Origin of the sequence: Staphylococcus canis, from assembly GCF_016238445.1 — a bacterium.
Classification (GTDB): Bacteria; Bacillota; Bacilli; order Staphylococcales; family Staphylococcaceae; genus Staphylococcus; species Staphylococcus canis.
The window spans coordinates 1-57671 of the sequence record NZ_JABANU010000011.1 but is presented as its reverse complement, the minus strand read 5'-3'; the positions used below and the strand labels follow the sequence as shown (position 1 = coordinate 57671).

The window sequence follows — 57671 nt, the reverse complement described above, 5'->3', positions numbered from 1 at the left end:
CTTGCAGCAAACTATCCATTCGCAACAATTGATCCGAACGTAGGTATCGTAGAAGTGCCGGATACACGTCTTTTAAAATTAGAAGAAATTGTACAACCGAAGAAAACAGTACCTACAACATTTGAATTTACAGATATTGCAGGTATTGTTAAAGGGGCTTCAAAAGGTGAAGGCCTTGGTAATAAATTCTTATCACATATCCGTGAAGTTGACGCAATATGTCAAGTGGTAAGAGCGTTTGACGATGAGAATGTCACACACGTAGCAGGTCGTGTTAATCCGATTGAAGATATTGAAGTTATTAATATGGAGCTTGTACTTGCGGACTTAGAATCTGTAGAAAAACGTTTACCACGTCTTGAAAAAATGGCAAAACAAAAAGATAAAACTGCAGTTAATGAAGTTCGTATTTTAACAAAAATTAAAGAAGCACTTGAAAATGGTCAACCTGTACGCAGTTTAGAGTTTAACGAGGAAGATCAAAAATACGTTAATCAAGCACAATTATTAACATCAAAATCTATGCTTTACATCGCAAACGTCGGTGAAGATGAAATTAATGATGAAGATAACGACAAAGTTAAAGCGATTCGTGAATATGCCGCACAAGAAGATTCAGATGTTATTGTGATCAGTGCCAAAATCGAAGAAGAAATCGCAACACTTGATGATGAAGATAAAGAAATGTTCCTTGAAGAACTAGGCATTGAAGAACCAGGACTTAACCGTTTAATTCGTACAACATATGAACTTTTAGGACTTGCAACATACTTTACAGCAGGTGTTCAAGAAGTTCGTGCATGGACATTTAAAAAAGGTATGACAGCTCCACAATGTGCAGGTATCATTCATACAGACTTCGAACGTGGTTTTATCCGTGCTGAAGTGACAAGTTATGAAGATTTTGTTGAAAACGGTGGAGAACAAGGCGCAAAAGAAGTAGGTAAAATGCGCTTAGAAGGAAAAGACTATATCATGCAAGACGGAGACGTCGTGCATTTTAGATTTAACGTTTAATTTCATATCAATAATATATAAAGGTTAAAGGTTGAACTTAAAATTCGGACACTTATCGCAAACTAAGCAATACGTGTCCGAATTCGATAATGTTCAATCTTTAACCTTGTTTTTGTTTGGCTTCAATTGTAATAGAACGTCCAGCACGTGGTGTGAAAATAAGCATAGCTAGTGAAACAATTAGTAAAATTGATAATGAAGCTAACCAAGTGCCTGTGACGTCATGTAATACACCGAATAACAATGGTCCTGTTGCGGCAAATAAGTAACCTACAGATTGAGACATACCTGATAGTTTGGCAGCTGTAATAGGTTGCTCTGTTTTTAAACTAAAGAACGTATTCACAAGACCGAAAGAAATTCCATTTGTAATACCTAAAATTAAGATTCCAATAAGAGCAGCTCTTGGGAAAAAGGTAATAATCACAATGCCAACAACGAAAAAGAGACATGTTATGATGGTGAGTAGCACTTGTGAACGCATTTTTGTTGCCCAAATTGGTGTGACAAATGTTAATGGAATAATAGCCAATTGTAAAATAGATAAATAGACACCAGCAGTATCTAATGATACGCCATAATCTGCGAGATACGCAGGTAACCAGTTGATTAATGCATAGAAGATTAAAGATTGGCTTCCCATTAATAGTGTAATTCTCCATGCGATGGGTGATTTCCAAACATTGACACCATCTGAGTGTGAGGTATGTTGAATTTTCTCGTTATTTTTAAGTTGGAATACCCAAACAAATAATGTGACTAATGTTACCACACCAATGCTACCTAACGCAATTTGGTAGTTAAAACTTTTCACTAAAGGTGCTGAAATATAAGAAGATAAGCTTCCGAAAACGTTCATCACCACTGTATAATATCCTGTCATAATACCGAGTCTCATCGGAAAGTTCGACTTAATTACTGCAGGTGTTAAAACGTTACCGAAAGCAATACCAACACCAATTAAAATCGTTCCCACATATAATAAAGAAACATTAGGGATTGAACGAATAGCGACCCCGAGTAATATCAAAATAAGAGCATAAAAAATCGTTTTCTCAAGGCCTAAACGCTCACCTGTACGTGAGGCTAATAGGGAAATGACAGAAAACGCTAGCAACGGTATAATTGTGATAACACTGACAGACACGTTTGATAATGACAACGCATCTTTAATACTTGGTAGGGCTACACCGACAGAAGTTAGCGGTGCTCTTAAGTTGGCGCCGACTAAGACTATGCCGAAAAATAATAGCCAATTCATACGATTTTGAGATCTTAAATCATTCTGTCTCATAAACTTTTATCTCCAATCTATACTAAAATGTTGAGTCATAATTTTATATGGTACATTATGTTCGTTATAATGTAAAATAGGAGGGCTTATTGTGTTTAATATTCATTCGACAATTGCAACGAATCTTTCAAGTTATCGACTTGAAACGAATCTCAGCTTAGATGATGTATCTAAAATGACAGGTGTAAGTAAAAATATGCTTGCTCAAATTGAAAAAGGTAATTCTAACCCAACAATTAATACACTATCTAAAATTGCGAACGGTTTACATATTCCTTTATCACAACTTGTTACATATAGTATGGATGCAGTAACGCAAGTACATCCTGATGATATCACCGCAATTTATAATAAAGATCAAACAGTTGTAGTGTATCCATATTTTCCATATAACCCAGAAACACATTTTGAAATGTTTAATATGACCATTGCGCCTCATAGTCAAATGGTATCTGAAGGGCATTTTAAAGGGTCTGAAGAATACATTATTGTGACGCGAGGTCAAATTAATATGGAAATGAATAATCAGATTTATACTGTAAAAGCCAATCATGCGATTCATTTTGTTTCAGATATACCGCATACTTATCATAATCCTACAGACCAAGAAGCTTCACTTATTGCGACAATTCAATACAAATCTTCATAGTTAAATGTTATAAACGAATCGGAATGCTTTAAAGAGTGTTCCGTTTTTTTGTGCATATAGAACATTAATAATCATCTCTTTTGGGCTTCAATATAAATTTTTAAAATTGTTGAAAAAATTATCATAAAAGTGCTATAAATTTTGAGTTTAGTCAAATATAATAATAAAGATAAGTAAGATGGAAAGGAGAACAAATGATGTCATACAAGTGGTTATCAACTATTTTCTTTGTAATGTCAGTATTGATTTTGTTCAAAGCACTTTATCAACTTTATGTCTATGATAATAGTGCATTTGGAAGTATTAATACGTATGTTGGTGGAGATGCTTACAATTATATTATTAATGCGAATCGTGCAACAGCGTACTTTACGATTTCAGGATTTCTCATGATTGGGGGATTACTAACTGAAATCATGTATCTAATTGAATACGGAAAGGGAGAATATCGTTCGATAATGACGATATTTCGAAAAAAGCGTGAAGTACAGTATGAGAATTATCAATATAATGTAAAAAATTATAATCCTACTGCATATTCACAAACAGTAATGTACGATAATAAGGTGGACAAGGAGATAAAATCATGAGAGTAGTAAAAGGGATATTTATTGGTTAAGGTGTATTAATGCTGTTGTTGATTATGGTGATTACAGTCCTTATTTTGATACCTGATAATGATTCCAAGTCAAAAGATGGACAATCTTATTCTACGAACGAGGAGGTAACTCCTGAAAGTTTAGAAAAACAATTAGACGCACAAGAAGTTGTAATTCAAGATGCTTACTTTACAGTGCAACATCCAGAATATAAATCACTATATCCAGATTTGATTCAAACAGTTGTTCAAAACAATTCATCAGATGACATTAAGAAGATTGTAATTGGTGTAGTAGCTTGGGACAATAATGGACTACCTATTTCAATTCCAGTCCAATATAGTTTTGGTAAAGAGGGAACTTTTGAAATGGTAAAAGATGAGAAAGCTAATATTATTTCAGGTGGTACATACGGTTCAGATATGGGCATTGAATTAGACAAAGATCATAATGTTCACGCATTTAAAACGATTATTGTAGAATATGAAGATTATGACGGAAATACATGGCATACTCCTGAATTATATCATTTCAAATCCGTTTATGAAGATAAAAGACTTAAAGATATTCCAAACGCAGAATCTTATGTTAATTTTGTAGAGTGATTAATTACGACAAAATAATTACGGTAAAATTGATGGAATAATGATTGTAAAAAGTAAAGGACTATGATACAATCTTTGAATGTGAGTAATGAAAATTATTCCTTGGGAGGATTTGATATTGTGTCAAGCACATGTCATAAACCTCTCCGTTTAGACCACAAGGAGGTGCAAATATACAATGAGAACATATGAAGTAATGTACATCGTGCGTCCAAACATTGAAGAAGACGCTCGTAAAGCAGTAGTTGAACGTTTTAACGGAATTTTAGCTTCTGAAGGTTCTGAAGTATTGGAAACTAAGGACTGGGGTAAACGTCGCTTAGCTTACGAAATTGAAGACTTTACAGATGGTTACTACAACATCGTACGTATTCAATCAGATAACAATAAAGCTACTGACGAATTCCAACGTTTAGCTAAAATCAATGACGACATCATTCGTTACATTGTTGTCCGTGAAGACGAAGACAAGTAATAGAATAAAATGGGGGCGTGAATATTGATTAATAGAGTTGTATTAGTAGGTCGATTGACAAAAGATCCAGAATACAGAACGACTCCCTCAGGCGTTAGTGTAGCGACTTTTACCTTAGCGGTTAATCGTACGTTTACGAATGCGCAAGGGGAACGTGAAGCGGACTTCATTAACTGTGTTGTTTTCCGTAAACAAGCAGAAAATGTAAGTAACTTCTTATTTAAAGGTAGTCTCGCTGGCGTTGATGGTCGCTTACAATCACGCAGTTATGAAAATCAAGAAGGCCGACGTATATTCGTCACTGAAGTTGTATGTGATAGTGTTCAATTCCTTGAACCAAAATCACAAAACCAACGCCATGCCAATAACAGTGGAAATGATTTCCAAAGTTATGGACAAGGTTTTGGTGGACAACAACAAGGCCAAAACGCGTCATATCAAAATAACAATCAATCCGCTAATAACGATAACCCATTTGCGAATGCGAATGGCCCAATTGATATTAGTGACGATGATTTACCATTCTAGAAGTAAAATAATAAATTTTTAAAGTAAAGGAGGCACAAATCATGGCAGGTGGACCAAGAAGAGGCGGTCGTCGTCGTAAAAAAGTGTGTTACTTCACAGCGAACGGTATTACACACATCGACTATAAAGACACTGAATTATTAAAACGTTTCATCTCAGAACGCGGTAAGATTTTACCACGTCGTGTAACAGGTACTTCAGCTAAATATCAACGTATGTTGACTACAGCAATCAAACGTGCTCGTCACATGGCTTTATTACCATTCGTTAAAGATGAAGCTTAATAACGTGATTAACCCCGTACATTAGGAGTGTACGGGGTTTTTTGGCGTTCGTAATAAGTCGAGTTAGTGATATTTAATCTTTAAAATGATATAAGCATGTGCTTTTACTCATCTGCTTCGTTTTTTAATTTGGTGATATATTCATTTAAAGTTTTTTGATCTTCTTCTGAAAAAGATGGGAATTGTGGATTAATAGATTTAAGAACTTCAATCATTACGGAAGAGACGATTGCTCTTGAGTACCATGGATTATCAGCCGGTAGTACATACCATGGCGCATAGTCAGTAGCTGTGTGCGTAAGCATATCTTCAAATACATCTTGATACGTATCCCAATGTTCACGTTCCTCGACATCATTAAATGAAAATTCCCAGTGTTTTTCAGGGTTTTCCATTCTTTCTAATAAGCGCTCTTTTTGAGTGGATTTCGACATATTAAAGAAAAACTTAATGACGTGGAATCCATTCTCAACTAAATATTGTTCATGTTCACGGATATGACGATGACGCATTTTCCAAATATTTTCATCATCTATCGCGTTGTGTTCAGTATCATCAAGTAAATCATGCACACGTGTAACTATCACTTCTTCATAGTATGATCGGTTAAGTAAACTAAACTCACCACGTGCTGGTAAGTCTTGATATAAACGCCACATAAAGTCATGTTTTGCCTCTTCTTCACTTGGTTTACCAAAAGAAGCAGTGTTTAATCCTTGTGCGTTAAGATTTGAAAATATATAACTGATAGCTTCATCTTTACCTGCAGCGTCCATTGCTTGAAGCACAACGACAACACCTTTTTTCTCTTCCGCAAATAGTTTTAAGTGTAGTGTTTTAAGTTCTTCTACTAATTCAGGAATAACCTCATTTTGAATTGTCGTTTCATCTATGTCAATATCTTTATAGTAAGGGTAATCGTTAAAGTGAAAAGCTTCTTGGCCTGTATATTTGAATTCATTTAAATTTATTTTCATTATTGCCTCCTTTTAACTCATAAACTATGAGTTTCTAAAACATACCCATACTCAATTGAAATAAATCCTCATTTTGAGGAATTTTTAAAATTTTTGTTTAGCATTTGTAGTATAAAAAGGTTAAGTCATTACGAACAAGTAGAAATTTTGGGTGGATAATGTATTATTTACTGTATTATGTTCGTAATACTTAACCTTAATTTGTGATTTTAGACATCCGTCAGTCTTAATCTTCTGTTACAGCTTCCATATTTATCGAAAATACTTACTTCTACTTAATGTAAACTTATATTTAAAATAATTTACATTTGTAGTATAATATCTCTGTTATATTACTAATATAGGAGGGACTAGGATGGATATCGCAGCTCGAATTTTAGAAGGTGAAGCACTTACATCGAAAGAAGCATATCATCTGTTTACAGATAATACTGTTGATACTATGGATCTTGTAAACGAAGCTTATCAGTTACGGAAACATTATTACGGCCACAAAGTAAAATTAAATATGATTTTAAATGCGAAAAGTGGAATTTGTCCTGAAGATTGTGGTTATTGCGGTCAATCACGTGAAATGAAAGAAAAGCAACGTTATGCGCTCATTCCAGAAAATCAAATTACAGAAGGGGCAAAAGTTGCTGCTGAGAATAATATTGGTACTTATTGTATTGTCATGAGTGGTAGAGGGCCTAGTGATAAAGAGGTGGATCATATTACAGCGTCTGTTGAACGTATTAAAGCTGAACATCCGCAGCTTAAAATATGTGCATGTCTTGGATTAGCAAATGATGAACAAGCAGAGCGTCTAAAAAAAGCAGGCGTAGATCGATACAATCATAACCTAAATACGAGTGAAAATTATCATGAAGAAGTGGTAACAACACATACATATCAAGACCGTGTAGATACGATTGAAACGATGAAAGCACACAATATCTCACCATGTTCTGGTGTGATTTGCGGAATGGGTGAAACAGATCAAGATATTGTGGATATGGCGTTTGCGTTAAAATCGATTGATGCTGATAGTATTCCAGTGAACTTTTTACACCCTATAAAAGGAACTAAATTTGGTGATATGGATCAACTCACACCAATGCGTTGCTTAAGAATTTTAGCGTTGTTCCGTTTAGTCAATCCAAGTAAGGAAATACGCATTGCTGGTGGACGTGAGGTAAATCTTCGCTCATTACAAGCGACTGCACTAATGGTCGCAAATTCTATTTTTGTGGGAGACTATTTGATTACAGGTGGTCAGCCGAACAAAATGGATTATGATATGATTCAAGATATGGGGTATGAGATTGATTATGTTGATGAACCTACAACGGTTTAACATCATAATATAAAATGCACTTTACATTCCGAATGGGATGTGAGGTGCGTTTTTATTTAAAAATTCATAGCTTAAGGCCTTAGCATGATAATATGACCATGATAAATGTGCTACAATAACTAAAATGAGTTCGACATCAAAGGAAGTGAAACAATGTATAAAAAGTTATTAGTGAGTAGTGCGATGATATCTGCATTGATTTATGGACAAATTGCAAATAGCTATGCAGCTAGTGAATTCAAACCAAAAGAAGAGATATTTTTACAAGGGGCAGATTTGAATCCTCAACAACTTGAAGAGACCAAACAAAAATTGGGTGTAGGTCAGAATGTGACAACGTATACTGTAAATAGTACAGATGTCGTGCGTTATACAGGCACTGAGTATGATTATATTCATTCAAGTGCAGTCATAAAACCTAAACGATTTACAAGCGGTGTAGATGTGGAAATTGAAACACCTGAAACGATTACACGAATTACACAGGCACAATACACTAATGCTGCGATTACTGCAGGTATACAAGATGCTGTCATTAAAATCGCCTCTATTGACCCTGTGTCTGGAGAGGGCGCATTAACTGGTATTTACAAAGCGTATGAAGCGCAAGGCCATACCTTAAATGAAGGTGACATTCAAAATGCCCATCAAGAAATGAATGAATTAGCACAAATCAGTGAAAATCATCAAGGACAAGCGGCTTTTTCAGATGAGGCGTTAAATGAAGCTATTGCAGATATGAAGAGTCAAATTGCTGAAGCTAAGTCATCTGAACAACAAATTAACCAAGTGACCATTAATCAAATTGTGATACAAACATTGAACGCTAAAGGATTGAATCGAATTTTAAGTGATAATGAAATTGCGATCATTCAAAATATGATGATGGAAGTTGCGCAGTCTAACGTAATGAATCAGAATCCTGAGGCGTATCAAAAACAAGCGAAAGACTTGATGAAGCAAATTCAAAGTCAAGCTGGCGACAAATTAGATGATTTGAAACAACTCGATACAGAAGAAAATCGCAACGCATTACAAAAATTATGGGATGCGATTGTCGCGTTGTTTACAAAACTATGGCACTGGCTTACTTCATTTTTATAAATTTGTGTAGAATATGTAAAAAAGTTGGGATATCATTCATCGGTTTAGATACCGATTTGAAATATCCCAACTTTTCATCATTTATTTTAATTACGGATAAGGTAGTCAAATGCTGATAATGCAGCAGTTGCACCTGAACCCATTGAAATAATAATTTGTTTATAACGTTGGTCAGAACAGTCACCAGCAGCAAAAACGCCTGGTACATTTGTGCGACCTAAACGATCGATTTCGATTTCGCCCATTTTATTACGTTGAACTGTATCGCCTAACCATTCTGTATTAGGAGATAGTCCGATTTGAACGAAAATACCATCTAAATCTAGGTGTCTTACTTCATCACAAGTTGTGTCTGTGTATGCGAGACCGTTAACGCGGTCGTCACCTTTAATTTCAGATGTCGCAGCGTTCTTGATGATTGTCGCATTTGGTAATGATTTAAGACGCTCTTGTAATACTTGATCGGCTTTCATTTCTGAACCGTATTCAAGTAATGTAACGTGTTTACAAATACCTGCAAGATCAATCGCAGCCTCAGCACCTGAGTTACCGCCACCTACAACAGCAACATTTTTGTCTTCGAATAGAGGGCCGTCACAGTGCGGGCAGTATGCGACACCTTTATTTGAAAGTTCTTCTTCGCCAGGAACACCAAGTTGTCTCCAACGTGCACCTGTTGCGATGATTAATGATTTTGTTTTAAGTGTTGCACCGTTATCTAGAACGATTTCTTTCACTTCGTCTGTTGTACGAAGTTCTTCAGCACGTACACCTTTCATGATATCGATAGGATAATCGTTAAGGTGTTGTTCTAAATTACTTGATAATGCAGGGCCATTTGTTTTTGTCACACCAATATAGTTTTCGATATCGGCAGTGTCATTCACTTGACCACCAATGCGATCAGCAACAAGGCCTGTACGTAATCCTTTACGTGCAGCGTAAACTGCTGAACTTACACTTGCAGGGCCGCCGCCAATAACAAGGACATCAAATGTCTCTTTACCTTCGAACTCAGAAGCATCTGGACCTTGTCCGAGTTCGTTTAAAATATCAGTAATTGTCATACGACCACTACCAAATTGCTCTCCATTTAAGAAAAGCGCAGGTACAGCCATAATGTCTTCTGATTCTTCTTTAAATACAGCACCATCAACCATTGTATGAGTGATATTAGGGTTGATTACACTCATTAAGTTAATTGCTTGTACTACGTCTGGACATTTTTGACATGTCAAACTAACAAAAGTCTCAAAATTTAAAGGTCTATCGATTGATTTGATTTGGTCAATTACAGATTGTTCTTCTTTTGGTGCACGACCACTTACTTGAAGTAATGCAAGCACAAAAGAATTGAATTCATGACCAAGAGGGACACCAGCAAAAGTGATGCCAGTGTCCTCTCCAGGTCTATTCACACTAAAACTAGGTGTGCGTTTTAATTGAGCTTTTTCTACTGTAATACGAGGTGACATGTCCGCTACTTCATTCACAAGTTCTTCCATTTTTTGTGATTGTTCATCGGAACCTGTACTCAATTTGAATACAACGTCACCTTCCATCAAATCAAGAAATTGAGACAATTGTTTCTTTAATTCTTGATCTAACATTTAGAAAAGCCTCCCTTAAATTTTACCTACTAAATCTAAACCAGGTGTTAAAGTGTCTCCGCCTTCTTCCCATTTAGCAGGGCAAACTTCGCCTGGGTTTTGACGTACGTATTGAGCCGCTTTGATTTTGTGAACAAGTGTGCTAGCGTCACGGCCAATACCGTCTGCGTTGATTTCAGCTGCTTGAACAACACCATCTGGGTCAACGATGAAAGTACCACGTTGAGCTAAACCAGCTTCTTCGTTTAATACATCGAAGTTACGAGTGATTGTTTGTGATGGGTCACCAATCATTGTGTACTCAATTGAGCTGATAGCATCTGAATGGTCGTGCCAAGCTTTGTGTACAAAGTGTGTATCTGTTGAAACAGAGTAAACGTTAACGCCTAACTCTTGTAATTTTTCGTAGTGGTTTTGAACATCTTCTAACTCTGTAGGACATACAAATGAGAAATCTGCAGGGTAGAATACTACAACGCTCCAGTTACCTTTTAAATCTTCTTGAGTTACCTCAATAAACTCATCTGTTTTAGCGTTATAAGCTTGTGCTGTGAAATCTTCTATTTGTTTACCAATTAAAGACATAATGGATATCCTCCTAGTAATATATTCATTATTATTAGATTAGAATAATAAAAAAGGCTAATTTGTTATTATTCCTTATTAATAATAATTCTAATCTCGATATTTATTATGACATGGATTGTCGGAAACGTCAAATGATATTTGAATAAATTGGAAAAGGAATTAAAAATCCCGGTATAATGGGGATTTGTTAAAAATCAATCAATATCAACGTTACCGATTACCACAAAATCATAATATCATTTATCATTTTATTTTCTCAATTAAAACCGTTTATTCAACAATAAAAACGTCATATTAAACGATAGACACTGCTTGATGAGAATGTAAAGAGCATTTGATATCAATGAAGTGTCTAGATGTATTATACACTTATTAGATAAAAAGTAATCATCCCAGCTAAATGTACTAGGATGATTATAAAAATATTATTATTCGAATGTGACTGACACTGTACCGACGTTTGAATATTCTACAGAGAACGTACCGCGTTCTGCTTTAATTGGTGGAATAAATGTTCCAGAAGAGATAATGTCTCCTTTTTTTAATGATTTTTGGTGTGATACAAGTTTTTGAGCGAGCCATTGTACAGCCTTTACAGGGTGACCAAGTACTTCAGTGGCTTTTCCAGTTTTTTGAACTTCGCCATTAAATGTTAGGGTCATTTCAACGTCTTTAAGCGTGTCATAGTCTAATTGTGGGATTGTTTCACCTAAAACGACACCACCAGTTGCGGTATTATCCGCTAAAATATCGCCAAGGGTGAAGTTCGGGAACCAATCGATGTATCTAGCATCAGGCACTTCAATGGCCGGTGCAAGTTGGGTATGATTTAAAATATCAGCTTCAGTAGGATTTTCAGGTAAATCTTCCGTCACGATGAAAGCCAGTTCAGGTTCGATGAGTGGCGCAAAGAATTGATCTAACTTTAGCGTGTCTCCTGATTGATAAAATGAAGTCTCAAAAAGCGTACCATATGCAGGCTCATGAGTATTTGCGTAGGCTTGTGTTTCCTCACTTGTCATACTGACTTTATATCCTTTAACGGAAGCTTTGTAGAAGTCTTGTAATTGCTTAACCAAAAGATTTTGAATTGCATACCCTTTATGTTCATCGATATCTTCTGATGGATTTAGGAATGGAATAGGCTCCTTCGTTTCATAAGCTTTAAAGATTTTAGTGGCTAATTGTGATTCTTGTGTCATAACGATAACTCCTTTTTCAGAAAATTTATACTATTATAATACTAAGTAATGTGAAAGTCTGCAAGTCTAATTGAAAAGTGATTATAATGCCGTTTTATTGGGAATTTTGATAATATGAAAGTAAATAAAAATCAAAGGAGTGTTATAAATGTCTGAACATGTTTATAATTTAACGCAACAACACCATTCTGTGCGTAAATTTAAAAATGAAAAAATTGATCGTGATGTCATTCGTAAATTAATTGAAGCAGGTCAAATGGCTTCGACTTCAAGTTATTTACAAACGACATCTTTTATTGGTGTTGAAGATGTGGAGAAAAAAGAAGCTTTACGAGAAGTATCAGGTCAACCTTATGTCGTTGAAAATGGTTATTTACTTGTATTTGTGATTGATTATTATCGTCATCAATTGATTAATGAAGCACGTGACGCAAATATGGAAGATAGCTTCCAATCTGCTGAAGGCTTATTAGTAGGCTCTGTAGATGCGGCGCTTGCGGCTCAAAATATCGCACTTACAGCAGAAGACATGGGTTATGGCATTGTTTATTTAGGTTCACTACGTAACAACAGTGAGCGTGTACGTGAAATCTTAGGATTACCTGAACATACATTCCCATTATTTGGTATGGCCTTAGGTGTGCCAGCTGATGATGAAAATGGTTCGCCAAAACCAAGATTGCCACTTGATCACGTATTTCACATTGATGGGTACCAAAAAGATAAAGAGACACAACTCGAGCAACTTAAAGATTATGACCAAACTGTATCGAAATATTATAGCGACCGTACTAATGGTGCGCGTACTGAGACATGGTCAGAACAAATTGCCGGCTTTATGAGTAGTAAACAACGTCTTGAAATGTTAGATTGGTTACAAATGTCAGGATTTAATAAAAAATAATCATAAAAAAGCTAGTAAGATGTAAGCTGTGTGCTTCATCCTACTAGCTTTTTATTTCGCTCATATTAATGTTGAGATGTTAACTCGTTATAGTCATTAGATTTAAATGTATCTTGATTTAATTGTTTTGTTAATTTTGCTGTTCCAGTTCCAGCTAAAATTGAGTCATTAACATTAAGGGCTGTACGTCCCATATCAATCAGTGGTTCAACTGAGATAAGTACACCCGCTAATCCAACTGGTAAGTTCAATGCAGAAAGGACAAGGATAGATGCGAATGTTGCACCACCACCAACTCCGGCTACACCAAATGAACTTAAAACCACTACAATGACTAATGTTGCGATGAATTGTAAGTTAATATCAACACCAGCAATTGGTGCGACCATAATAGCAAGCATCGCTGGATAAATCCCCGCACAACCATTTTGTCCAATAGATAAACCAAATGAACCTGAGAAGTTCGCAATGGATTGTGGTACACCTAAGCGATTTGTTTGAGTTTGAATGTTTAACGGTAAGGCACCCGCACTTGAACGAGAAGTGAAGGCAAATATGATAACTTCAGCTGTTTTCTTCATATATTGAATTGGATTAATACGTAAAGCAACTAAAATAATTAAATGAATGAGATACATTGTAATTAAAGCTGCATATGAAGCGATAACAAATTTACCGAGTGTCCAAATCGCACCAAAGTCACTTGTCGCCATTGTGTTAATCATAATGGCCAAGATACCATAAGGTGTTAGACGTAAAACAAACGTTACAATTGACATCACAAGTGCATACACTGCATCGATACCGCGTTTTAACAGATGACCTTTTTCAGGTTGTTTACGTGAAACGCGTAAGTACGCAAAACCGATGAATGCTGCGAAAATCACAACAGCAATTGTAGATGTTGCACGAGCACCTGTGAAATCTAAGAATGGATTTGCAGGTAAGAGCTCTAAAATTTGTGCCGGTAACGTTGTTGCTGTTAACTCTTTAGCAGTATTTGTAATCTCGCTGCTTCTTGCATTTTCAGCTTGACCTAAATCAATATTTGAAGCGTCAAGACCGAAAATTAAGGCATAAATAATACCGACAATAGCAGCAATGGTAACAGTACCAATTAAAAAGACAAAGATTAAGCTACCGACTTTGGCAAACTTTTCTCCAATGTCTATTTTTGTAAATGCTGCTACTATCGATATAAATACTAGTGGAATAACAATCATTTGCAGTAACGAGATATACCCATTTCCGATGATACCGATCCACTCTGTAGTTTGAGTTGTGACTTTACTGTCCGACCCATAAATAAGATGTAAGATTAAACCTAAAATAATACCAAGACCTAGCGCTAAAAATACACGCTTAGGAAATTTTACATGTTTTTTAGCCATCATTGCTAAGCCGGCTATGGCTAATACAAAGATAGCTAAGTTGATAATAATAAATAGAATAGACATAAAAACACGCTTCCTTTTAATTCCGATTTATATTATAAGAATAATGGGAAGCGTATATAAAATCAAGAAAAATTTTTTTGTTGTATACGATTATGGTGTGAAAGGCGCAAGTGTTGCGTGCGCTTTTGTATCGCCGTCTATGAGTTTAGCCATTAATTCTCCGACGATAGGAGAAAGTAAAATTCCATTTCTATAATGACCGGTTGTTACATATAAGTTCGGGCGCACTGTGCCCATTATCGGTACTTCATCAGGTGTAATAGGTCTAATTCCTGTCCAAGATTTGATTGTGTGACTATGTGCCAGTTCAGGAATCATGCGTTGACTTTCTCTATCTAACCATTTGATATTGTCATCATTATTTTCAGTACTCCAATTATCGAATTCAGATGTGGCACCAATTAAAAATCGATTTGGTTTTTTGGGAACGATATAGCACCCATTCACATTAAAAATTGTCTCTTTAAGACCGTTATAATCTGACGCTATTAATTTGACATCTCCTTTAACCGGATGAGTAGGAAGTTGAATATCCAAATGGTTAAGTAACGCGCCACTCCAGGCACCAGCTGCAATGATTAACTCATCCGCCTTGATGTCGCCTTTAGAGGTTTGAACAGTATAACCTTCATTTTCTTTGAGAATGCCATAAGTCTCAGTATGTGTCATCAATGATACTGATGGACGTTTGAGTACCGATTGTATCAGTGCTTGAGTATAAATATTAGCGTTAATTTGACCATCATCTTGTATTTTAAATGCAGCACTTTGGTCTAAATCAAGATGAGGAAAACGCTTTGTCATTTCCGATGAAGAAAGTGCTTTAATTGAGTGATCATGAGATTGTAAAAATGCGAGTTGCTTTTCTAAAGTAGGGATGTCTTTGAGATTCGATGCCACTTTAATCAAACCATACTTTTGATATTCAATGTCCATACCAGTTTCTCGTTGTAACGCTTGTGCTGTTTCTGGCATCATTTCACGACTCTTCATAGCGAGTCGGTAAAGGGACGTATCTTCGAAAAATTCATTTTGTGCACCTAACATTCCACCAGCTGCATACGATGCGTTCATACGAGGAGTCGAGCGATCAATAATTTGGACGTTTCGATGTGTGGTCTCCAGCTGACGTGCAATAGATAACCCCATTACACCTGCACCGATGATGACAGTTTGTAACATAAAAAAGCCTCCTACCAATGTTAGAGGGCAGGAGGTTATATGAAGATTGAAATTGATTCATGACCATACCTAGATGATACTAAATAGTATGTTTAAAGCTTCCCTTCGTTGGTTCTAACCACTTCAGGTTCAAAGAGTTAAGAATCTTCTTTCTCAGCTCACCTCGAGCACCCCTAGCACTGTATTAAGTTTATAATTCATAATCAATTATAAAACTCGAAAGTGAGGGATGTAAAGTTTAGCCACCGAATAAACGTTGTAGGAAGCCTTTTTTCTCATTGCGCTCAATCGTATGCGCAAGTGCTTTATGTTGTTGTGCTTGTGATTCAATCGTTTGTTGTGTTTGATTCATTTGTTCAGTGTGTTGCTTTTGAGCTTCAGTAATCGTTGCAAGTGATTGATTGCTTGTTTCAAGTTGTTGTTTAAGTTGATTATGTAATGCTTTAAGCTCTTCTTGTTGTTGATGAACTTGTGAAACCATTTGACCAAGCATTTGACGTTCTTCACGCATTTGTCGAATTTCATTTTGTAGTTCGTTTAAAAGGTGAGGGACTTGTTGGTCGCTTGGTAGATTCTGATTATCTTCTTTCACAATCACTTGTAAGAAATCTTTTTCTTTTTCTAGTTCTTCAAAAGCAAGTTCATAACTATTAGTACGTCCAACGCGTTCAGCGATTTCTTGGAATAATGAGATATCGTCTTCTTGGAAATCTGTAGCTTCACGGCCACGGTATTCAGTTTTTTGAAGGTGATAGCCTCTTTCTTCTAAATGTTGGACAATCTTACGGACTTGCTTCTCACTTAAGCCTGTTCGTTCGGCAAACTCTTTAGTTAGCATAAGTCAGGATCCTTTCTAAGTCTATTTTTTAGACAAACGGCAGAGTGCGTTCAGTGAGCCGTGAGTCTTACCTTTACATTATTGTAACGGCTTTAAAGACTGATTTCAAGGGGTTAGTCATCTATCTCTTTACGTAAATCCATTTTAACTAATAACGGGTAGATGATTTTTCGAGGTAACCGATTAGCAAAAACATATTTTAAGATATAGCAAGATTTAATACTCGCGCCATAAATATCTTTCGTTAAAGGTACATTAGATTTAATATAGAGTTCTAACGGGACAGGCTTGCCATTCCGATTTAGAGATGGTTGCACGTAGTTAATGACAGTTTGCTTTTCAAAATCATGTTGAAGTAAAAAGCGACGTCTAAAGGCAATATCCGCAGCAGTCTCATTATCTACATTGGGTGACTCGAATGTTGATTCAAACATGAAGAAATTCACATCACGACCATGTAATTGATGAGCTAAGGCGTTAATGCCTAATTCAACTTCTTCAAGTGTCTCTTTTAAATACGCTTCACACTCAGGCCCTTTATCAGCAATTAAATAAATAATAAATCCAGCATTCGTCGTTGCTTCATAATGAGCCGTGGCAAAGCTCACAACTTTATCATTTTCCACGCCTACTAAAAAGACATAATCATTTTGTGTTTTTTCAGTTTTTAAAGATTGAACAAAAACAGATTCGTCTTCTGTCACAAGTGGATCGAGTTTACCGCGATAGAATTCCATTGCGGGTTTGTACCACTGATCTTGCGTTGATTTTATCTGTACAAATTCCATTGATATCCCCCTCTCATTATTTCATTTAGTATAGCATATCGAATTACAGACGTTGTGGTGCAAACTATCTTTTAGTTAGAGAGAAGAGGAAAATTTACATACAAAAAGAGGTTAAGTTCAAGCAACTTTCTTAGAATATATCATGATATTCTCAAGCTTCTCTCTTAACCTCTAGTGTATTAATGTAAATATTATTCAATGTCGCCTTTATGTTCTGATGGTTTATGATTGCGATCAATTTCAGTGTCTTGGTATGCGGCGTTGTTTGCAACTTCACCGTTTTTAATGTTATCTTTTTGACCGATGATCACAATCTTGTTGTTAGAAATGTCTTGCTTTAAGTCTTCTTTGTCGTTGTCATTGAAATTGTAGCGTGTTAGTACAGCTTCTTCCGCATCTTCACCAATAAAGAATCGCATAAATTTATCACTAATTGTTGCATTCGTTGATTTATGTTGAATTTGTGAGTCATTAAAGCGATCAGTTTTTAATTTTTCACGGCTAATTACAGTAATTTCATTTTCGTTGTATCCATTTCTTAAAAATGATTCAACAATTTTAATTGCTTCTTCTTCATTACGAGCTACTTCAAATTTTGTCATTTTCTAGCGCCTCCTTGATAGCATCCATGATTATATTTACCCGCTTTTAAGAAGTTAAAACGGTTTCAAAAACGTTTATAAAGATATTAACGATATACCGTTAATTTACATAAATTTCTGAATTTAATCAATATAACACAATGGTGTTGCGCTTCTTTTATAAATTTGCTATTATCGGTTAATAATTTAGATACTCATATAATCTGAAGAATATGGCTTTAGAAGTTTCTACCATGTCGCCTTAAACGACGTGACTATGAGTAATTGTTATAGTTATGAGCGCTAAAATTAGCTCAATTCATATTTACATTCAAATAATGTATATATTCGGTATAAGCATTTTAGCGTTATTCAACAATTGCATGACGATTACTCTTAGTGAGGTTGAGACATAAAGGTTTGTGTTCTGGGAGACCATAACAGATACTCTAAAAGCTAGGATTGATGTGGAGTTTAATGATATTCATTTAAATTCATGAATATGATTAATATCTATGTTTACGCTTAGTATTTCAGTCTTAGCCTTTTTTTGTACCTAATTTTATCAAGGAGGAATCGTCGTGCATAGTTTAAGTGAGAAAGTACTTCAAGACGGCGTAGTGATTGACGAATCTATCCTTAAAGTCGATAGTTTTTTAAATCATCAAATTGATCCAATGTTAATGGATGAAGTCAGTCAGACGTTTTACGAGCAGTTTAAAAATTCAGGTGTGACTAAAATCTTAACGATTGAAGCATCTGGTATTGCACCTTCTATAATGGTTGCACATCGCTTTAAAGTGCCTTGTCTTTTTGCGAAAAAAGCAAAACCAAGCACTATAACACAAGGGAGTTACCAAACAGATGTGCATTCATTCACTAAAAATCAAACTAATACTATTGTTGTATCTGATTCGTATTTATCAGAGGATGACAACGTATTGATTATTGATGATTTTTTAGCAAATGGTGAGGCTGCGCTCGGTTTAAACCGTCTTGTTCAGGCAGCAGGTGCAACGACTGTTGGTGTTGGCATTCTTGTTGAAAAAAGCTTTCAACCTGGGCGTCAACGATTGGAAGAAGCAGGTCTTAATGTGATGTCATTATGCCGTGTCGCTTCCCTTAAAAACAATCAAATCACACTTGTAGGAGATATGTAAGTATGAAATCGTTTCTGTTAAGTTTACAACATCTTTTAGCGATGTATGCAGGTGCGATTTTAGTACCTATCATTGTAGGGACCAGCTTAGGATTTTCTGCCTCACAAATAGCATATCTTGTCACTGCAGATATTTTCATGTGTGGTGTTGCAACGTTTCTACAAGTTTATCGTGGTGTCGGTATTGGTTTACCTGTTGTGTTAGGGTGTACCTTTACAGCAGTTGCGCCAATGATATTAATTGGTCAGACTAAAGGAATTGATGTTTTATACGGTTCTCTTTTTGCATCAGGAATTTTAGTCGTTATTGTAGCACCATTTTTTGCATCACTAATCCGATTTTTCCCACCTGTTGTAACAGGAAGCGTTGTAACAATTATTGGTATTACATTAATGCCTGTTGCAATGAATTATATTGCTGGTGGTGAAGGGTCTAAAAATTACGGAGATCCGAAAAATATTGCCTTAGGATTTACAACACTGATTGTGATTTTAGTCATCCAGCGCTTTACAAAAGGTTTTATTAAGTCGATTGCCATCTTAATTGGACTGATTGTAGGTACAGTAATATCAAGTGCTTTCGGGCTCGTGAGCCTATCTGAAGTCCAATCGGCACACTGGTTCGAATTACCAAGACCGTTTAGATTCACAGGTTTCGCCTTTGATATTGGTGCGATTATTGTATTTTTTATCGTTGCGCTCGTGAGTTTGATTGAATCAACGGGTGTCTATCAAGCATTAAGTGAAATCACAGGTCGCGAACTCATCCGAAAAGATTTTCGTAAAGGGTATATGGCTGAAGGTATCGCTATTATGCTCGGTGCAATTTTCAATGCGTTTCCGTATACGGCATATTCTCAAAATGTCGGATTAGTTTCACTTTCAGGTGTTAAAAAGAATAATGTCATCTACGGTATGGTGATACTGCTCATCATCTGTGGATGTATTCCTAAACTCGGTGCATTGGCAAATGTAATTCCACTCCCTGTTTTAGGCGGTGCAATGTTAGCGATGTTTGGAATGGTTATGGCTTATGGGATGCGCATTTTAAATGAAATCAACTTTAAAAATCAAAATAACTTACTCATTATCGCTATCTCTGTAGGCCTCGGCGCAGGGGTAACAGCAGTACCCGAAGCCTTTGAAGCTTTGGGCGAACAATTTGCATGGTTTACGCAAAATGGCATCGTATTAGGTACAATTTCAGCAATTATCTTGAATTTATTTTTTAATGGTATAAACTATCAACAAAATGAAGAAAATGTGAAATAATAAAACTATCAATTTGAATGGAGGCTGTAAAAAAATGTGGGAAAACAAGTTTGTGAAAGAAGCATTAACTTTTGACGATGTATTATTAATTCCAGCTGAGTCTAACGTATTACCAAAAGAAGTGGATTTAAGTGTTGAGTTATCAGATAAGATTAAATTAAACATTCCAGTCATCTCAGCAGGGATGGATACTGTTACAGAATCTAAAATGGCGATTGCGATGGCTAGACAAGGTGGTTTAGGTGTAATTCATAAAAATATGAGTATTGAGCACCAAGCTGATGAAGTTCAAAAAGTAAAACGTTCAGAAAATGGTGTCATCACAGATCCATTTTTCTTAACACCAGAAGAAAGTGTATATGAAGCAGAAGCGTTAATGGGTAAATATCGCATTTCAGGTGTACCGATTGTTGAAAATAAAGATACACGTAAACTTGTAGGTATTCTTACAAATCGTGACTTACGCTTCATTGAAGATTTCTCAATTAAAATTTCTGATGTTATGACAAAAGAAGATTTAATTACAGCTCCAGTTGGTACAACGCTTGAAGAAGCAGAAAAAATATTACAAGACCATAAAATTGAAAAATTACCACTTGTTGAAAACGATGTGCTTCAAGGTTTAATTACAATTAAAGATATCGAAAAAGTACACGAATATCCGTATTCTGCAAAAGACAGCCATGGCCGTTTATTAGTAGCAGCAGCAATTGGTATTTCTAAAGACACAGACATTCGTGCAGAAAAACTTGTTGAAGCGGGTGTAGATGCTTTAGTTATCGATACAGCACACGGTCACTCTCGCGGTGTTATCGAACAAGTGAAAAATATTAAAGGTAAATATCCAGACATCACTGTGATTGCAGGTAACGTTGCGACTGCAGAAGCAACAAAAGCACTATATGAAGCAGGTGCAGATGTTGTTAAAGTTGGTATCGGACCTGGTTCAATTTGTACAACACGTGTCGTTGCAGGTGTAGGTGTACCACAAATTACAGCAGTTTACGATTGTGCTACAGAAGCACGTAAACATGGTAAAACAATTATCGCTGACGGTGGTATCAAGTTTTCAGGAGATATCGTTAAAGCCCTTGCAGCAGGTGGTCATGCCGTTATGTTAGGTAGCTTACTTGCAGGTACAGAAGAAAGTCCAGGACTTGTTGAAATGTTCCAAGGCCGTCAATATAAAGTTTATCGCGGTATGGGTTCATTAGGCGCAATGGAAAGTGGTTCAAACGATCGTTATTTCCAAGAAGACAAAGTACCTAAAAAATATGTACCAGAAGGTGTAGAAGGTCGTATCGATTACAAAGGACCATTACAAGATACAATTTATCAACTTATCGGCGGCGTGAAGAGTGGTATGGGTTACACAGGCTCAAAAGACTTAAAAGCGTTACGTGAAGAAGCACAATTTACAAAAATGAGTGCGGCTGGTTTAGTTGAAAGTCACCCACACGATGTTCAAATCACTAAAGAATCACCAAACTACTCATATTAATGGAATAAAGGAGTAATTACGCGTATGGAAATGGCAAAAGAACAAGAGCTTATTCTTGTCTTAGATTTTGGGAGTCAATACAACCAATTAATTACACGTCGTATCCGTGAAATCGGCGTTTACAGTGAATTGCATGATCACGAAATCTCAATTGACGAAATCAAAAAAATGAATCCAAAAGGCATTATCCTGTCAGGTGGACCAAACTCTGTATATGAAGAGAATGCATTTACCATAGATCCAGAAATTTATAACTTAGGTGTACCGATTTTAGGAATTTGCTATGGTATGCAGCTCACTACAAAATTATTAGGTGGTAAAGTAGAACGTGCGAACCAACGTGAATATGGAAAAGCAACGATTAATGCGAAGTCTGATGAATTATTCTTTGGCTTACCTGAAGAACAAACAGTTTGGATGAGCCACTCTGATAAAGTGATTGATATTCCAGAAGGATTCGAAGTGATTGCAGATAGTCCAAGCACACAATATGCTGCAATTGAAGATAAAAAGCGTCGCATTTATGGCGTACAATTTCATCCAGAAGTGCGTCATACGGAATTTGGTAATGACTTATTACGTAACTTTGTACGTCGTGTATGTCAATGTACAGGCGAATGGACAATGGAAAACTTTATCGATATTGAAGTCGAAAAAATCCGTGAGCGCGTTGGTGATCGCAAAGTGTTATGTGCAATGAGTGGTGGCGTAGACTCATCTGTCGTTGCAGTGTTATTACACAAAGCGATTGGTGACCAACTCACTTGTATCTTTGTAGATCATGGTCTTTTACGTAAAGGTGAAGGCGATATGGTTATGGAACAATTCGGTGAAGGTTTCAACATGAATATCATTCGCGTTAATGCAAAAGACCGTTTCATGTCTAAACTTAAAGGCGTATCAGATCCAGAACAAAAACGTAAAATCATTGGTAATGAGTTTGTGTATGTGTTTGACGATGAAGCATCAAAATTGAAAGGTGTCGATTTCTTAGCACAAGGTACACTTTATACAGATGTTATTGAGTCAGGTACTAAAACAGCACAAACGATTAAATCACACCACAATGTAGGTGGATTACCTGAAGACATGGAATTCGAATTAATTGAACCAATCAACACACTATTTAAAGATGAAGTACGTGCGCTTGGTATTGAATTAGGGATTCCAGAACATTTAGTATGGCGTCAACCATTCCCAGGCCCAGGGCTTGGTATTCGTGTCTTAGGTGAAATCACTGAAGACAAACTTGAAATTGTACGTGAATCTGATGCAATTTTACGCGAAGTGATTCGTGAAGAAGGTTTAGAACGTGAAATTTGGCAATACTTTACAGTACTCCCAGATATTCGTTCAGTCGGCGTGATGGGTGATTATCGTACGTATGACTACACAATCGGAATCCGTGCTGTCACATCTATCGATGGTATGACAAGTGACTTTGCACGTATTGACTGGGAAGTCTTACAAAAAATCTCAACACGTATCGTGAATGAAGTCGATCACGTTAACCGTGTAGTATATGATATTACTTCAAAACCACCAAGTACTATAGAATGGGAATAACAATATGAAAATAAATAACCCTTTAACTAATGGTTAGAGGGTTATTTTTATGGGTTCTCCGTCAAATAGAACTGTTCAATTTAATTAAGGGACTAAACCATTTGACGTTGTTAATCTCTTTAAAATATTTATTTTCATCTTTAATATTAAGTGTTTTTGATATAAAACAGTTCATGGCGCATGATCTCATTTATTAGGGTTTGGTCACTTTCAATAATAGAGGTCATTGCGCCTTTTTGCATCTAAAAAGTAAAAAATTGAACTAGCAACATTTGTAATTTAAATGTCACCAGTTCGATCTATTCTAAAATCATTTATTATAGAACATAGCTAGGAGTGTTATACCAATGGCAATGATTAGAGAGACATTGATATGGATTACTTTATTATTACTTAGTATTATTAACACAATTTCATTTATATTAATTAAAGATACATTATTAAATATCCCATTGTGGCTATCGTGGTTACTTTTTTTAGGTATGACAATTATTATGATACTAATGCTTTTATTTAGAAAGTATTTACAAACAAAATATAAAACATATGAATTTATTAGTAATGATGATTTAAACTTAAAATCAAATGAGTACTTTTTTCAATTCCCCCTCTATGTAGTAGATGACCAAGTAATTCCTGTATACGGGGTGGAGAATATAACATTTACTCCTACATTTTATAATAAAAAGCATAAATTTATGAGCTTATTTGGGTTTTTTCCCATGTATAGCACTTATTTGAATTCTGAAAATAATGAAGTTAAAATTATTCCAAAAAGTGTTTTTCCACTTAGATATAAATACAATGTATATTTAAATAAAAAAAATATAGGTATCTTTGAAATGAGAAAACTTTTTAAGGATAAAGGGATTAAACAACAATTACCTTATGATTTCAAATCTGACAGTGTAAATTATTCATTTAATAACGCTTATATGAGTACGTATACTACTATTTCAAATACAAAAGGTGAAGTAGTGGTTCGATCAAATAGAAGTATTTTGGATTTCTCTAAAAATAAAAGTACAAAGAAACGCGGAGAAAAGCATACTATCACATTTACTAATGATCATCATTGTTTAGAACTACTGTTAGCGCTATATATACAAACTATTATAAACAAGCAAACTCAAAGAGCATCATAGAGAAGTTATTTTACGAAAAATTTCTAATGTATGTTAATAATGATTATTATAGGATTACGATGTTTAAATTAAGAATAGATGTACCAAAATAGTACAATTAATCTGTAATAAGCTGCTATTTATATCTTACTTATTGAATGAAAATAGTTTTTTGATATATGTAATAGGTTTCTGGTGGGGAGTTGATATTGAATTTAAGATTTAGTTCACAGAAAATACATCTATGACAATATAAAGTATGATAAACTAAATATATTCTTATAGAGAAATGTAATTATAATAATGGTAAAAACAATATACATAATTTATGGAACATTCAAAAGCTTATATATTTATTAAGAGTAGATACAGAGTTTGTTATTTTACAAGAACTAATGGTTTACCCTAATACTAAAAATCATGGTATTACAATAGCTTTAAATACTGTAAGACATAGTAGTAAATACATTTATTCATAGGGGGATGTAAATATTGAAAATAAATAATTATTCATTAAAAATTAAGAGGAAAAGTTTAATTGATAATTGTACTTTAAACTTCTACCCTGGTTACGTTAATCATATTGTTGGTAAAAATGGTGTGGGAAAATCACAATTAGCAAAAGACTTTGTATTAAATAATAGTGGTAATATCCCTAAAACTATTACAAATAAAACTACTTTAATTTCTAGCTTCTCTAATATTCCGACAGATATAACAAAGAAAGATTTGTTGAAGTTATTACAAACTAAATTTCCAGCATCAGCTCAAACATTTACTGAAATCATTGAAGTACTTAATATTAAAGAGATACCATCTAACGTATTGATTAAAAATCTAAGTGATGGTCAAAAGCAAAAACTTAAATTCTTAAGCTTTTTATTAGAAGATAATGAAATAATTATTTTAGACGAAGTGACCAATGCATTAGATAAGAAAACAGTTAATGAGATTTACAATTTTTTAAATAAATTTATACATAATGACAAATCTAAACTTATAGTTAATATTACTCATAATTTATCAGACTTAAGCAATGTACCGGGGAAATATTTTATGTTCAGAAATCGCCAAATAGAAGAATATTTATCTAAAGATCAATTAATAGAAGATTATATTAATCTATAAAAAGGGGTGTAAATATTGAAATTAGAATTTAAAAAGAGTATCTCAAATAAAATAATATTGACATTAGGAATTTTATTTATTTTTCTTTTTTTATTAGGTTATTTTCTACCAGTTGGAATAGACAAAGTTAATAACTTAAGTTATAGTCAGTATTTTTTTAGTGCTTATACTGTTGCAACAGAGTTTGGTTTTTTATTTTTCTCTTTTATTATTGCATATTTTATAAATAAAGAGTATTCAAATAGTAACACGCTTTTTTATAAACTTATAGGTGATAATATTTTTTCATTTTTTTACAAAAAAGTTGCGATACTATTTTTCGAATGTTTTATTTTTATATTCTTAGGTATCACTATTATTTCTTTGGTTTACTCTAATTTTTCACATTATTTTCTTTTGTTAATTTTATTTTCATTAGTTATTTTTCAATATATATTAATTGTTGGTACTATTAGTCTTATTTCTCCTAACGTATTGATAAGTATTGGTATAAGTATTATTTACTGGATTGGCTCTATAATATTAGTAGCTATTAATAAAAATATTTTTGGTGTTATTGCACCGTTTGAAGCTAGTAATACTATGTATATGTCTATAGATCAAATACTTAGTAATAAAATGATGATGATTACTTCACATGATGTATGGACAATAATTTTGTTCTTTATTCTCATTATAACGGTTAACTCTATAACATTGGTTTTAGCAAAAAAGAGATGGTTAAAATTAGGTATGTAAATTTAATTTTCTAGGGCGTTACATATAAATCTAGTGTTAAATATATTAGCGTTTATGTAATTATATATTTTAATTAGTTAGTTTGTTTTGGCAAAGAGCAAAAAAGGTTCTATCTAATGGTGTTATAGTGAAGTTTCACACTACACCCATTGATAGAACCTTTTTGTCACCAAGACAGTTAATTAAAAAACAGTGTGTTCTGTTATAAATTAGATTTTTAGACATTTTACAATCAACCTTGGAGTATAAGATGATATATTGGTTCATTTATAATCGGTTTTAAGCATTGATTGCTATGCTGTATTGAATTTGATGCGATATGAGATTTGAGGATCAATAACGCTTTTGTAAGGGTATTGATTGACTAATTCACAATTACGATAAGCGTTTTGATATTGATGAGAATGATACCACATTTTGAAGTGTAATTCCGTATCCCATAAAGTGATGATAAGATAATAATCATCAGGCTTTTGAGGTCTTAGGATTCTTAATGCAACAAACCCTTCTAAATCTTCAAGTTGCTCATCTACATCAATGAATTTAGATTCAAATTCATCTGCTTTATTATTAATGACTTTAATATAATTTAAAACGCAAAACGTTTGTTTTTTTAATTGACCGACACTTTCTAAGACAGAATATGTCTTCCATTCGTTATTTTTATAAATTGTAATATCTTGATTTTCACTAATGATATACAATTTATCTTGATGGCATAAGTTCATAAGCTATACCTCCTTACACATTAATGTAATACCCACTATAAACAGGGTCTAAAGCGGCATTTTTAATTTATTTTTAATTCTATATCATCATTATCAAAACGGTTGAAACTGAGTATGTAAATAGTATCTTTTTAATATTTTGGAGATATAGCATAAAAAAATAGTTGTATAACTTAAAAACCCGAGACATTCAAGTAAAAGTGAATGCCCCGGGTTTTTATATGTTGCTAAAGTGTTTCATGTCTTTAGAAGTATTCAATTATTTGTTAAATAAACCAGTGAAGAATTCTACAGCTTTTTTAATTAAGTCAACGATGAATGTCATGTGAACTCACCTCCTGTAGTTGATTTAATGTTATTATATCGGCAATTTTGAACTTTTAGGGCGATTTTTCGTACTTTAATAAAATAAACGCTTATGTGTCTTTAAAGTGACAAATTTCAGACAGTTAGGATGACTTAAATGTCTAAATTATGAAAAAACATATATTTTGTTGAAAGTGAAAGCGTTTTTAATAAAGCTATTGACTTTTACAGTAAGACGCGTTAATGTGAGATGAATCACAAAATAAAGTGATAGTGAATTTAACACTAATTATGATTAATTTTAATTTAAAATAAATATTGGGAGGTTCTCATCAATGGGTAACACAGATTTGAAGCGAAATTTAGGTTTTTTCGCGGCACTTTCTATTGTCATGGGATCGGTGATTGGCTCGGGTGTCTTCTTTAAAATTTCCAATATTACCGAAGTGACAGGATCGACAAGTTTAACAATGTTCGTTTGGTTCTTTGGAGGATTAATCACAATTTGTGCAGGATTGACAGGAGCGGAATTGGCTGCTGCTATTCCTGAAACAGGTGGTTTAACGAAATATATTGAGTATACGTATGGTAACTTTTGGGGCTTTTTATCAGGTTGGGCTCAAAGTTTTATTTATTTTCCAGCTAATATCGCAGCGCTCGCTATTGTTTTTGCGACACAAATCGTCAATCTCTTTCAAATCGCGCCCCAATACATTGTACCAATAGCTATCATTAGTGCGGTTTCAATATTAATTATTAACTGTATGGGATCACGTGCTGCAGATACTTTGCAAAAGGCAACGTTAATCATTAAGCTGATTCCTATTATTATTATCGTGATTGCAGGCGCATTTCAAGACAATGATGTAGCATTTTCATTATTTCCAATTGAAAATGGTACACAATCAGGATTTTTCACTGCACTAGGTAGTGGTTTACTTGCGACAATGTTTGCGTATGATGGTTGGATTCATGTTGGAAATATTGCTGGTGAGCTTAAACGTCCTAAAAAAGATTTACCATTGGCAATTGCACTAGGTATTGGTTGTATTATGGTAGTGTATTTATTAATTAATGCTACATTTTTAATGACATTACCAATATCACATGTAGCTGGAAATTTAAATGCTGCAAGTGATGCATCTATAGCGTTATTTGGTCAAAATGGTGGAAAAATCATCACGCTTGGTATATTAGTTTCTGTATATGGTACAATGAATGGCTATATGATGACAGGCATGCGTATTCCATATGCAATGGCTGAATTAAAACAACTGCCATTCCAGAAATTATTCTTAAGTTTAACGAAAGCAGGTGCACCATGGTTAAGTGGTGTGGTGCAAGTAGTTATTGCGGTATTTATGATGCTATTAGGTGCGTTTGATACGATTACAAATATGTTGATTTTCGTGATTTGGACGTTCTATAGTATGGCTTTTGTAGCAGTTATTATCTTAAGAAAACGTGAACCTGAGATGCAACGACCTTACAAAGTGCCACTTTATCCGGTGGTACCACTTATCGCATTAGTATCTGGGATTTTTGTGTTAATCAATACGCTATTCACACAACCAGTCTTAGCATTAACAGGTATTATCATAACACTTACAGGTATACCGATTTATCTTTATCAAATGAAGAAACAAAGCTCATAGTAATTAAGGATAGAGCACTAACACATATGGAAAAGGTGTTAGATGCTCTATCTTTTTATGTTAAAAACTAAAAAATAAGTTTAGGTTGATTTAAACGCAAGTGCTTTCTTAACTTTTTTGTTTATGTTACTGTTGATAATGGTGTGTTCGTAAATTTTGGATAAAGGAGTGTGTAGAGGTGCAATTTATAAAAGTTTTTTGTGTAACGTTCTTATTAAGTTTGATAGGCTTTTTTGTTGGCGGACTCGTAGCGCATGATGTTGCATGGCTTCATATTTTAAGTTTATCTTTCTTACTAAGTCTTTTAGTAACATGGTCAGTAAATCCTATCACGCCTTTTACATTGCGTGGCCATACAAATGAAGAACATCATACGTTTTAAAAATAAATATAAATCGTTTAAGAGGAAGTTGGACGTGGTAAACACGAACCGCTACCTCTATTTTTATGTTTAGAAAAGGAGAATAAGTATGATTGATGTTATTTCTGCGATTGGTTCGATTGGGACATTTATCATGGCACTTTTTTATTTCATTTCGGTATCAGTGCAACTGTATCAAATGAAGATGAGTTTTTTACCGGCACTTGGGTTTAATCAAATCTTGATGACGCGTGACGGTAATCGATTAACGTTAAAAAATACGACCAATCAAGACACACCTGAGTTGGGGGATGACTTTTTAAAACTTTACAATTTAGGTGCTGGTGCAGCGAAACAAATTGTTATTCAAATTTACTTGAATGGTGGAGAGTTACTACAAGAGAAGTATATTAGTATTTTGCCAAGTAAAGAAAGTTATTTACTGCCGATTAATGAGGATGTCTTTCACGAATTAGATCGTACCATTGAAAATAATGGATATGAAGCGGATTTACAAATTAACATTAAATATAAACATAATGTCAGTCGTAAAACGCAAGAAATTAACTTAAATAGTAAGATTGATATTTTCAATCGTTATCATGAAACAGCGGTTTACGAATTACAATTTGTACAAGCTAATTAAAAGTAAGATATAGCCTGAGATTGGAATGATGATCATGTCCTTGAATAGAGAGGGTGGTCTTCCAATCTCAAGCTATTTTTTTAATTTTGCAGTTGCAGTGCGTTTTGATGATGATGTGATAGCAGTGTGTATGCCATTTCAATGTAAGGCATTTTGAGTTGATGGCGTGTTGCAGCTCGATAAATATAGCCTTGTATAGCGTCCACTTCTAACGGTTGGTTGTTAATGATGTCATAATACATACTTGTCCCCATTTGATCCGGATATCCTTGATAAATCTTCATAATATCTTTCACTATGGATTGAGAGAATGGAATACCTTCATGTTGTGCTATAGCCACACCTTCTTGTAATAAGTGTTCACATAATTGTACCATGGCTTTATTTTTGAGCACTTGTGCAGTGTCACGACTTAGTGCGGTGATAGTATTAATCCCTAAATTAACAAGTAATTTATACCATATTTTATGTTCGATTTCATTTTCTAAGTGTAAGATTAACTGTGTATGTGCAAGGGTTTCAGCCAGTTGTTCTGTAATGTGATCACGTTGAATGTGTAGCACTTGATCTCTAAAGTGAGTCACGTGATTGCCTTGTTTTTGACCGCTAATATAAACTACTGCTTGATAAACGCGATAAGGTGCGAATTGTTGTAAATTTTGATATCCATTTTGTGCGAGAATGATACACGTCTTGTCATGAGTCATATGTGGTAGATAAGGCAAAACGCTATCAAGTTGATAAGTTTTGACGGCAATGAAAATGACATCATAGCGTTCAGTAGTTTTAGGTAATGCTTGTACAGCTATTGATTGTGTTTCTGAAGTTTTTGCTTCTTCATAGATTAATGTGGTTGCACGTCGTCCTAGCAAAGTCACATGTGGATAGTCCTGTAACGCGACAGCAAGAGACGTTCCGACAGCGCCTGGTCCGATGATTGCAATTTTAGTCATATCATTTCTTCCTCGTTCCGTTTTTGTTTATACTATTTGTTGTATGATAGTATAACAAAAAGGGTGAAACTGTGTGAAAACTTTAAGTAATATTCAACAAATGAAACAAGATGGCGAAAAGATATCAATGGTAACAGCTTATGATTACCCAAGCGCTAAACAAGTGGAACAAGCTAATATTGATATGATTCTTGTTGGAGATTCATTAGGCATGACGGTGCTTGGCTATGAGAGTACAGTAGATGTGACATTAGAAGATATGATTCATCATAGCCGTGCTGTGCGTCGAGGTGCACCAGATACGTTTGTTGTGGTAGATATGCCTTTTGGTACAGTCGGTGTCGATCCAACGACAGATATACAAAATGCGATTCAATTATATCAAACAAGTCGTGGAAATGCGTTGAAAGTTGAGGGTGCGCATCTTACACAATTTATTGCACAAGCAACAGCAATGGGGATTCCAATTGTGTCGCATCTTGGTCTTACACCGCAAAGTGTAGGTGTGATGGGCTATAAATTACAAGGAGCTACAAAAGAAGCGGCTACACAATTGATTGAAGATGCTAAAGCGGCAGAACGTGCAGGTGCCGTAGCGCTCGTAGTAGAAGCAATACCAAGTGATTTAGCTCGAGCTATTAGTTCACAATTAACGATTCCAGTTATTGGTATTGGTGCAGGAAAAGATACCGATGGCCAAGTGTTAGTGTATCATGACATGCTTAATTACGGTGTTGATCGTCATGCTAAATTTGTGAAACAATATGAGGATTTCTCAGTTGGTGTCGCTGCGCTAGAACAATATCATAGCGAAGTAAAACGTGGCGCCTTCCCATCTGAAGCATACACATATAAGAAACAAATTATGAGTGAGGTAGACGCATGACACAAGTCGTAACAACTATACAAGAAATGCAACAACGGACAACACAACATCGTTTAGAAGGTAAAACAATTGGTTTTGTTCCTACAATGGGGGCATTACATGAAGGGCATCTTACAATGATGCAACAATCGATTCATGAAAATGACATTACTGTTATCAGTGTATTCGTAAATCCGCTTCAATTTGGTCCACACGAAGATTTTGATGCCTACCCGAGACAAATTGAGCAAGACGTTGCAGCTGTCGAAGCGATTGGTGTTGATTATGTCTTTTATCCGACAATAGAAGAAATGTATCCGGATGAATTAGGAATCACATTAAAAGTAGGCCGTCTTGCGGAAGTGTTAGAAGGTGCAAAACGTCCGGGGCACTTTGAAGGTGTGGTAACAGTTGTGAATAAATTATTTAACATCGTACAACCGCATCATGCTTATTTTGGAAAAAAAGATGCGCAACAACTTGCAATTGTTGAAAAAATGGTTCAAGACTTTAATCATCCAGTACAGATACATGGTGTCGATATCGTTCGAGAAGCAGATGGTCTGGCAAAAAGCTCTAGAAATGTCTATTTAACACCAAAAGAACGTGAAGAAGCTGTACATTTGCATCAGAGCTTGTTACGCGCGCATCAATTATATATGCAAGGTGAGCGAGAAAGCCAAGTCATTGTTGACGCGATTACAAATTATTTAAAAACACATACAAGTGGGCGTATCGAAGAAGTTGCGGTGTATAGCTATCCAGAACTTGAAGAACAACACTATATCGAAGGTCGTATTTTTATTTCATTAGCGGTAAAATTTTCAAAAGCCCGACTGATTGATAATATCATCATTGACCCTAATGACAGATAAGTATCACACATTGAACCGAGCACATGTGATTGAAAAATCCGTGTAAATGCATTATGATGAAGCAATCAAAATACTTTGGAGATGAAAAAAGAATGATTAGAACAATGATGAACGCTAAAATTCATCGTGCCCGTGTCACAGAATCAAATTTAAATTATGTTGGTAGCATCACAATTGATTCAGATATATTAGACGCTGTTGATATTTTACCGAATGAAAAAGTGGCTATTGTGAATAACAACAATGGTGCGCGCTTTGAAACTTATGTGATTGCAGGAGAACGCGGAAGTGGTAAAATTTGTTTAAACGGTGCGGCTTCAAGATTAGTAGAAGTAGGCGATGTAGTCATTATCATGACATACGCACAACTCGATGAAAAAGAGTTACTCACACATAGTCCAAAAGTTGCCGTGATGAATGAAGATAACCAAATTGTTCAAATGATTACAGAAAAAGAAAATACAATAGTTCAATAAAAAGATACTCACTATGTTTGAATTTTGAATTGAGTATTAAGAAGCTAATTTGACGTATATCCTCATAAAGAGACGTAACGTCAATTTAGCTTCTTTTTTAATATCATTTGATTCCATATTAAGTTAATGAAAGCGGTTAATTCAACGTTTTTATAGTTATTGTTACAACTTTTCAACAATTAAATCTATTAAATATTTATATTTTTACATGTTTTTGATTGTCATTTTAGATTCAATGTGACATACTTTTTATAAATAGTATGACATAATAAATATGAGGTGTTAAAAATGACTAAATATGTGTATGCTTTTGATGAAGGTCAAAAAGATATGAAAGATTTACTTGGAGGGAAAGGGGCTAACTTATCTGAAATGAAACGCTTAAGCCTACCTGTTCCAGATGGCTTTACCATTACTACAGAAGCGTGTATTAATTATTTAAAACAAGGTGAAACATTATCAGATGAAGTAGTTCAACAACTTGCTGATCAATTAGAAGCATTTTCGTTACGTACAGGAAAAGCTTTTTCTTCAGACGAGCAGTTGTTATTAGTATCTGTACGTAGTGGTGCTAAAATCTCTATGCCGGGTATGATGGATACTATTTTAAACCTAGGATTAAATGATGATAACGTGAAAAAGCTTGCTGAAAAAACAGGCGATGCACGTTTTGCTTATGATTGTTACCGTCGTTTATTACAAATGTTCGGTGAAGTCGTATATGGTATTCCAATGACTGCATTTGATACATACTTTAATACGTTTAAACAAGAACACAATTATACGAATGACGCAGATATTTCAGCGGAAGGGCTTCAAGACATTTGTGAGCATTATAAAACGATTTATCTTGAAGAAGTGCGTAAACCATTCCCACAAGATCCTCAAAAGCAATTGCTTGAAGCGGTAGAAGCCGTATTTAAATCGTGGGATAACGATCGTGCACGTGTATATCGTGATCTCAATGATATCCCACATACAATTGGAACTGCTGTAAATGTTCAAGAAATGGTGTTTGGTAATAGTGGTTCAAATAGTGGTACAGGTGTTGCGTTCACACGTGATCCGGGTACAGGTGAAAATAAATTATTTGGTGAGTATTTACTGAATGCGCAAGGGGAAGACGTTGTAGCAGGGATTCGTACACCGCAAGATATTTCAACGTTAAAAGATCAAATGCCTCACGTGCATCAAGAATTTGTAGATGTATCCAAACGACTTGAGACACATTATAAAGATATGCAAGATATTGAATTCACTATTGAAAATGGTAAGTTATATTTATTACAAACCCGTAACGGTAAACGCACAGCTAAAGCGGCAATTAATATCGCGGTTGATTTGGTTGAAGAGGGTATCTTAACCAAAGCAGAAGCCATTACTAAAGTCGATGTTAAATCGATTGATACGTTATTACATCCTACATTCAAACCAGAAGCACTTGAAGCAGCAGAAGTGATTTCAAAAGCAGGTTTACCTGCAAGTCCAGGTGCAGCTACAGGACATATTGTCTTCTCAGCGGAAACGGCCAAGTTACGTGCAGAAAGTGGCGAAAAAGTTATTTTAATGCGTCCGGAAACGTCTCCTGAAGATATTGAAGGGATGATTGCGAGTGAAGCGATCGTCACGACTCATGGAGGTATGACATCGCATGCGGCAGTTGTTGCACGTGGTATGGGTAAATGTTGTGTAACAGGATGTTCTGATCTTGAAATCAATACAACTGCGAAAACGGTGACATACCAAGGCAAAACATTAAACGAAAATGATATGATTTCAGTCGATGGTGCGAAAGGAGATATTTATCTTGGCGAGATCGCAACGACTAACGCAGAGCACAGTCCATCGTTTGATCAACTAATGCAATGGTCAGAAGAGATTGCACGTTTAAATGTACGCATGAATGCAGAAACAAAGTCAGATATTGAAATGGGCTATCAATTTAATGCAAAAGGGATTGGACTTGTACGTACTGAGCATATGTTCTTTGGTGCAGAACGTCTCGTTGAAATGCGACGTTTCATCTTATCGAGTGACGATGCAACACGTATCGAAGCTTTAAATAAAATTCGTGAAAACCAAACAGAAGACTTCGAACAAATCTTCCGTTTATCAGGTGAACGTCCAACGATTGTGCGTTTATTAGATCCACCGCTTCATGAGTTTTTACCGCGATCTGCTGAAGAGATGACGAGTGTTGCGCAACAATTATCAATTTCTGAGAGAGAATTGAAGCAACGCATGGACGAATTACATGAGACTAACCCAATGTTAGGCCACCGCGGTTGTCGTCTTGCAATTACGTATCCAGAATTATATGTGATGCAAACAGAAGCCATGATGGGTAGTGTGGCACGTCTCAAACAAGAAGGTATCACATGTCAGCCTGAAATTATGATACCACTTGTATCAACAGTGGAAGAGTTTAATATTTTAAAATCACAAATTACAGACACGATAACAGAATTAGAATCACAACATGGGAAACTGCCACATCTTATCGGAACAATGATTGAAACACCGCGTGCATGTATGATTGCTGGTCAATTAGCTAAAGTGTGTGACTTCTTTAGTTTCGGTACAAACGATTTAACACAACTCACATATGGCTTTTCACGTGATGATGCGGGTAAATTTATTAATGACTATATCAATCAAGAGATATTACCAATCGATCCGTTCCAAACGATTGATGTTGATGGTGTTGGCGCATTAATACGTATGGCTGTTGAGCAAGCTAAAGCACAAAACACATCACTTAAAATTGGTGTATGTGGTGAGTTAGGTGGCGATCCAAAATCTATCCACTTCTTTAATGGACTTGACATTGACTATGTATCTTGTTCACCATTTAGAGTACCAGGCGCAATTTTAGCGACTGCACAAAGTGAAGTGGAAAGTGGGAGATAATGTGGCAGAACGTCAATTAAGTATTTTCATCGTATCAGACTCATTAGGGGAAACAGCACAACGTATGGTGCATGCGGTGATGAGTCAATTTCCAGATCTTGAACAAGTGGAAGTAAAGAAATTCTCATTTATTAAGGATAAATCAGAATTAATTCAAGTTCTCGATTTAGCGAAAGCACGTGAGGCAATAGTGGTTACGACACTTGCTTTAAAAACGTATCAACTTGCAGGTCAAGCCTATGCTAAAGAACATGGGATTCAATATGTAGATTATATGTCGCCACTTATGTCTATCGTAGAAGAGAAATCTGGCATCACACCAACTGAAGAAACAGGTATGATTCGTAAGTTGGATGAGGAGTATTTTAGACGTATTGAAGCGATAGAATACTCAGTAAAATATGATGATGGTAAGCATTTTACAGATATTGGAGAAGCGGATGCTTTAATTGTTGGGGTGTCACGTACTTCGAAAACACCGCTTAGTATGTATTTAGCGAATAAAGGATATAAAATAGCGAATATACCGCTTGTTCCAGAAGTAGACATTCCTGAGTCTGTGTATCAACATCCGAACTTGAAAGTATTCGGACTGACAGCAAGTCCTCAATATATTATGAACATCCGAACTGAGCGTGTGAAAACGTTAGGGATTACAGGACGAGCGAATTACAATGACTTAGCGCGCATCAAAAAAGAACTTGCTTATGCGGAAGAGGTATTTAAAAAATTAAATGCTACAGTGATTAACACTGAATATCGCTCTATTGAAGAATCGGCCTTTTATATCGAGAAATTTTTACCGAAATATCATTAAAAATAAAGCCTGATGTGCAACGTGACACATCAGGCTTTTGTCATAACAGCTATTTAATTCGACGTCCACGATTATTTGTAGTTGGGACTAGGAAATATAGTACTGCAAAAACTACAACTGAAATAAATGTTACAGTCGCTGTGAAGCTAGGACTAAGTTGAAATAACACAGAAGACAATGCGCATAACGTGCTCAAAATGATTACGATAAGATATACAATTTCCTTTGCTTTTTGAGTCATTTTTATTCACCTCTTTGTTCACTTTAATCATACCAAAACCACTCCAACATGCAATATGTAAATACATTATTCCCTTTTTACATTAAAAGTATATATGCTATTGCGAAGGTGTTTATATTATGGTATATTAACCACAATTGAGCGAAAATACTTTATCGCTTTAAAGTGTAACGGAGGTGTGACTGTGTCGAAGCAATCACAATGGAAAACGTCAACCGGATTTATTCTGGCAAGTGCTGGATCTGCTATTGGACTAGGGGCAATGTGGAAATTCCCTTATATGGCGGGTTTATATGGCGGTGGTGCGTTTTTATTAATGTTTTTAATCTTCACGATTTTAATTGGCCTCCCTTTATTAGTAATGGAGTTTACTGTAGGGAAAATAGGACGTACATATACGACAGAAATATATGGAAAACTCACGAATCGTAAGTGGCTGAATATTATCGGGTGGAACGGTAATATTGCTGTTTTTGTATTGTTTGGGTTTTATAGCGTAATCGGCGGATGGATTATTATTTATATTAGTATCGTATTGATGCAATTGCTACATGTGCTCCCTCAAAGTTTAAGTGACATCCATTTTGAATCTATTATTAGCAACCCAGTTTATACTGTTTTAGGACAATTTATTTTCATTAGTATCACTTGTGCAATCGTGATGCTTGGTGTAGAAAAAGGACTAGAAAAAGCATCAAAAGTGATGATTCCGTTATTATTTATCTTTTTATTAGTAGTTGTAGGTAAAGCTTTATCGCTTGAAGGTGCAATGGAAGGGGTTAAATATTTATTAGAACCTCGAATTTCAGAGATTACTATGGAGTCTATGCTATTTGCGTTAGGACAATCATTTTTTGCTTTATCTTTAGGAACCACAGGGATGATTACGTATGCGAGTTATGCACCTAAAGCAATGACTATTAAATCATCAGCATTAACGATTGTCATTATGAATATTTTTATTTCTATTCTTGCAGGACTTGCAATTTTCCCAGCACTCAAAGCATTTGGATATCAACCTCAAGAAGGTCCTGGATTGCTGTTTAAAGTGTTGCCTTTAGTGTTTGAGAAAATGCAGTTTGGAACATTATTTTATGTGATATTTTTAATTTTATTCTTATTCGCTGCTTTAACCTCATCCATCTCATTATTAGAACTTAATGTTTCTAATTTGACGCAAAATGATAATTCAAAACGCTTAAAAGTATCGATATGGGTGAGTATTGCAGTGTTTATCATTAGTGTCCCAGCCATGTTATCGTTTAGTGCTTTAAGTCACTTTACGTTTGGGGCAGGTACGATTTTTGATAATATGGACTACTTAGTATCGAATATTTTAATGCCACTTGGCGCATTAGCAACGACTTTGGTGGTTGGACAATTGTTAGATCGACAACAACTTAAACAAGGTTTTGGTGCGGACCGATTCAAATTATTTTATCCATGGTACGTGCTTGTTAAGTATGTGTTACCATTGATTATATTACTCGTTTTTGTTTTGCAACTTATCTAAGAACGTAACTTAAAAGGCGTAACCGTTATTATGAAATGATGACGATTACGCCTATTTTTTATGATTCTAGTTGGCCTGTCTTTACAAACTGACATAATTGATGAATCATATGGCGACTGAGTTGTCGTTCTTTATCAGATACTGTTGCACCATTTGCTTCTAGGATATCTAGGCGGCCCATCCAAAAAATGACATCTAATATATGATAAGGTGAAGCATAAGCTGGATGTGAAGGATGTGACCAATTAAATGTATATGGCCAAACGGTTGTATGTTTTGAGAGTTCGGCTAATAGTTGTTGATATGGACGTTTAAAGTGATGTTCTGTAATATAGTCACGTTGTTGTTGCGCAGTTTGAATCTCATTTCTATCTGGAACTTCAAGTCCACCACGCTCAACTACAGCTTGAAATTGATCGATTGGTAACCGCTTCTCTTCACTCGCAATATAAATATCTCCTTCTGCTTCTGTCATACTAAAGAGTATAGGAACTTGAACGTGTTGATAATCAGCATCCATCGCCTCAGTTTCAATTGGTTGATAGAGTAGTTCTAGCCCTTTAGATGGGCCGTGTTGTGCTTGAAGTTTGTCCATAAGCTTAAGAATATCCTCTTGTGATAATGTTTCAAAACTTTGATCTTTGAAATATTGTGCTCGAAGTTCTGAAAATTCATGTGCCTTACGCACGCCATCCTCTAACGTATCTATATGCAAAATACCACTTAATAAGACAGCATTTTGAATATAAGGACGTACATCAGGTAAACGTAACAACACTTCGATACTCATAGCCCCGGCGGATTGACCCATTAATGAAATATGATTTGGATTGCCACCAAATGCCTCAATATTCTGAGCGACCCATTGGATTGCACAAATTTGGTCGGATAATCCATTATTTTTATCCCAGTCAGCATTTATTGTTGACCAGTCTAGAAAGCCAAAAGCACCTAAGCGATAGTTGAAAGTAACAACAATTACATCTTCTTGTTTTACAATTTCGTGAGGGTGATATACATCTTGGCTCCCGTGCCCATTTAAAAAACTACCACCATAAAAGTAGATAATGACAGGTAATGGATGTTTGACTTTTCGTTGAGGACGCCAAATATTTAAATACAAACAATCTTCAGACTGCGTAAAGGTATGGTGAGCCACTGCAAAAAAATCTTCAAGTGAGTTAGGAGGTTGCACGGGCACACTTCCCCATGTTGTAGCATCCCACTCTCCTTGCCATGGCTCAACGGGTTCTGCATGTTTAAATCGTAGTGATCCAATCGGTGGTTTTGCGTAGGGTACCCCTTTAAAAACTTCATATCCTTCATAACGTTGACCTTTAATAAAACCTAATTTTGTTTGAACACGACACATACTTTTCACACCTTTCTCCCATTGTTATGCTCTATTATAACTGATATTGAGAGGTGTATATAGGAAAGTTATAGTAACGCATTTGATACAGGGATATTGCAAGGACGTGTTTTTTAACTTATAATTCTTATTGATATACTAAGTTTTATAATTAGACAGGAGGATCACTGTTGAAGAACTTCGATTTAATTGGTCATACACCCCTTGTTTTATTAGAACATTACAGTGATGACAATATTCAGATCTATGCCAAGCTTGAAATGTATAACCCTGGTGGGAGTGTCAAAGATAGGTTGGCAAAATATATTATTGAGAAAGCTTTGGCATCAGGAGCGCTCGAAGAAGGCGATACAATTGTCGAAGCAACGGCAGGTAATACGGGAATTGGATTAGCCCTTGTAGCGAATCATTATGGTTTACAATGTACAATATTCGCACCAGAAGGCTTTTCAGAAGAGAAAATTGGGATTATGCGTGCTTTCGGTGCAAAAATATATCGCACCCCGAAAACAGAAGGAATGCTCGGTGCACGTCAAGCGGCTCAACGTTACGCCGATGAACATCGTGCCTTTTATACGAATCAGTTTGAAACCAATGACAATCCAGCTGCATATCAAAAAACACTCGCTCAGGAAATTTTAGAAGAGGTTCCTGAGGTGACGCATTTTGTAGCAGGTGCAGGTTCTGGCGGTACTTTTTCAGGTGTATCAGAAGTATTAACTCAACAACAGATAAAATGTATTGTTGTTGAACCGACTGGGTCCATACTCAGTGGTCAAGAAAAGGGAAGTCACGACACTGAAGGTATCGGTGTTGAAGAATGGCCACGCTTTTTAAATAAAGTTTGGATTGATAAGATTGAAGTCGTTTCGGATGAGGTTGCATTTCAGCACGTTAAAGATATTGCGAAACATGAAGGTATTCTAGTTGGAAGTTCTTCTGGCGCAGCATTAGAAGGTGCTTTGCGAGAAGCCAAGCGTATTGAATCCGGAAAAATTGTTGTCGTTTTCCCAGATAGCAGTGATCGTTACATGTCTAAAAAGATTTTTGAATATGGAGGATAAAATGATGAAGAAAAAAACACAAATGGTTCATGGTGGACACACAACAGACCCGTATACAGGTGCAGTTACTACACCTATTTATCAAACAAGTACATATGAACAAGATGCAATTGGAGATTTACGTTTAGGCTATGAATATTCAAGAACAAAAAACCCAACACGTACAGCATTAGAATCGTTAATTGCGGATTTAGAAGAAGGGCAACACGGTTTTGCATTTGGCTCAGGTATGGCTGCAGTTAGTGCAATTGTCATGTTATTAGATCAAGGAGATCATATCATTGTTGGGTCAGATGTATACGGTGGTACATACCGTGCAATGACGAAAGTATTTACACGTTACGGCATTGTTTTTGACTTTGTGAACACAACAGATATTCAAAATATTGAAGCGAAAATTACTGATAATACAAAAATGATCTTTATCGAGACACCATCTAATCCGCTTCTACGTATTACAGATATTAAAGCGGTGAGCGAGATTGCGAAAAAACATGATTTAATTTCAGTGGTGGACAATACCTTTATGACACCATATTTCCAAACACCATTAACACTTGGTGCGGACATTGTTGTGCATTCTGGAACAAAATATCTTGGTGGACACAGTGACGTTGTAGCAGGACTTATCGCATTAAATGATGATGCACTTGCAGAACAAATTGGATTCATTCAAAACTCGACAGGTGGCGTACTTGGTCCTCAAGACAGTTATCTTCTTGTACGTGGTATTAAAACGCTAGGATTACGTTTAGACCAAATTCAACGCAATGCCATCGCAATTGTTGAAATGTTGAATGAACATGATAATGTGGTTCGCGTATATCATCCAAGCCAATCGTCACATGTAAACTATGACGTACACCAAGCTCAAGCGCAAGGTGTACCAGGTATTGTATCCTTTGAAGTAGCAGATGTTGAAAAAGCAAAACATCTCGTGCAACAAACGAAATACTTTACGTTAGCTGAAAGTTTAGGTGCGGTAGAAAGCTTGATTTCAGTACCAAGTTTAATGACACACGCTTCTATTCCAGCTGATGTTCGCGCAAAAGAAGGTATAGCAGACGGTTTAGTGCGGCTATCTTTAGGTATTGAAGATACAGAAGATATCGTAGCAGATTTAAAACAAGCATTAGACACGCTATAAGTTAATAAATCCATTCAGCACTAGAGCATTAGTCAAAGTGACGCGGCTTTTTGTCGTAAATACTTTGGCTAGTGCTCTAGTTTTTTGTATATAGTACTTTTAATAAGCGTTTAAATGATTCTTATTAACGTGCAATATATGATTCGTTTATTAATTCAACACATAATATTTTTTATGATATGAAAATTTAATATCGTTATTTGTAATCATAATGTTATATAACAGATATATTTATAATCTGAGACACGGTGTATAATAAATTGTAGAATATCATGCAATTTATCAAGGAGGAAGATTCTGTGCAAAAGAAAATGATGACAGCGATTATTGGCACGTCGGCATTAGCGACATTAGCTTCTATCGATGCTGATGCTGCAACATCGTATCGTGTTAAAGCGGGTGATTCTTTGTGGTCAATTGCCAATCAATACCAAATTTCAATCAGTCAATTAAAAGGGGCAAATAATCTCACATCTAACCTTATTTTCCCAAATCAAGTATTAACGATTCCGGGTCAAGGTCAAGCAAACCGTTCAAATACTATAAGTCAAGCATCTAGTGTTTACACTGTACAAAGTGGGGATACGTTATCACAAATTGCCGCGCGTTATGAAACAACGTATCAAAATATTATGCAGTTAAATGGATTGTCTAACTTTATTATTTATCCAGGTCAACAACTAAAGGTGAGTGGAAGTGCTGCGTCGACACCTTCTACAAGTACACCACAAGTTAATACAGGTGGCACACGTTATTACACTGTAAGATCAGGAGATTCCTTATCTGCTATTGCTGCGCGTTACGGAACAACATACCAAAACATTATGCAGTTAAATGGATTAAACTCATTTCTCATTTATCCGGGTCAGCAGTTGAAAGTGAGCGGTACTTCATACGGGGGAACAAACCAAAGTAGTCAGTTGAATAATACGATTACCAATGGTTATTATACTCCTGTTTTTAATCATGCGAACTATTATGATTGGGGTCAATGTACATGGCATGTATTTAATAGACGTCAAGCAATGGGGAAAGGCATTAGTACATATTGGTGGCACGCGAATGCTTGGGATGATAATGCATTACGTGACGGCTATACGATTGATTACACTCCAACAGTAGGCGCTATTTTACAATCTGATATGGGCTATTTTGGACATGTCGCGTTTGTAGAGCGTATTAATAGTGATGGCAGTATTTTAGTTTCTGAAATGAATTATAGTGCAGGGCCAGGCATTGCCACATATCGCACGATTCCGAGCTATCAAGCAACGCAATTTAAGTATATTCATTAACATATGCTGAGCACACATGTGTAACACAGTAATAACTCCATACTCATACTGTGTATTTACATAGAAACAAAGCTTGAATGCAGAGGATTATTGAAAATATGCATAAATAAGAACCACTTACATATGTATACTTATGGAAGCAGTGTTGCTTCAAAAGTGATAACATAGTGAAGTGGTTCTTTTAAAATCTTAAGTTGAGGATTCTTGATTACATGTATTGATATGGGGTATGATACGCTTTACCCTATTTCAATATATGTTTTAGCGTGATTGTAAGAATTTAATTTTTTGAACAGATGATACAATTTGACGGCCTAGTGAAATCAGAGACCATGTTCTTACAAGTTTGCTTTTAGACTTAAATGCAAGATAAGTGTCTAAAGCAACATCGATTAATCCAATCGCAATAGAGATATAGCTTAATTTACGATGCTTTGAACGGTAAACAAATTCATTATAAACATCAAGCGTGATTGAAGTACCAGATAAAAGTAATGATACTAAACTTAAACCTTTATTCGACTTATTCGTCATTTGAATCGCTCCTTAAACTTAAAATCATACTGACCTTAGTATAACACTTTTACAGTATCTGTCCTATTAGACGACTTTAGACTAGGACTTTAGAAGGATAGGAATATGAGACTTAATGATGATTGTTCATAGATGAAAATAGAGTGGTTTTTTGCTATGATTAAGTTGTTAACTTGTATAAATTTTGTGTTAATTTGCTACAAATTCTATAATAATAATAAATAATAAAATAAGCTTAAGGAGTGGTTAAATGAAAAAATTGACAAAAATTATGTTAGCTTCAAGTTTGTCAGCAACGATGTTATTAGGTGCAACAACAGCCGTACCAAATGCAGAATATGCACAAGCTGCGACACAAACACAACAACCTTACTACACATATGAAGGTGTATTTAACTACAAAAATAACGATGCCTTAAAAGATCCAACATTTTACAATGCGCTAAAACACGGCAATTTTAAATATGAGGGTCTTAAAGTGGGCGAGTCTACATTTCAAGATGTTCAAAAAGCATTAGGTAAAGATATGAAGCAGTATTATCATGAAAAAGGCATCAAATACTATGAGAAAAATGATATTATCATTGGTATTAAAGATGGAAAATTAGTCGATTTAACATTACTTGTAGATAAGGTTCAAAATAGTAGTCAAGATATGGCAAAACATGTAAAATTAGGCGAAATATATGAAACAGACTCAACATATGTCGCTTTTTATCGCGGTAACTCAATTGTTATTAAATCTAAAGCATTAGGTAAAAAAGCAGTATCATCACCTCAAAATGCATAATATCAAATAAGCGGTGAAGGAATGCCTGCTATGCATTCACTTCGCCGCTTTTTTCGCATTACAGTCATTTAAGCATTACTCTGGTTGAATGTACGTTTTAAGGTGCGCTGCTGTTACAGAATTTTCGACCTCAAAGATGCGATGTGGGGGACCGCTAAATAGTATTTGTCCACCTTGTGTTCCCGCGTACGGACCGACATCAATGAACCAATCAGCTTGAGTCATCATCGTTAAGTTATGTTCGATGAGAATGACCGTATTCTGCGCTTCGATTAAAGCGTTAAATCGTCCTTCTAATATTGGGATATCGTCTTCGTGTAATCCAGTAGTAGGTTCATCAAAAATAAATATTTTACCTGTTACGGATTCTGTAAGATAGCGACTGAGTTTGACGCGCTGAATTTCTCCGCCAGATAAAGTGTCTAAAGATTGTCCTAAAGTCATGTAACCAAGTCCGGTAGACTGTAAAGCTTCAAGTGGCGTATAAATTTTTTCATGATTTTTAAAAAGTGTGATCCCTTCATCTACTGTTAGAGCAAGCACATCTGCAATGGACTGACCATTAACAGTTGCTTCTAAGACTTCTGGTTTATATCGCGTCCCGTGACATACTTCGCATACTTGAGAGAAATCTGGCATAAAGGCAAGCTCTGTTTTGATGACACCTTTACCATTACAATTAGGACAAGCGCCTTCTGAATTATAACTGAATAGACTTTTCTTTAATCCAGTTGCTTCGCTGAAAAAAGTTCGGACATGATCAAAAATATCCATATAAGTCAGTAAATTGGAACGATTAGATGCATGAATCGGTTTTTGATCGATAAAAATGGCATCCGGATGATGTTCGAATCCTGCCTGTATTAATGAACTTTTCCCCGAACCTGCCACTCCTGTTACAACAGTTAAAGCATTTTTAGGAATAGTTGTGGATACATTTTTTAAATTGTGACGTGTAATTGAGTCAAGATGATACCAATCTTGATAATCCTCGGATTGAGTCGTTTTTAAATGATGATGGCGAAGCAGTGCGCGACCTGTGTCTGTATCAGACTGAAGCAGAGCGTCGTAAGTTCCTTCGAATACAGCATGTCCACCATTTTGTCCTGCTTTTGGACCGATATCAATAATATGATCCGCGATTTTGATAACGTCAGGATCATGTTCAACAATGATGACACTGTTGCCTTTATCACGTATGCTTAACATAATATCATTGATTTTTTCAATATCTTCTGGGTGCAATCCAACACTCGGTTCATCAATAATATAAACCAAATCTGTCAAAGGACTATTCAGATGACGGATGAGTTTAATACGTTGAGACTCCCCACCAGATAATGTGGTAGTTTCACGACCTAATGTTAAGTAATTAAGGCCGATGTGATTTAAAGCTTTTAACTGTTGTAATAAAGGTTCAATAATCGTGCGAGCTTTATCACTGTCAATTTTCTCTAAAAAAGGAATGGTTTCTTCGATGGTTAGTGCAGTGAAATCTGCAATGTTGAGTCCATTAATTCGACAACTTAATACCTTTTGATTTAAACGTTGACCATGACATGTTGGACATTGTTGTTTGGTCACAACACGTTCCACATCTTTCAAAAAGCGTTTTTTCTCGAAATTATCATTCAGTAAGAAAGAACGGCGAAAACGATGGATAAGACCTTCAAATTTTGCTGTTTTAGGCCAATTTGAAGGGGGATTTTTTAATTTTGTAGGTTCAGTATATAAGAATGTATCTAGTTCTTCTTGAGTATAATCTTTAAGCTTTTTATCATTATCAAATAACCCAGAATAGCGATAGCGCTTGCCTCTCCAACTATCTGGCTTGAAAGATGGGAAGTTAATCGCACCTTCATTAAGAGATCGATCGAAGTGAATTAATTCATTTAAATCAATATCTTCTACATAACCTAAACCTTGGCACGTCTCACACATCCCATTAGGGTTATTAAATGAAAAGACGTCCGAGTATCCTACAAATGGTTCTCCGATACGTGACCATAACAGACGAACAGAAGCATAAATATCTGAAATTGTCCCAACTGTAGATCTTGAGTTGCCGCCTAATCGCTTTTGGTTAATGACCATAGCAACTGGCAAGTTTTCAATTGCATCTACATCTGGTTTTTCATATTGCGTCAATTGATGTTGAATGTAACTAGAATATGTTTCGTTGAGTAACCGTTCAGACTCCGCAGCAATAGTATTGAACACAAGAGAAGACTTTCCAGAACCTGAACGGCCAGTAACAACAGTCAATTGATATTTAGGAATTGAAACGTTCACATTTTTTAAATTGTTTTGACGTGCACCTTTTATTTTGATATGAGCCATTTTTGATACCTCCAATGCTATCTTTTACCCTATTCCACATGCGACGATGCACTGTGGGTATCATCAGAATGCTGCAATGGGAGATGATCCATATGTTTAATGAGCCATGCAGTCACTATAGCTGTGATAGGAATCGAAATTGCTACTGAGATACCACCGAGAAGGATTGTTATCCACTCTTGTGCAAACAGTTTTGAATTGATGAGGTGGCCGAAACTGTAATGCAAATTGAAGAACCAAATGACTAACGTCAGTCCACCACCTAACAACGCAAGATAAATTGTGTTAGCCGACGTTGCAAGGATTTCTCGTCCAATTCGCATGCCAGATTGAAATAGTTCGCGTTGAGATAAGGTAGGGTTAGTTTGATGTAATTCGTACATAGGTGAGCTAATCGTGATAGTTAAATCGATAACCGCTGCGATAACCGCAAGAATAACAGTAAAAATCATAAATTGCTCCATATCGATACCAATATTTAAGGAAAAAACATAAGTTTCATCTTGTTCTTCAGTTGTAAACCCTTGAAGATGTCCCAGATGTACAGAGCTATAAATACTGCCTAACATCAATAATGTGGTTCCAATACTTGAAATAAAAGCTGCAATCGTTTTTACGTTAAATTGATTGAGAACAAAGAGGTTTAAAGACGCGATAACGATGCAAAATATAAATGTCACAATATAAATTGAAAATCCCCATGCGATACAGATTAATGCCACAATTAAGCATGCGATATTGAGAAATAGTGTGACAAAAGAGATGAGTCCAGTTTTCCCGCCAAACATCATCATTAGAATGAATAGGATTAATCCTAAAATGATAATCGTGTTCATGATAAGTGCACTCCTTTCCATTTATGCCAAACTTGCATAAATGCGATGGTGATAGGAATCGTTAACGCAATACCGATACCACCAGTGATGGCACGTGCAATTTCTAAAGACCAATTCATTGAGATACTATACGTCAGTGTATTTCCATTCTTAAGGAAAATTAAGAACATAGGTAACGCTCCTGCTAAGTATGAAAAGAGTAAAATATTGGTCATTGTGCCCATAATGTCTCGACCTATATTTTGACCTGCTTGAATCCAACGACTTACTGAAATATGCGGTGAGCGTTGCAATATCTCAGCCATTCCACTTGAAATCGTAATCGCAACATCCATTACAGCCCCCAGCGTGCCAATGAGTATGGAAGCAAAAAAGATCGTTTGAGGTTGGGACGTTAGAAATGGCATAGTTTCATATTTAATCCCTTGACTATGTGTCACAGTCAGAACACCCCATGCGATACCAATACATATAAACGTCGCAAGTAGTGTGCTCAACGTGGTAATCACGGTGCGCTTCGTCCATCCGATAACCAAAATAAGGGTAACTGTTGTTGATAGAATGACTGCAATAGCCATTAATAGAAACAGATTCCAATGTGCATGATAGTGGTGGATGAGAATAGCAGATAAAACTGCAATTGTATTACCAATTAAAGATGCGATGGATTGGAGTCCTACATTTTTACCAACAATGAGTAATAAAATCAGAAAAACACTGCTCACAATAGTAATAAGCGTGTCTCTTTTCTTTTCGACAATATAGGTCGACGCATCAGATTTACCAATATGTAATAAGACTTGGTCACCTTTATGATACGCTTGAAACTCTGACTTTGATGCATTATAACGATGCTCAACAGTATAGACATGTCCCTTTTGTTTAGTATTTAACACTTTAATATCTAGTATATCGCTATAAGCAATATCCGTATTATGATGCTCATCTGTTGTTTTTGTACTATGGTGATGGTGTACCTTGGTCACTTCGCCAATAGGTGTACTATAAAACGCTGCATTAAATCGTGTAAATAACGTCAATCCTATAGCGATGATGATACTCATTAAAATGAGGTAAGTCCACGGACGTTTCATATAACGTCTATACATAATATCAAACTCCTTAGTGATAGGTCGTATGTTGTTGTAAGTGACGTGTCAAAATACCAATAACCTCTTGCATTAATGGTTTTGACAGTGGTTTACGATAAATTAAATGGATACGTGTTTGAAGTGGTGTATGGGATAACAACACGTACTTCCATTGTTCATTTTGACTATATAAGTTCAAATAAGTTGGTGCAAGCACAAACCCTTTTTCATGTTGCAAAACAAAGCGCGCGAATTGTTTATGATTAATGGTATAAACAGGGGATGTCGCATGGTCTTGTAAGTATGTTTTTAACGCAGTAGGTAAAGGCTCGTGAACGTACAAGTTGTGACTTAAAAGACTTTGTAATGGTGGATTAGGAACGTTTAATATAGGCTCATCACGGTGACCATATACGGCATAATGTTCTTCGTATAATACGGTATGATGATAATCTGATGAATCTAAAGTAGATGGCGTTAAAGCAATATCGATGGATTGAGACTGTAGCGCTTGAGGTATCTCTGTATCATTTAACATCTGAGGCACAATATTAACATCAAGTGTTTGTTCAATTGTTGTTAATACCGCTGGCAGAATTTGGGCCACAGAACCGTCAGCATAGCCTATACGTATTGTATGGCGTTCATCGGCTGCTTGAGTTTGAAATTGAGATACAGTCAAATCAATTTGTTCAAGAATGCGTTCAGCATCGTCAAGTAGTCGTTTACCTTCGGGGGTTAAAAATACATTACGTCCTCTTCGATAAAATAATGCCGTATGTAACTCTTGTTCTAGTTGATGAATATGTTTACTCACCGCGGATTGTGCGATATTTAACTCAAGTGCTGCCTCTGAAATATGCTCTCGTTTAGCAACTTCCACAAAATATTTCAGTTGTTTAATCTCCATAGATGTCACTCCCTTATATTAAATCATCTCAAAATAAGAATAATTTTATCTCATATATATATTGATGAGATTAATTATATTCTATATATTGAAAACATTACAAGAAAGAGGTGTCAGAAATGTCAAAAAATTTAACAGATCATCCGTTGGGGTTATATCGTGAAGCAGAAGAACATGATGCATGTGGTATAGGTTTTTATGCCAATATGAACAACGAACGATCACATCATATCGTTGAGCAATCATTAGAAATGTTACGACGCCTTGATCATAGAGGCGGTATAGGTGCTGACGGTATCACAGGTGATGGAGCAGGCATTATGACAGAAATTCCATATGCATACTTGAATCGTGTGACAGATTTTGATTTACCAACTGAGGGCGCTTATGCAGTGGGGATGTTGTTTTCAAATAGCGCAATTACTGACACCGAACACGAAGCGCAAATTGCTACTATTTTTTCTCAAGAAGGATTAACTATTGAAGGATACCGTGATGTGCCTGTAGATACACAATGTCTTGCAGCTCATGTTGCTGAAACCATGCCAAATATACAACAAATGTTTGTGACAAATCAAAATGCACATCATTTTGATCGCGCTTTATACCTCGCGCGTAAACAAGTGGAGCAATACAGTGATAATCATGATTTAGGATTGTACTTTGCGAGCTTATCTCGACGAACAATTGTGTATAAAGGCTGGTTAAGGTCAGATCAGATTTATAGTTTATATCTGGACCTTCAACAAGAAGATTATGTCTCGAAATTCGGATCGGTGCATTCACGCTTTAGTACAAATACATTTCCAAGTTGGGAACGTGCACATCCGAATCGCTTATTAATGCATAATGGCGAAATTAATACAATACAAGGGAACGCCAACTGGATGCGAGCGCGTCAAAAACAATTAATTGAGACCATCTTTCCTGATGATGTTCATAAAATAGAACACATTATCAATCCATCTGGTAGTGACTCTGCAATGATTGACAATGCGATGGAATTTTTAAGCTTAGCCATGGCACCAGAGGAAGCGGCCATGTTATTAGTTCCTGAGCCATGGTTATATAATCCAAACAACCACCCAAGTGTACGTGCGTTTTATGAGTTTTATAGCTATTTAATGGAGCCTTGGGATGGGCCAACAATGATTTCTTTTTGTGACGGGGATAAACTCGGTGCACTGACTGATCGGAATGGTTTAAGACCTGGACGATATACCATTACAAAACAAAACGAAATTATATTTTCATCTGAAGTGGGTGTTGTTGATGTACCAGAATCGGAGGTTGCTTATAAGGGTCAGCTCAATCCTGGTAAGCTATTACTTGTTGATTTCAATCAACACAAAGTCATTGATAATGATGAATTAAAGACAACAATTGCTGAGAAACATCCATATGAATCATGGTTAGCACAAGATGCATTGAAATTAGATTTAGAAGCTGTTTCATATCATGCACCGGCAGTATCTCCATCCGAATTACTTTCGTATCAACAAAGATTTGGCTATACACGTGAAGAAATTGATAAGTATCTTACGGAATTAGTGACCGCTCAAAAAGACCCTATTGGTGCCATGGGATACGATGCGCCATTAGCCGTATTAAGTACAGAACCAGAATCTTTATTTCAATATTTTAAGCAATTGTTTGCGGAAGTTACGAACCCACCTATAGATGCCTATCGAGAAAAAATTGTGACAAGCGAGTTAGCGTATCTTGGGAAAGAAGGAAATTTACTAAAACCAAGTCCTCAAGCATTGAAACGTGTACAACTAAAGCATCCGATTTTAACGATGCAACAGTTAGACTTCATTGAATCAAAAGCCTTAACATGTGCACGTTTTTCTACGGGGTATACAGAGTCACTTGCTACGGCGTTAGAACAGTTAGGTGAACGCGTTTTACGTGCTGTTGAAGACGGGGCTGAAGTGATCGTTTTAGAAGACCAATCTGTATTAACTTCAGACAATCAATTCGCGATGCCAATATTGCTCGCTGTCAGTCATATCCATCAACTTTTAATTCGTAATGACTTGAGAATGCATACAAGCCTTGTTGCTGTCTCAGGTGAGACACGTGAAGTGCATCATATCGCATGTTTAATTGGTTATGGAGCGAATGCTGTTGTACCATATCTCGCGCAACATACTATCGCACAGTTAACAGAGGAAGGCCGACTTCATGGTACCGTCCATGATAACGTGACAACGTATAATGAAACGCTCGCAGAAGGATTAATCAAAGTCATGGCTAAAATGGGGATTTCAACAGTTCAAAGTTATCATGGTGCACAAATCTTTGAAGCTGTTGGTATTGGAGAAGCGGTAATTGAACAGTATTTTGAAGGCACGACTTCAAAATTATCGGGCCTTACTTTAGAAATGATTGATGCTGAAAATAAAGCGCGTCAATCTAAAAATCAAGATACATTAGATGCTGGTAGTACATTTCAATGGCGTCAACAAGGCCAGTATCATACGTTCAATCCAACTACGATTCGTTTATTACAACACGCGTGTCGTGAAAATGATTATACGCAATTTAAAGCATTTTCAGATGTCGCAAATACACATACAACGAGTCATATTCGTGATTTATTTGAATTTGAAGAGACAACAGCTATTGATATTGCAGAAGTGGAACCTGTTGAAGCCATTGTGAAGCGTTTCAAAACAGGGGCTATGAGTTATGGCTCTATTTCCCAAGAAGCACATCAAACGCTTGCAGAAGCTATGAATAAAATTGGTGGTAAAAGCAATAGTGGTGAAGGCGGAGAAGCTTTAGAACGTTATGATATTGATGACTCTGGACGAGACTTTCATAGTGCAATTAAACAAGTAGCATCTGGACGTTTTGGTGTCACAAGTCATTATTTAAATCACGCAACTGAAATTCAAATCAAAGTTGCACAAGGTGCTAAGCCTGGAGAAGGTGGACAACTGCCAGGCGGAAAAGTTTATCCATGGATAGCTGAAGTGCGTGGCTCAACACCGGGGATTGGTCTCATTTCACCTCCTCCACATCACGATATTTATTCTATTGAAGACTTGGCACAACTGATTCATGATTTAAAAAATGTGAATCATCATGCAGATATTACGGTAAAACTTGTATCAAAATCTGGTGTGGGTACGATTGCAGCAGGCGTAGCTAAAGCTTATGCAGATAAAATTGTGATCAGTGGCTATGATGGGGGTACAGGCGCGTCGCCTAAAACGAGTATTCAACACGCAGGATTACCGTGGGAACTCGGTTTAGCTGAAACGCATCAAACTTTGATGATGAATGGCTTAAGATCACGTGTACGTTTAGAAACAGATGGGAAACTGCTTACAGGTCGTGATATTGCTTTTGCTTGTATGTTAGGAGCGGAAGAGTTTGGATTTGCGACAGCACCATTAGTTGTATTGGGATGCGTTATGATGCGCGTATGTCATAAAGATACTTGTCCTGTCGGTATCGCAACGCAAAATGGAGAATTAAGACAGTTGTTTACTGGAAAAGCGCAACACGTAGTCAACTACATGCATTTTGTTGCACAAGAACTTAGAGAAATTATGGCACAACTTGGAGTGAGATCTGTAGATGAGTTGGTAGGCCGTACAGATTTACTAAAACAGGCACAATCAATGAAAAATCATCCTAAAGCACAAACGATGAATTTGGATAGATTGTTACATCGTCATGAAGGAGAACGTTTCAAAACTATTGAGCAACAACATGGTATAGAAGAAGGTCTAGACGCAACAACGATTGTACCTCAAGTGAGACGTGCCATTGAAAAGGAAGGAAAATTTGCTAAATCATACACGATTCATAATGTACAACGAAATGTTGGGGTAGTTACAGGCAGCACTATTACAAGAATGCGTGGATTAGAAGGATTAAATGAAGATTCGATTACATTAACGACAAACGGTCATGCAGGCCAAAGTCTTGGCGCTTTTATACCAAAGGGGTTAACCATTCATCATACTGGAGATGCAAATGATTATGTTGGTAAAGGTTTGTCAGGAGGAAAAATCATTGTAAACGCACCAAATGAGGACCGTGAATCCGAAATTATTGTCGGCAATGTATGTTTTTACGGCGCAACAAAGGGAGAGGCTTATATTAATGGGCGCGCAGGAGAACGATTCTGCATTCGAAACAGTGGTGCCCATGTTGTTGTCGAAGGTGTAGGAGATCACGGCCTAGAATATATGACTGGTGGACGTGTCGTCATATTAGGAGACGTTGGTAAAAACTTTGGACAAGGTATGAGTGGTGGTGAATGTTATATTTTCCCATCACAAAAAGAGGCATTTCTAGCACAGTGTCAGCTCAATACTTTAGATTTTGATGATGTGACAGATGAAGAACAACGAATTGTACGGTCAATGATTGAACAACACGTAGCTACAACGCAAAGCTTAAAAGGTCGTCATATACTCGAAAACTTTGAAACAGCTATTCAGAACTGTATTAAAGTAATTCCAAAAGATTACAAAGTGATGAGACAACGTATCAATGACTATCAAGCACAACTTGGATCTCAAGAAGCGGCAGTATTAGCAGCATTTAACGATCATACACAAGTGCAATCATAAGGCTATGCAAATCATAATAAGGAGGAATGACAATGGGTGAATTTAAAGGTTTTATGAAATATGACAAACGTCAATTAGATGAAACACCTTTTGATTTTAGAATTAAAAACTTTGATCCTTATCAACATCGTTTTACAAATGAAGATGCACAGCAACAAGGAGCACGTTGTATGGATTGTGGGACCCCTTTTTGTCAAACAGGAGCACAAATTGGGCGTGATACAATCGGTTGTCCATTAGGGAACTATATACCGGAATGGAATGATTTAGTCTATCGTGGTGACTTTAAACGGGCTTATGAACGTTTGGATGAAACCAATAACTTCCCGGACTTTACTGGATATGTATGCCCAGCTCCTTGTGAAGCATCGTGTGTGATGAAAATCAATCGTGACTCTGTAGCTATTAAAGGTATTGAACGTACTATCATAGACGAAGCATTTGAACAAGGTTGGGTTAAAGTTAAGGTTCCTGAACAGCGGTTATCGCAAAAAGTGGCTATTATCGGCAGTGGCCCAGCCGGATTAGCAGCGGCAGAAACATTAAATGAGATCGGTTACCATGTTACGGTTTATGAAAAAAATGCGAAACCTGGTGGCTTGTTAACCTATGGCATTCCCAATATGAAATTAGACAAATCAGTAGTGTTTCGACGTATTCGATTGATGGAGGAAGCGGGTATTATTTTTCAATGTAATACGAACGTAGGAGTGGATATAGATAAAGCAACGTTAGACTCCGAATATGATGCTATTATCTTATGTATCGGTGCTGAAAAGCCAAGAGATTTACAATTGGAAGGACGTATGAGTAAAGGAATTCATTATGCTATGACTTATCTAACAGAGCAAACACAACTGTTATTAGGTGAAAAACAACAAGCTATGATTTCCGCTCAAAACAAACATGTTGTTGTCATTGGTGATGGTGATACTGGTGCTGACTGTGTAGCCACTGCACTTCGAGATGGTTGTGCATCAGTTGTACAATTCAATCGTCGTGCACAAAAACCAACACAATTTGAGATAAACACAAGCTGGCCTTTTGATGAACCGATATTCAAGCAAGACTATGCCCATCAAGAATATGAGGCACATTTTGGACGTGATCCACGAGCTTATAGCATCCAAACTATGCGTTTTGATTATGATGAAAACCAACATGTTAAAGGCATTTATGCCCAAATTCAAAAAGATGATGAAGGAACGGGTATTCGACAAGAAAATGAAATCTATATACCAGCTGATCTTGTCTTATTAGCCATCGGTTTTGAAGGAGTAACATCAACATTAACACAACAATTAGGCATTGAACTCAAAAACCAAAAAATATCAGCGAATACGAAAGATTATCGCACGAATCAACCTAAATATTTTGCAGCCGGAGATGCAAGACGAGGTCAAAGTTTAGTAGTTTGGGCCATTCGAGAAGGACGAGAAGTAGCTCAAAGCGTACATCAGTGCCTAAGCGAGAAAAAAATTAAGATTTTGTAAAAAAATTGTTGACATTGTGAGCGAGCTATAATAATATATTTATTGTGCTCGTAACACGGAGGAATACCCAAGTCCGGCTGAAGGGATCGGTCTTGAAAACCGACAGGGGCTTAACGGCCCGCGGGGGTTCGAATCCCTCTTCCTCCGCCATTATAAGTAAAAATCCAAGACTAATAGATATAAAAGCCAAATGTTTAACTCGATTTAAACATTTGGCTTTTTTAGATTTCGTATAATGAAATCACCTATTTCTTAGATGTTCATATAGACATAAATAGGAGATAAGTATTATATGATTAAGACTCTTTTGTTCACACCACGGTTATAGTCGTTAGTGATTATATTATTGCGCTATCTACGCAATGATTGTGTACAAGTAATAATAAGAAAAATAGAGGCTGGGACATAAATACAGCCCCTATATAGATACTAATTTTGCATTTCTCCATTCGCTAGTGTTATAATTTAGGTAACGAAAATAAGTATACACTTATACACCAATCCCCCCACTATTCCGAGTAGTGAGGGGATTTTTGTTGGTGTGGCTATATGTCACCTATTTCTTATTGCGTTTACTTAGCCAATGAGTAAAAAACGCAATGGCACAGCCACTGATGACTGGCGCTATGATGTGAACGAAAATAAGCATCACTTTATACACCTCCTCTCTGCGTCTGAATTGACGCCCGAGAGATAGGCGACTCTATCATTATATCATCGAAAAATGTACAAGCACAGATGCTTACTTTCGATAAGTTGAATAATTTTATTTTTAGAACACAAAGACAAATGTTTAAATTAATATGATTTAAAGGCTCTATACTTTTAACGGTTGGTGAACTATTCACTAGCCGTTATTTTTTAGTTTTTAATATAAAAACGGCACAAATATCTCTATAATTGTAAGTAACCCACAAACAAATTAAGGAGAGATATTCATGCCTATAAACTATGATATAACAGAATACTTTGGAATTGAAGCAGAAAATTTAAAAATAACAGGTTGTTTAGGATTAAAGGACATTAAAGGGGTAACGTCTTTAGTTTTTACTGGCTATGTTAGCTACGAACCTACAGGTTGCGAGTGTTGTGGTATCAAAAATATTAATCATACTGTCATTAAGCATGGATCACGTCAAACTACTGTATATATGGGACTTGTGTTTGATAGACCTGCTCATATTAAGCTGAAAAAGCAACGCTTCTACTGTAAGGAGTGTGGTCACACTTATACAGCTAAAACGCCTTATATTGATGCACGTTGTACAATTTCCAATAATGTCAAACTCATGATGACAAAGCGGCTCTCGAAAGTGATTTCAAAAAGGATATTGCTGAAGACCTTTGTGTAT

The 57671-nt window shown here is 35.9% G+C and carries 54 protein-coding genes, 1 tRNA gene and 2 riboswitches (1 of these 57 running past the window's edge); of the genes, 34 read left to right on the top strand and 21 right to left on the bottom strand.

The window, feature by feature from the left end; translation table 11 throughout:
* Nucleotides 1-1017, top strand: partial view of a redox-regulated ATPase YchF gene (gene ychF / locus HHH54_RS05510; protein ID WP_198617838.1) — the 3' portion only. 81 nt of this gene lie to the left of the window's left edge; 1017 of the gene's 1098 nt are visible here — the last part of the coding sequence; the start codon falls outside the window, past its left edge; its stop codon occupies nt 1015-1017.
* A 100-nt stretch (nt 1018-1117) separates the two neighbouring features.
* On the opposite strand, the gene HHH54_RS05505 is transcribed toward ychF, so the two are convergent.
* The gene (locus HHH54_RS05505; RefSeq protein WP_198617837.1) at nt 1118-2311 is read right to left on the bottom strand and encodes a CynX/NimT family MFS transporter; all 1194 of its coding nucleotides are present in this window, start codon (nt 2309-2311) and stop codon (nt 1118-1120) included.
* Nucleotides 2312-2402: 91 nt separating this feature from the next.
* Here HHH54_RS05505 and HHH54_RS05500 point away from each other — a divergent pair, with 91 nt between their 5' ends.
* The 6 genes from HHH54_RS05500 to rpsR all read left to right on the top strand — a co-directional run bounded on the left by HHH54_RS05500 (nt 2403) and on the right by rpsR (nt 5451).
* Nucleotides 2403-2960 carry a helix-turn-helix domain-containing protein gene (locus HHH54_RS05500; RefSeq protein WP_198617836.1) on the top strand — a complete coding sequence of 186 codons (558 nt, stop codon included), beginning with the start codon at nt 2403-2405 and terminating at the stop codon, nt 2958-2960.
* Between the two features lie 197 nt (nt 2961-3157).
* Nucleotides 3158-3550 (top strand): hypothetical protein, encoded by a 393-nt coding sequence (locus HHH54_RS05495; RefSeq protein WP_198617835.1) that lies wholly within the window; start codon nt 3158-3160, stop codon nt 3548-3550.
* Between the two features lie 53 nt (nt 3551-3603).
* On the top strand, nt 3604-4164 hold the full coding sequence (locus HHH54_RS05490) for a DUF5780 domain-containing protein (protein WP_232796262.1): 561 nt from the start codon (nt 3604-3606) through the stop codon (nt 4162-4164).
* Between the two features lie 178 nt (nt 4165-4342).
* Complete coding sequence (gene rpsF / locus HHH54_RS05485; protein ID WP_198617833.1) at nt 4343-4639, top strand: 30S ribosomal protein S6; 297 nt, start codon at nt 4343-4345, stop codon at nt 4637-4639.
* Between the two features lie 24 nt (nt 4640-4663).
* Nucleotides 4664-5167: a single-stranded DNA-binding protein gene (gene ssb, locus HHH54_RS05480; RefSeq protein ID WP_198617832.1), complete on the top strand. Its 504-nt coding sequence runs from the start codon at nt 4664-4666 to the stop codon at nt 5165-5167.
* 41 nt (nt 5168-5208) lie between these two features.
* The gene (gene rpsR, locus HHH54_RS05475) at nt 5209-5451 is read left to right on the top strand and encodes a 30S ribosomal protein S18 (protein ID WP_014614919.1); all 243 of its coding nucleotides are present in this window, start codon (nt 5209-5211) and stop codon (nt 5449-5451) included.
* Nucleotides 5452-5555: 104 nt separating this feature from the next.
* Here the strand turns inward: rpsR and HHH54_RS05470 are convergent, their stop codons facing one another.
* Nucleotides 5556-6428, bottom strand: coding sequence for a PPK2 family polyphosphate kinase (locus HHH54_RS05470; protein WP_198617831.1), 873 nt, complete (start codon nt 6426-6428; stop codon nt 5556-5558).
* A gap of 355 nt (nt 6429-6783) precedes the next feature.
* Between HHH54_RS05470 and bioB the strand changes: the two genes are divergently transcribed.
* Together bioB and HHH54_RS05460 are read left to right on the top strand one after the other, a co-directional pair.
* The gene (gene bioB / locus HHH54_RS05465; RefSeq protein WP_198617830.1) at nt 6784-7764 is read left to right on the top strand and encodes a biotin synthase BioB; all 981 of its coding nucleotides are present in this window, start codon (nt 6784-6786) and stop codon (nt 7762-7764) included.
* Nucleotides 7765-7917: 153 nt separating this feature from the next.
* The gene (locus tag HHH54_RS05460) at nt 7918-8868 is read left to right on the top strand and encodes a DUF1002 domain-containing protein (protein WP_198617829.1); all 951 of its coding nucleotides are present in this window, start codon (nt 7918-7920) and stop codon (nt 8866-8868) included.
* A gap of 86 nt (nt 8869-8954) precedes the next feature.
* On the opposite strand, the gene ahpF is transcribed toward HHH54_RS05460, so the two are convergent.
* The 3 genes from ahpF to HHH54_RS05445 all read right to left on the bottom strand — a co-directional run bounded on the left by ahpF (nt 8955) and on the right by HHH54_RS05445 (nt 12268).
* Entirely contained in the window at nt 8955-10478 is a 1524-nt protein-coding gene (gene ahpF, locus HHH54_RS05455; protein ID WP_198617828.1) for an alkyl hydroperoxide reductase subunit F, read from the bottom strand.
* A gap of 15 nt (nt 10479-10493) precedes the next feature.
* Nucleotides 10494-11063 carry an alkyl hydroperoxide reductase subunit C gene (gene ahpC / locus HHH54_RS05450; protein WP_198617827.1) on the bottom strand — a complete coding sequence of 190 codons (570 nt, stop codon included), beginning with the start codon at nt 11061-11063 and terminating at the stop codon, nt 10494-10496.
* A 431-nt stretch (nt 11064-11494) separates the two neighbouring features.
* Nucleotides 11495-12268 (bottom strand): 2-keto-4-pentenoate hydratase, encoded by a 774-nt coding sequence (locus HHH54_RS05445; protein WP_198617826.1) that lies wholly within the window; start codon nt 12266-12268, stop codon nt 11495-11497.
* A gap of 148 nt (nt 12269-12416) precedes the next feature.
* On the opposite strand from HHH54_RS05445, the gene nfsA reads away from it, so the two are divergent.
* Nucleotides 12417-13172 (top strand): oxygen-insensitive NADPH nitroreductase, encoded by a 756-nt coding sequence (gene nfsA, locus HHH54_RS05440; protein ID WP_198617825.1) that lies wholly within the window; start codon nt 12417-12419, stop codon nt 13170-13172.
* Nucleotides 13173-13237: 65 nt separating this feature from the next.
* Here the strand turns inward: nfsA and HHH54_RS05435 are convergent, their stop codons facing one another.
* The 5 genes from HHH54_RS05435 to HHH54_RS05415 all read right to left on the bottom strand — a co-directional run bounded on the left by HHH54_RS05435 (nt 13238) and on the right by HHH54_RS05415 (nt 18039).
* Nucleotides 13238-14629, bottom strand: a complete 1392-nt coding sequence (locus HHH54_RS05435) for an L-cystine transporter (protein ID WP_198617824.1) — start codon at nt 14627-14629, stop codon at nt 13238-13240.
* Nucleotides 14630-14719: 90 nt separating this feature from the next.
* Nucleotides 14720-15811, bottom strand: coding sequence for a glycine oxidase ThiO (gene thiO / locus HHH54_RS05430; RefSeq protein ID WP_198617823.1), 1092 nt, complete (start codon nt 15809-15811; stop codon nt 14720-14722).
* An 83-nt stretch (nt 15812-15894) separates the two neighbouring features.
* Nucleotides 15895-15996, bottom strand: a riboswitch (TPP riboswitch).
* Between the two features lie 53 nt (nt 15997-16049).
* On the bottom strand, nt 16050-16649 hold the full coding sequence (locus tag HHH54_RS05425; RefSeq protein WP_198617822.1) for a DNA-binding protein: 600 nt from the start codon (nt 16647-16649) through the stop codon (nt 16050-16052).
* A gap of 113 nt (nt 16650-16762) precedes the next feature.
* Nucleotides 16763-17437: a hypothetical protein gene (locus HHH54_RS05420; protein ID WP_198617821.1), complete on the bottom strand. Its 675-nt coding sequence runs from the start codon at nt 17435-17437 to the stop codon at nt 16763-16765.
* Between the two features lie 191 nt (nt 17438-17628).
* Complete coding sequence (locus tag HHH54_RS05415) at nt 17629-18039, bottom strand: general stress protein (RefSeq protein ID WP_198617820.1); 411 nt, start codon at nt 18037-18039, stop codon at nt 17629-17631.
* Nucleotides 18040-18213: 174 nt separating this feature from the next.
* A riboswitch (purine riboswitch) is annotated at nt 18214-18316 on the top strand.
* Nucleotides 18317-18599: 283 nt separating this feature from the next.
* On the opposite strand from HHH54_RS05415, the gene xpt reads away from it, so the two are divergent.
* The 7 genes from xpt (at nt 18600) to yydJ (ending at nt 26506) form a co-directional block, all read left to right on the top strand.
* Nucleotides 18600-19178: a xanthine phosphoribosyltransferase gene (gene xpt / locus HHH54_RS05410; RefSeq protein ID WP_198617819.1), complete on the top strand. Its 579-nt coding sequence runs from the start codon at nt 18600-18602 to the stop codon at nt 19176-19178.
* 2 nt (nt 19179-19180) lie between these two features.
* Nucleotides 19181-20449, top strand: a complete 1269-nt coding sequence (gene pbuX / locus HHH54_RS05405) for a xanthine permease PbuX (RefSeq protein WP_198617818.1) — start codon at nt 19181-19183, stop codon at nt 20447-20449.
* A 34-nt stretch (nt 20450-20483) separates the two neighbouring features.
* Nucleotides 20484-21950 carry an IMP dehydrogenase gene (guaB, locus tag HHH54_RS05400; RefSeq protein ID WP_198617817.1) on the top strand — a complete coding sequence of 489 codons (1467 nt, stop codon included), beginning with the start codon at nt 20484-20486 and terminating at the stop codon, nt 21948-21950.
* Between the two features lie 24 nt (nt 21951-21974).
* Nucleotides 21975-23516 carry a glutamine-hydrolyzing GMP synthase gene (gene guaA, locus HHH54_RS05395; protein WP_198617816.1) on the top strand — a complete coding sequence of 514 codons (1542 nt, stop codon included), beginning with the start codon at nt 21975-21977 and terminating at the stop codon, nt 23514-23516.
* Between the two features lie 347 nt (nt 23517-23863).
* Nucleotides 23864-24661, top strand: a complete 798-nt coding sequence (locus tag HHH54_RS05390; RefSeq protein ID WP_198617815.1) for a hypothetical protein — start codon at nt 23864-23866, stop codon at nt 24659-24661.
* A gap of 471 nt (nt 24662-25132) precedes the next feature.
* Nucleotides 25133-25768, top strand: a complete 636-nt coding sequence (yydI, locus tag HHH54_RS05385; RefSeq protein WP_198617814.1) for a YydI family epipeptide exporter ATP-binding subunit — start codon at nt 25133-25135, stop codon at nt 25766-25768.
* A gap of 15 nt (nt 25769-25783) precedes the next feature.
* Nucleotides 25784-26506 carry a YydJ family epipeptide exporter permease subunit gene (gene yydJ / locus HHH54_RS05380; RefSeq protein ID WP_198617813.1) on the top strand — a complete coding sequence of 241 codons (723 nt, stop codon included), beginning with the start codon at nt 25784-25786 and terminating at the stop codon, nt 26504-26506.
* A 293-nt stretch (nt 26507-26799) separates the two neighbouring features.
* On the opposite strand, the gene HHH54_RS05375 is transcribed toward yydJ, so the two are convergent.
* Both HHH54_RS05375 and HHH54_RS11520 read right to left on the bottom strand, forming a co-directional pair.
* Entirely contained in the window at nt 26800-27234 is a 435-nt protein-coding gene (locus tag HHH54_RS05375) for an antibiotic biosynthesis monooxygenase family protein (protein WP_198617812.1), read from the bottom strand.
* Between the two features lie 259 nt (nt 27235-27493).
* Nucleotides 27494-27559, bottom strand: coding sequence for an epsilon family phenol-soluble modulin (locus HHH54_RS11520; protein ID WP_198617853.1), 66 nt, complete (start codon nt 27557-27559; stop codon nt 27494-27496).
* 316 nt (nt 27560-27875) lie between these two features.
* On the opposite strand from HHH54_RS11520, the gene HHH54_RS05365 reads away from it, so the two are divergent.
* From HHH54_RS05365 to HHH54_RS05355, 3 genes are all read left to right on the top strand, one after another.
* Nucleotides 27876-29195 (top strand): APC family permease, encoded by a 1320-nt coding sequence (locus HHH54_RS05365; RefSeq protein WP_198617811.1) that lies wholly within the window; start codon nt 27876-27878, stop codon nt 29193-29195.
* Between the two features lie 178 nt (nt 29196-29373).
* Nucleotides 29374-29577 carry a hypothetical protein gene (locus HHH54_RS05360; protein ID WP_198617810.1) on the top strand — a complete coding sequence of 68 codons (204 nt, stop codon included), beginning with the start codon at nt 29374-29376 and terminating at the stop codon, nt 29575-29577.
* A gap of 88 nt (nt 29578-29665) precedes the next feature.
* Nucleotides 29666-30202 carry a hypothetical protein gene (locus tag HHH54_RS05355; protein ID WP_198617809.1) on the top strand — a complete coding sequence of 179 codons (537 nt, stop codon included), beginning with the start codon at nt 29666-29668 and terminating at the stop codon, nt 30200-30202.
* A gap of 80 nt (nt 30203-30282) precedes the next feature.
* On the opposite strand, the gene HHH54_RS05350 is transcribed toward HHH54_RS05355, so the two are convergent.
* Nucleotides 30283-31155: an oxidoreductase gene (locus tag HHH54_RS05350; RefSeq protein WP_198617808.1), complete on the bottom strand. Its 873-nt coding sequence runs from the start codon at nt 31153-31155 to the stop codon at nt 30283-30285.
* A gap of 73 nt (nt 31156-31228) precedes the next feature.
* Between HHH54_RS05350 and panB the strand changes: the two genes are divergently transcribed.
* The 5 genes from panB to HHH54_RS05325 all read left to right on the top strand — a co-directional run bounded on the left by panB (nt 31229) and on the right by HHH54_RS05325 (nt 37098).
* Entirely contained in the window at nt 31229-32041 is an 813-nt protein-coding gene (panB, locus tag HHH54_RS05345; protein WP_198617807.1) for a 3-methyl-2-oxobutanoate hydroxymethyltransferase, read from the top strand.
* The gene (gene panC, locus HHH54_RS05340; RefSeq protein ID WP_198617806.1) at nt 32038-32895 is read left to right on the top strand and encodes a pantoate--beta-alanine ligase; all 858 of its coding nucleotides are present in this window, start codon (nt 32038-32040) and stop codon (nt 32893-32895) included. The genes panB and panC overlap by 4 nt, the downstream gene beginning before the upstream one ends.
* A 92-nt stretch (nt 32896-32987) precedes the next feature.
* A complete protein-coding gene (gene panD / locus HHH54_RS05335; RefSeq protein WP_198617805.1) occupies nt 32988-33371 on the top strand; it encodes an aspartate 1-decarboxylase in 384 nt (127 codons plus the stop codon).
* 288 nt (nt 33372-33659) lie between these two features.
* A complete protein-coding gene (gene ppdK / locus HHH54_RS05330; RefSeq protein ID WP_198617804.1) occupies nt 33660-36281 on the top strand; it encodes a pyruvate, phosphate dikinase in 2622 nt (873 codons plus the stop codon).
* Nucleotides 36271-37098 (top strand): pyruvate, water dikinase regulatory protein, encoded by an 828-nt coding sequence (locus HHH54_RS05325; RefSeq protein WP_198617803.1) that lies wholly within the window; start codon nt 36271-36273, stop codon nt 37096-37098. The genes ppdK and HHH54_RS05325 overlap by 11 nt, the downstream gene beginning before the upstream one ends.
* A 49-nt stretch (nt 37099-37147) precedes the next feature.
* Here the strand turns inward: HHH54_RS05325 and HHH54_RS05320 are convergent, their stop codons facing one another.
* Nucleotides 37148-37339 (bottom strand): hypothetical protein, encoded by a 192-nt coding sequence (locus tag HHH54_RS05320; RefSeq protein ID WP_198617802.1) that lies wholly within the window; start codon nt 37337-37339, stop codon nt 37148-37150.
* A gap of 184 nt (nt 37340-37523) precedes the next feature.
* Here HHH54_RS05320 and HHH54_RS05315 point away from each other — a divergent pair, with 184 nt between their 5' ends.
* Nucleotides 37524-38852, top strand: a complete 1329-nt coding sequence (locus HHH54_RS05315; protein ID WP_198617801.1) for a sodium-dependent transporter — start codon at nt 37524-37526, stop codon at nt 38850-38852.
* A 58-nt stretch (nt 38853-38910) separates the two neighbouring features.
* On the opposite strand, the gene HHH54_RS05310 is transcribed toward HHH54_RS05315, so the two are convergent.
* Nucleotides 38911-40224 (bottom strand): carboxylesterase family protein, encoded by a 1314-nt coding sequence (locus HHH54_RS05310; RefSeq protein WP_198617852.1) that lies wholly within the window; start codon nt 40222-40224, stop codon nt 38911-38913.
* A gap of 170 nt (nt 40225-40394) precedes the next feature.
* Here HHH54_RS05310 and HHH54_RS05305 point away from each other — a divergent pair, with 170 nt between their 5' ends.
* From HHH54_RS05305 to HHH54_RS05295, 3 genes are all read left to right on the top strand, one after another.
* Nucleotides 40395-41288, top strand: coding sequence for a PLP-dependent cysteine synthase family protein (locus tag HHH54_RS05305; protein WP_198617800.1), 894 nt, complete (start codon nt 40395-40397; stop codon nt 41286-41288).
* Between the two features lie 4 nt (nt 41289-41292).
* The gene (locus HHH54_RS05300) at nt 41293-42435 is read left to right on the top strand and encodes a bifunctional cystathionine gamma-lyase/homocysteine desulfhydrase (RefSeq protein ID WP_198617799.1); all 1143 of its coding nucleotides are present in this window, start codon (nt 41293-41295) and stop codon (nt 42433-42435) included.
* A 299-nt stretch (nt 42436-42734) separates the two neighbouring features.
* Nucleotides 42735-43730, top strand: a complete 996-nt coding sequence (locus tag HHH54_RS05295) for a LysM peptidoglycan-binding domain-containing protein (protein WP_198617798.1) — start codon at nt 42735-42737, stop codon at nt 43728-43730.
* Nucleotides 43731-43991: 261 nt separating this feature from the next.
* Here the strand turns inward: HHH54_RS05295 and HHH54_RS05290 are convergent, their stop codons facing one another.
* Entirely contained in the window at nt 43992-44264 is a 273-nt protein-coding gene (locus HHH54_RS05290) for a hypothetical protein (protein WP_198617797.1), read from the bottom strand.
* A gap of 250 nt (nt 44265-44514) precedes the next feature.
* Here HHH54_RS05290 and isaB point away from each other — a divergent pair, with 250 nt between their 5' ends.
* Entirely contained in the window at nt 44515-45054 is a 540-nt protein-coding gene (gene isaB, locus HHH54_RS05285) for an immunodominant staphylococcal antigen IsaB family protein (RefSeq protein WP_198617796.1), read from the top strand.
* Nucleotides 45055-45129: 75 nt separating this feature from the next.
* Here the strand turns inward: isaB and HHH54_RS05280 are convergent, their stop codons facing one another.
* The 4 genes from HHH54_RS05280 to gltC are packed head-to-tail and all read right to left on the bottom strand — an operon-like array spanning nt 45130 to nt 50231.
* Nucleotides 45130-47394, bottom strand: a complete 2265-nt coding sequence (locus HHH54_RS05280) for an ATP-binding cassette domain-containing protein (protein ID WP_198617795.1) — start codon at nt 47392-47394, stop codon at nt 45130-45132.
* Between the two features lie 29 nt (nt 47395-47423).
* The gene (locus HHH54_RS05275; RefSeq protein WP_198617794.1) at nt 47424-48230 is read right to left on the bottom strand and encodes a YibE/F family protein; all 807 of its coding nucleotides are present in this window, start codon (nt 48228-48230) and stop codon (nt 47424-47426) included.
* Nucleotides 48227-49342 (bottom strand): YibE/F family protein, encoded by a 1116-nt coding sequence (locus HHH54_RS05270; protein WP_198617851.1) that lies wholly within the window; start codon nt 49340-49342, stop codon nt 48227-48229. The genes HHH54_RS05275 and HHH54_RS05270 overlap by 4 nt, the downstream gene beginning before the upstream one ends.
* A gap of 10 nt (nt 49343-49352) precedes the next feature.
* Nucleotides 49353-50231 carry a glutamate biosynthesis transcriptional regulator GltC gene (gene gltC / locus HHH54_RS05265; protein ID WP_198617793.1) on the bottom strand — a complete coding sequence of 293 codons (879 nt, stop codon included), beginning with the start codon at nt 50229-50231 and terminating at the stop codon, nt 49353-49355.
* A gap of 119 nt (nt 50232-50350) precedes the next feature.
* Here gltC and gltB point away from each other — a divergent pair, with 119 nt between their 5' ends.
* From gltB to HHH54_RS05250, 3 genes are all read left to right on the top strand, one after another.
* The gene (gene gltB, locus HHH54_RS05260) at nt 50351-54826 is read left to right on the top strand and encodes a glutamate synthase large subunit (protein WP_198617792.1); all 4476 of its coding nucleotides are present in this window, start codon (nt 50351-50353) and stop codon (nt 54824-54826) included.
* Between the two features lie 32 nt (nt 54827-54858).
* Nucleotides 54859-56319 (top strand): glutamate synthase subunit beta, encoded by a 1461-nt coding sequence (locus HHH54_RS05255; protein ID WP_198617791.1) that lies wholly within the window; start codon nt 54859-54861, stop codon nt 56317-56319.
* Nucleotides 56320-56376: 57 nt separating this feature from the next.
* A tRNA-Ser gene (locus tag HHH54_RS05250) sits at nt 56377-56469 on the top strand.
* A gap of 406 nt (nt 56470-56875) precedes the next feature.
* On the opposite strand, the gene HHH54_RS05245 is transcribed toward HHH54_RS05250, so the two are convergent.
* A complete protein-coding gene (locus HHH54_RS05245) occupies nt 56876-56971 on the bottom strand; it encodes a type I toxin-antitoxin system Fst family toxin (RefSeq protein ID WP_115341668.1) in 96 nt (31 codons plus the stop codon).
* 286 nt (nt 56972-57257) lie between these two features.
* Here HHH54_RS05245 and HHH54_RS05240 point away from each other — a divergent pair.
* Nucleotides 57258-57671: transposase family protein (locus HHH54_RS05240; protein WP_198617790.1), on the top strand; the 414-nt coding region annotated here is incomplete at its 3' end.

What these genes read in the sequence shown, in the direction of transcription:
- HHH54_RS05290 (WP_198617797.1), bottom strand. Translation starts at nt 44,264, where the DNA reads ATGACGAATAAGTCGAATAAAGGTTTAAGTTTAGTATCATTACTTTTA.
- guaB (WP_198617817.1), top strand. Translation starts at nt 20,484, where the DNA reads ATGTGGGAAAACAAGTTTGTGAAAGAAGCATTAACTTTTGACGATGTA.
- HHH54_RS05300 (WP_198617799.1), top strand. Translation starts at nt 41,293, where the DNA reads ATGAAGAAAAAAACACAAATGGTTCATGGTGGACACACAACAGACCCG.
- nfsA (WP_198617825.1), top strand. Translation starts at nt 12,417, where the DNA reads ATGTCTGAACATGTTTATAATTTAACGCAACAACACCATTCTGTGCGT.
- gltC (WP_198617793.1), bottom strand. Translation starts at nt 50,231, where the DNA reads ATGGAGATTAAACAACTGAAATATTTTGTGGAAGTTGCTAAACGAGAG.
- HHH54_RS05505 (WP_198617837.1), bottom strand. Translation starts at nt 2,311, where the DNA reads ATGAGACAGAATGATTTAAGATCTCAAAATCGTATGAATTGGCTATTA.
- HHH54_RS05460 (WP_198617829.1), top strand. Translation starts at nt 7,918, where the DNA reads ATGTATAAAAAGTTATTAGTGAGTAGTGCGATGATATCTGCATTGATT.
- bioB (WP_198617830.1), top strand. Translation starts at nt 6,784, where the DNA reads ATGGATATCGCAGCTCGAATTTTAGAAGGTGAAGCACTTACATCGAAA.
- HHH54_RS05375 (WP_198617812.1), bottom strand. Translation starts at nt 27,234, where the DNA reads ATGAACTTATGCCATCAAGATAAATTGTATATCATTAGTGAAAATCAA.
- HHH54_RS05280 (WP_198617795.1), bottom strand. Translation starts at nt 47,394, where the DNA reads ATGGCTCATATCAAAATAAAAGGTGCACGTCAAAACAATTTAAAAAAT.
- HHH54_RS05390 (WP_198617815.1), top strand. Translation starts at nt 23,864, where the DNA reads ATGGCAATGATTAGAGAGACATTGATATGGATTACTTTATTATTACTT.
- HHH54_RS05310 (WP_198617852.1), bottom strand. Translation starts at nt 40,224, where the DNA reads ATGTGTCGTGTTCAAACAAAATTAGGTTTTATTAAAGGTCAACGTTAT.
- HHH54_RS05420 (WP_198617821.1), bottom strand. Translation starts at nt 17,437, where the DNA reads ATGGAATTTGTACAGATAAAATCAACGCAAGATCAGTGGTACAAACCC.
- HHH54_RS05470 (WP_198617831.1), bottom strand. Translation starts at nt 6,428, where the DNA reads ATGAAAATAAATTTAAATGAATTCAAATATACAGGCCAAGAAGCTTTT.
- HHH54_RS05320 (WP_198617802.1), bottom strand. Translation starts at nt 37,339, where the DNA reads ATGACTCAAAAAGCAAAGGAAATTGTATATCTTATCGTAATCATTTTG.
- pbuX (WP_198617818.1), top strand. Translation starts at nt 19,181, where the DNA reads ATGAAATCGTTTCTGTTAAGTTTACAACATCTTTTAGCGATGTATGCA.
- gltB (WP_198617792.1), top strand. Translation starts at nt 50,351, where the DNA reads ATGTCAAAAAATTTAACAGATCATCCGTTGGGGTTATATCGTGAAGCA.
- HHH54_RS05365 (WP_198617811.1), top strand. Translation starts at nt 27,876, where the DNA reads ATGGGTAACACAGATTTGAAGCGAAATTTAGGTTTTTTCGCGGCACTT.
- HHH54_RS05255 (WP_198617791.1), top strand. Translation starts at nt 54,859, where the DNA reads ATGGGTGAATTTAAAGGTTTTATGAAATATGACAAACGTCAATTAGAT.
- ahpF (WP_198617828.1), bottom strand. Translation starts at nt 10,478, where the DNA reads ATGTTAGATCAAGAATTAAAGAAACAATTGTCTCAATTTCTTGATTTG.
- panC (WP_198617806.1), top strand. Translation starts at nt 32,038, where the DNA reads ATGACACAAGTCGTAACAACTATACAAGAAATGCAACAACGGACAACA.
- HHH54_RS05275 (WP_198617794.1), bottom strand. Translation starts at nt 48,230, where the DNA reads ATGAACACGATTATCATTTTAGGATTAATCCTATTCATTCTAATGATG.
- HHH54_RS05350 (WP_198617808.1), bottom strand. Translation starts at nt 31,155, where the DNA reads ATGACTAAAATTGCAATCATCGGACCAGGCGCTGTCGGAACGTCTCTT.
- rpsR (WP_014614919.1), top strand. Translation starts at nt 5,209, where the DNA reads ATGGCAGGTGGACCAAGAAGAGGCGGTCGTCGTCGTAAAAAAGTGTGT.
- HHH54_RS05435 (WP_198617824.1), bottom strand. Translation starts at nt 14,629, where the DNA reads ATGTCTATTCTATTTATTATTATCAACTTAGCTATCTTTGTATTAGCC.
- guaA (WP_198617816.1), top strand. Translation starts at nt 21,975, where the DNA reads ATGGAAATGGCAAAAGAACAAGAGCTTATTCTTGTCTTAGATTTTGGG.
- HHH54_RS05425 (WP_198617822.1), bottom strand. Translation starts at nt 16,649, where the DNA reads ATGCTAACTAAAGAGTTTGCCGAACGAACAGGCTTAAGTGAGAAGCAA.
- HHH54_RS05490 (WP_232796262.1), top strand. Translation starts at nt 3,604, where the DNA reads ATGGTGATTACAGTCCTTATTTTGATACCTGATAATGATTCCAAGTCA.
- thiO (WP_198617823.1), bottom strand. Translation starts at nt 15,811, where the DNA reads ATGTTACAAACTGTCATCATCGGTGCAGGTGTAATGGGGTTATCTATT.
- ppdK (WP_198617804.1), top strand. Translation starts at nt 33,660, where the DNA reads ATGACTAAATATGTGTATGCTTTTGATGAAGGTCAAAAAGATATGAAA.
- panD (WP_198617805.1), top strand. Translation starts at nt 32,988, where the DNA reads ATGATTAGAACAATGATGAACGCTAAAATTCATCGTGCCCGTGTCACA.
- HHH54_RS05495 (WP_198617835.1), top strand. Translation starts at nt 3,158, where the DNA reads ATGTCATACAAGTGGTTATCAACTATTTTCTTTGTAATGTCAGTATTG.
- HHH54_RS05415 (WP_198617820.1), bottom strand. Translation starts at nt 18,039, where the DNA reads ATGACAAAATTTGAAGTAGCTCGTAATGAAGAAGAAGCAATTAAAATT.
- isaB (WP_198617796.1), top strand. Translation starts at nt 44,515, where the DNA reads ATGAAAAAATTGACAAAAATTATGTTAGCTTCAAGTTTGTCAGCAACG.
- HHH54_RS05355 (WP_198617809.1), top strand. Translation starts at nt 29,666, where the DNA reads ATGATTGATGTTATTTCTGCGATTGGTTCGATTGGGACATTTATCATG.
- rpsF (WP_198617833.1), top strand. Translation starts at nt 4,343, where the DNA reads ATGAGAACATATGAAGTAATGTACATCGTGCGTCCAAACATTGAAGAA.
- HHH54_RS05445 (WP_198617826.1), bottom strand. Translation starts at nt 12,268, where the DNA reads ATGACACAAGAATCACAATTAGCCACTAAAATCTTTAAAGCTTATGAA.
- ahpC (WP_198617827.1), bottom strand. Translation starts at nt 11,063, where the DNA reads ATGTCTTTAATTGGTAAACAAATAGAAGATTTCACAGCACAAGCTTAT.